Origin of the sequence: Pseudoalteromonas sp. Of7M-16 (assembly GCF_022347805.1) — a bacterium.
Classification (GTDB): Bacteria; Pseudomonadota; Gammaproteobacteria; order Enterobacterales; family Alteromonadaceae; genus Pseudoalteromonas; species Pseudoalteromonas luteoviolacea_F.
Map to the genome: position 1 here is coordinate 230,686 of NZ_JAKRFY010000001.1, position 57,671 is coordinate 288,356.

Annotated in this window: 46 protein-coding genes and 1 pseudogene (2 of these 47 only partly in view); 31 read left to right on the top strand and 16 right to left on the bottom strand. The window is 43.6% G+C overall.

The features are described 5' to 3' along the window. The 7 genes from nadC to yacG all read left to right on the top strand — a co-directional run. A protein-coding gene (gene nadC / locus MHN81_RS01065; RefSeq protein WP_239424814.1) for a carboxylating nicotinate-nucleotide diphosphorylase crosses the window boundary here: on the top strand, positions 1-212 show its final stretch. 628 nt of this gene lie to the left of the window's left edge; the window shows 212 of its 840 coding nt (coding positions 629-840); its start codon lies off the left edge, out of view; it ends in the stop codon at positions 210-212. 252 nt (positions 213-464) lie between these two features. Then, positions 465-914, top strand: a complete 450-nt coding sequence (locus MHN81_RS01075) for a prepilin-type N-terminal cleavage/methylation domain-containing protein (protein WP_275446900.1) — start codon at positions 465-467, stop codon at positions 912-914. A gap of 67 nt (positions 915-981) precedes the next feature. After that, positions 982-2,217 (top strand): type II secretion system F family protein, encoded by a 1,236-nt coding sequence (locus tag MHN81_RS01080; RefSeq protein ID WP_023399716.1) that lies wholly within the window; start codon positions 982-984, stop codon positions 2,215-2,217. A 34-nt stretch (positions 2,218-2,251) separates the two neighbouring features. Then, positions 2,252-3,136, top strand: coding sequence for an A24 family peptidase (locus tag MHN81_RS01085; protein ID WP_239424815.1), 885 nt, complete (start codon positions 2,252-2,254; stop codon positions 3,134-3,136). Between the two features lies 1 nt (position 3,137). Continuing rightward, positions 3,138-3,743 carry a dephospho-CoA kinase gene (coaE, locus tag MHN81_RS01090; RefSeq protein ID WP_239424816.1) on the top strand — a complete coding sequence of 202 codons (606 nt, stop codon included), beginning with the start codon at positions 3,138-3,140 and terminating at the stop codon, positions 3,741-3,743. Positions 3,744-3,871: 128 nt separating this feature from the next. Beyond that, positions 3,872-5,548 carry a type IV-A pilus assembly ATPase PilB gene (pilB, locus tag MHN81_RS01095; RefSeq protein ID WP_239424817.1) on the top strand — a complete coding sequence of 559 codons (1,677 nt, stop codon included), beginning with the start codon at positions 3,872-3,874 and terminating at the stop codon, positions 5,546-5,548. Between the two features lie 79 nt (positions 5,549-5,627). Then, positions 5,628-5,867, top strand: coding sequence for a DNA gyrase inhibitor YacG (yacG, locus tag MHN81_RS01100; protein WP_023399712.1), 240 nt, complete (start codon positions 5,628-5,630; stop codon positions 5,865-5,867). A gap of 1 nt (position 5,868) precedes the next feature. Here the strand turns inward: yacG and MHN81_RS01105 are convergent, their stop codons facing one another. After that, positions 5,869-6,744: a LysR family transcriptional regulator gene (locus MHN81_RS01105; protein ID WP_239424818.1), complete on the bottom strand. Its 876-nt coding sequence runs from the start codon at positions 6,742-6,744 to the stop codon at positions 5,869-5,871. A gap of 103 nt (positions 6,745-6,847) precedes the next feature. Between MHN81_RS01105 and MHN81_RS01110 the strand changes: the two genes are divergently transcribed. The 6 genes from MHN81_RS01110 (at position 6,848) to MHN81_RS01135 (ending at position 17,427) form a co-directional block, all read left to right on the top strand. Then, positions 6,848-7,900, top strand: coding sequence for an enterochelin esterase related enzyme (locus MHN81_RS01110; RefSeq protein ID WP_023399710.1), 1,053 nt, complete (start codon positions 6,848-6,850; stop codon positions 7,898-7,900). 144 nt (positions 7,901-8,044) lie between these two features. Next, positions 8,045-8,917 carry an AraC family transcriptional regulator gene (locus MHN81_RS01115; RefSeq protein ID WP_023399709.1) on the top strand — a complete coding sequence of 291 codons (873 nt, stop codon included), beginning with the start codon at positions 8,045-8,047 and terminating at the stop codon, positions 8,915-8,917. Positions 8,918-9,215: 298 nt separating this feature from the next. Beyond that, positions 9,216-13,742 (top strand): MG2 domain-containing protein, encoded by a 4,527-nt coding sequence (locus MHN81_RS01120; RefSeq protein ID WP_239424819.1) that lies wholly within the window; start codon positions 9,216-9,218, stop codon positions 13,740-13,742. 46 nt (positions 13,743-13,788) lie between these two features. Beyond that, positions 13,789-15,972 carry a penicillin-binding protein 1C gene (gene pbpC / locus MHN81_RS01125; protein ID WP_239424820.1) on the top strand — a complete coding sequence of 728 codons (2,184 nt, stop codon included), beginning with the start codon at positions 13,789-13,791 and terminating at the stop codon, positions 15,970-15,972. Positions 15,973-16,128: 156 nt separating this feature from the next. Then, positions 16,129-16,758, top strand: a complete 630-nt coding sequence (locus MHN81_RS01130) for a J domain-containing protein (protein WP_023399706.1) — start codon at positions 16,129-16,131, stop codon at positions 16,756-16,758. A gap of 312 nt (positions 16,759-17,070) precedes the next feature. After that, positions 17,071-17,427, top strand: a complete 357-nt coding sequence (locus tag MHN81_RS01135) for a RidA family protein (protein WP_239424821.1) — start codon at positions 17,071-17,073, stop codon at positions 17,425-17,427. Between the two features lie 37 nt (positions 17,428-17,464). On the opposite strand, the gene MHN81_RS01140 is transcribed toward MHN81_RS01135, so the two are convergent. Beyond that, entirely contained in the window at positions 17,465-18,850 is a 1,386-nt protein-coding gene (locus tag MHN81_RS01140) for a PLP-dependent aminotransferase family protein (RefSeq protein ID WP_239424822.1), read from the bottom strand. 105 nt (positions 18,851-18,955) lie between these two features. On the opposite strand from MHN81_RS01140, the gene MHN81_RS01145 reads away from it, so the two are divergent. Both MHN81_RS01145 and MHN81_RS01150 read left to right on the top strand, forming a co-directional pair. Further along, the gene (locus MHN81_RS01145) at positions 18,956-19,561 is read left to right on the top strand and encodes a LysE family translocator (protein ID WP_231105471.1); all 606 of its coding nucleotides are present in this window, start codon (positions 18,956-18,958) and stop codon (positions 19,559-19,561) included. Between the two features lie 17 nt (positions 19,562-19,578). After that, the gene (locus MHN81_RS01150) at positions 19,579-20,004 is read left to right on the top strand and encodes a GNAT family N-acetyltransferase (protein ID WP_239424823.1); all 426 of its coding nucleotides are present in this window, start codon (positions 19,579-19,581) and stop codon (positions 20,002-20,004) included. 79 nt (positions 20,005-20,083) lie between these two features. Here MHN81_RS01150 and MHN81_RS01155 read toward each other — a convergent pair whose 3' ends face one another. After that, complete coding sequence (locus MHN81_RS01155; RefSeq protein ID WP_155735414.1) at positions 20,084-20,230, bottom strand: hypothetical protein; 147 nt, start codon at positions 20,228-20,230, stop codon at positions 20,084-20,086. A 397-nt stretch (positions 20,231-20,627) separates the two neighbouring features. Here MHN81_RS01155 and MHN81_RS01160 point away from each other — a divergent pair, with 397 nt between their 5' ends. Further along, positions 20,628-22,664, top strand: coding sequence for a S9 family peptidase (locus MHN81_RS01160; protein ID WP_023399700.1), 2,037 nt, complete (start codon positions 20,628-20,630; stop codon positions 22,662-22,664). Between the two features lie 107 nt (positions 22,665-22,771). Here the strand turns inward: MHN81_RS01160 and MHN81_RS01165 are convergent, their stop codons facing one another. Then, positions 22,772-23,878 carry a LamG-like jellyroll fold domain-containing protein gene (locus MHN81_RS01165; protein WP_023399699.1) on the bottom strand — a complete coding sequence of 369 codons (1,107 nt, stop codon included), beginning with the start codon at positions 23,876-23,878 and terminating at the stop codon, positions 22,772-22,774. Between the two features lie 177 nt (positions 23,879-24,055). On the opposite strand from MHN81_RS01165, the gene MHN81_RS01170 reads away from it, so the two are divergent. After that, complete coding sequence (locus MHN81_RS01170) at positions 24,056-25,279, top strand: right-handed parallel beta-helix repeat-containing protein (protein WP_239424824.1); 1,224 nt, start codon at positions 24,056-24,058, stop codon at positions 25,277-25,279. Between the two features lie 152 nt (positions 25,280-25,431). On the opposite strand, the gene MHN81_RS01175 is transcribed toward MHN81_RS01170, so the two are convergent. Further along, on the bottom strand, positions 25,432-30,966 hold the full coding sequence (locus MHN81_RS01175; protein WP_239424825.1) for a two-component regulator propeller domain-containing protein: 5,535 nt from the start codon (positions 30,964-30,966) through the stop codon (positions 25,432-25,434). 242 nt (positions 30,967-31,208) lie between these two features. Here MHN81_RS01175 and MHN81_RS01180 point away from each other — a divergent pair, with 242 nt between their 5' ends. After that, positions 31,209-32,735 carry a response regulator gene (locus MHN81_RS01180; RefSeq protein ID WP_023399696.1) on the top strand — a complete coding sequence of 509 codons (1,527 nt, stop codon included), beginning with the start codon at positions 31,209-31,211 and terminating at the stop codon, positions 32,733-32,735. Between the two features lie 4 nt (positions 32,736-32,739). Here the strand turns inward: MHN81_RS01180 and MHN81_RS01185 are convergent, their stop codons facing one another. Further along, positions 32,740-34,452, bottom strand: coding sequence for a CocE/NonD family hydrolase (locus MHN81_RS01185; protein ID WP_239424826.1), 1,713 nt, complete (start codon positions 34,450-34,452; stop codon positions 32,740-32,742). Positions 34,453-34,667: 215 nt separating this feature from the next. On the opposite strand from MHN81_RS01185, the gene MHN81_RS01190 reads away from it, so the two are divergent. Continuing rightward, on the top strand, positions 34,668-36,767 hold the full coding sequence (locus tag MHN81_RS01190) for an alpha-amylase family glycosyl hydrolase (protein ID WP_239424827.1): 2,100 nt from the start codon (positions 34,668-34,670) through the stop codon (positions 36,765-36,767). Positions 36,768-36,801: 34 nt separating this feature from the next. On the opposite strand, the gene MHN81_RS01195 is transcribed toward MHN81_RS01190, so the two are convergent. Further along, positions 36,802-37,674 carry a LysR family transcriptional regulator gene (locus MHN81_RS01195; RefSeq protein WP_239424828.1) on the bottom strand — a complete coding sequence of 291 codons (873 nt, stop codon included), beginning with the start codon at positions 37,672-37,674 and terminating at the stop codon, positions 36,802-36,804. Positions 37,675-37,776: 102 nt separating this feature from the next. Between MHN81_RS01195 and MHN81_RS01200 the strand changes: the two genes are divergently transcribed. Continuing rightward, positions 37,777-38,154 carry a nuclear transport factor 2 family protein gene (locus MHN81_RS01200; protein WP_023399692.1) on the top strand — a complete coding sequence of 126 codons (378 nt, stop codon included), beginning with the start codon at positions 37,777-37,779 and terminating at the stop codon, positions 38,152-38,154. 40 nt (positions 38,155-38,194) lie between these two features. Here the strand turns inward: MHN81_RS01200 and MHN81_RS01205 are convergent, their stop codons facing one another. Then, positions 38,195-38,662: a CreA family protein gene (locus MHN81_RS01205; RefSeq protein ID WP_023399691.1), complete on the bottom strand. Its 468-nt coding sequence runs from the start codon at positions 38,660-38,662 to the stop codon at positions 38,195-38,197. Positions 38,663-38,862: 200 nt separating this feature from the next. On the opposite strand from MHN81_RS01205, the gene MHN81_RS01210 reads away from it, so the two are divergent. Next, complete coding sequence (locus MHN81_RS01210; protein WP_023399690.1) at positions 38,863-39,627, top strand: hypothetical protein; 765 nt, start codon at positions 38,863-38,865, stop codon at positions 39,625-39,627. Between the two features lie 355 nt (positions 39,628-39,982). Here the strand turns inward: MHN81_RS01210 and MHN81_RS01215 are convergent. Next, a pseudogene (locus MHN81_RS01215) lies at positions 39,983-40,449 on the bottom strand (CreA family protein). Positions 40,450-40,649: 200 nt separating this feature from the next. Here MHN81_RS01215 and MHN81_RS01220 point away from each other — a divergent pair. Then, positions 40,650-41,417, top strand: a complete 768-nt coding sequence (locus MHN81_RS01220; RefSeq protein WP_239424829.1) for a hypothetical protein — start codon at positions 40,650-40,652, stop codon at positions 41,415-41,417. Here MHN81_RS01220 and MHN81_RS01225 read toward each other — a convergent pair. Then, positions 41,414-43,207, bottom strand: coding sequence for an ABC transporter transmembrane domain-containing protein (locus MHN81_RS01225; RefSeq protein WP_239424830.1), 1,794 nt, complete (start codon positions 43,205-43,207; stop codon positions 41,414-41,416). The two genes, MHN81_RS01220 and MHN81_RS01225, sit on opposite strands and share 4 nt — an antisense overlap. Positions 43,208-43,483: 276 nt before the next feature. Between MHN81_RS01225 and MHN81_RS01230 the strand changes: the two genes are divergently transcribed. Further along, complete coding sequence (locus MHN81_RS01230) at positions 43,484-44,530, top strand: PLP-dependent cysteine synthase family protein (protein ID WP_023399687.1); 1,047 nt, start codon at positions 43,484-43,486, stop codon at positions 44,528-44,530. A 52-nt stretch (positions 44,531-44,582) separates the two neighbouring features. Here MHN81_RS01230 and MHN81_RS01235 read toward each other — a convergent pair whose 3' ends face one another. Continuing rightward, the gene (locus tag MHN81_RS01235) at positions 44,583-45,989 is read right to left on the bottom strand and encodes an alanine/glycine:cation symporter family protein (protein WP_239424918.1); all 1,407 of its coding nucleotides are present in this window, start codon (positions 45,987-45,989) and stop codon (positions 44,583-44,585) included. A gap of 202 nt (positions 45,990-46,191) precedes the next feature. Here MHN81_RS01235 and MHN81_RS01240 point away from each other — a divergent pair, with 202 nt between their 5' ends. Beyond that, complete coding sequence (locus tag MHN81_RS01240) at positions 46,192-47,154, top strand: bile acid:sodium symporter family protein (RefSeq protein ID WP_239424831.1); 963 nt, start codon at positions 46,192-46,194, stop codon at positions 47,152-47,154. On the opposite strand, the gene MHN81_RS01245 is transcribed toward MHN81_RS01240, so the two are convergent. Next, positions 47,151-47,591, bottom strand: coding sequence for a hypothetical protein (locus tag MHN81_RS01245; RefSeq protein ID WP_239424832.1), 441 nt, complete (start codon positions 47,589-47,591; stop codon positions 47,151-47,153). The two genes, MHN81_RS01240 and MHN81_RS01245, sit on opposite strands and share 4 nt — an antisense overlap. A gap of 76 nt (positions 47,592-47,667) precedes the next feature. Then, positions 47,668-47,850: a ribosome alternative rescue factor ArfA gene (locus MHN81_RS01250; protein WP_239424833.1), complete on the bottom strand. Its 183-nt coding sequence runs from the start codon at positions 47,848-47,850 to the stop codon at positions 47,668-47,670. A gap of 197 nt (positions 47,851-48,047) precedes the next feature. Here MHN81_RS01250 and MHN81_RS01255 point away from each other — a divergent pair, with 197 nt between their 5' ends. The 6 genes from MHN81_RS01255 (at position 48,048) to MHN81_RS01280 (ending at position 53,661) form a co-directional block, all read left to right on the top strand. Further along, positions 48,048-49,004 carry an alpha/beta hydrolase gene (locus tag MHN81_RS01255; protein ID WP_239424834.1) on the top strand — a complete coding sequence of 319 codons (957 nt, stop codon included), beginning with the start codon at positions 48,048-48,050 and terminating at the stop codon, positions 49,002-49,004. Positions 49,005-49,244: 240 nt separating this feature from the next. Further along, a complete protein-coding gene (locus MHN81_RS01260) occupies positions 49,245-50,162 on the top strand; it encodes a LysR family transcriptional regulator (RefSeq protein ID WP_239424835.1) in 918 nt (305 codons plus the stop codon). Between the two features lie 60 nt (positions 50,163-50,222). After that, positions 50,223-51,011 carry a hypothetical protein gene (locus MHN81_RS01265; protein ID WP_239424836.1) on the top strand — a complete coding sequence of 263 codons (789 nt, stop codon included), beginning with the start codon at positions 50,223-50,225 and terminating at the stop codon, positions 51,009-51,011. Positions 51,012-51,088: 77 nt separating this feature from the next. Further along, complete coding sequence (locus MHN81_RS01270) at positions 51,089-51,799, top strand: hypothetical protein (RefSeq protein WP_023399679.1); 711 nt, start codon at positions 51,089-51,091, stop codon at positions 51,797-51,799. Positions 51,800-52,011: 212 nt separating this feature from the next. Further along, positions 52,012-52,641, top strand: coding sequence for a protocatechuate 3,4-dioxygenase (locus tag MHN81_RS01275; protein WP_023399678.1), 630 nt, complete (start codon positions 52,012-52,014; stop codon positions 52,639-52,641). Positions 52,642-52,875: 234 nt separating this feature from the next. Then, entirely contained in the window at positions 52,876-53,661 is a 786-nt protein-coding gene (locus tag MHN81_RS01280) for an ABC transporter permease (protein WP_023399676.1), read from the top strand. Between the two features lie 39 nt (positions 53,662-53,700). Here MHN81_RS01280 and MHN81_RS01285 read toward each other — a convergent pair whose 3' ends face one another. Beyond that, entirely contained in the window at positions 53,701-55,758 is a 2,058-nt protein-coding gene (locus tag MHN81_RS01285; protein WP_023399675.1) for a S9 family peptidase, read from the bottom strand. Positions 55,759-56,076: 318 nt separating this feature from the next. Between MHN81_RS01285 and MHN81_RS01290 the strand changes: the two genes are divergently transcribed. Then, entirely contained in the window at positions 56,077-56,280 is a 204-nt protein-coding gene (locus MHN81_RS01290; protein WP_023399674.1) for a hypothetical protein, read from the top strand. A 132-nt stretch (positions 56,281-56,412) separates the two neighbouring features. On the opposite strand, the gene MHN81_RS01295 is transcribed toward MHN81_RS01290, so the two are convergent. Both MHN81_RS01295 and MHN81_RS01300 read right to left on the bottom strand, forming a co-directional pair. Further along, a complete protein-coding gene (locus MHN81_RS01295) occupies positions 56,413-57,414 on the bottom strand; it encodes a tetratricopeptide repeat protein (protein ID WP_023399673.1) in 1,002 nt (333 codons plus the stop codon). Positions 57,415-57,507: 93 nt separating this feature from the next. Further along, positions 57,508-57,671: the 3' end of a DoxX-like family protein gene (locus MHN81_RS01300; RefSeq protein WP_023399672.1), read on the bottom strand. Its footprint extends 220 nt past the window's final position; only the last 164 of its 384 coding nucleotides appear in the window; the start codon falls outside the window, past its right edge; it ends in the stop codon at positions 57,508-57,510.

Consider the following 57,671-nt stretch of genomic DNA (forward strand, 5'->3'; position numbering starts at 1 on the left):
CAGGCAGTGACATCATCATGCTGGACAATTTTACCGTTGAAGACATTCAAAACGCCGTTAGACTAACCTCAGGTAGAGCTAAGCTCGAAGTCTCGGGTAATATGACATTAGACATTCTGGCACAGTATGCACAAGCGGGCGTAGACTACATTTCGAGCGGTGCGTTAACTAAACACGTACACAGCATAGATTTATCAATGCGATTTGAATAATGTAGTTTTTCGTGTAATAAAAATGTAACTAAATATTCATTTATTTCGTTGACATTTATTTACAAAGCATATTTAATAAAAAAGAATTAAATTAATGATTTAGATTAATTCTTTACGTTTAATCGTGTTACATACTGCAGTTGGCTATTAGTGTAATTTTAGACATTAACAGACAGCGCCATTACGATAATTTAAAAATCCTGGTGTAAGTATTAACTGCCACCGGGTCTAACATCCCTTAGGAGACACATCATGACGCAACAACGACAGGGTGGTTTTACCCTTATCGAATTAATGATTGTGATTGCAATCATCGGTATTTTGGCAGCAGTAGCACTTCCTGCTTACACTGACTATGTTAACCGCGCCAAAGCTTCTGAAATGCTTGCCGCTTCAAGTATGCCAAAAGCATGTGTAGAAGAGAAAGCACAACTTGCAGCTACACCTACAAACTGTGCAAATGGCTTCACAGCAAGTCAATATGTTACAACTTTAGGTGTTGGTGACACAGGTGCTATGACAATCACAGGAACTGGTGACCTAGCTGGCATTGTTATGACATTAACACCAAACAAGGCAAAAGACACAGCCGTAGTCAAAGACGACTTCAATTCTTCATTCTCAATCCATTCATGGACTTGTACTGCAACAGTTGATGTAGCGAGTAAAGCAAACTGGTTACCAAGTACTTGTACGGTATAATCACCTAAATCGTTTTTTAGAAAAGGAACTGAGTTGACCTCAGTTCCTTTTTACGTGAATAAACTCTATGGCTCTCTCCTCAAAAGAAAGTACAAATAAAATCGACACATTTGTGTGGGTTGGTGTTAGCGCACGAGGTAAAAAACTCGAAGGTGAAATGACCGGCACCAGTGTGGCGTTAGTTAAAGCCCAACTGCGTAAACAAGGTATTACCCCTTCAAAGGTAAAACGTAAACCAAAGCCTCTATTTGGTTTTAAAAGCGTTCAAAAAATCTCTGCAAAAGACATTTCAATTGTGACTAGGCAAATAGCAACCATGCTCACCGCTGGTGTGTCGCTTGTCCAATCACTCGATATGATCGCCTCCGGCGCAAAAAATAAAAGTGTGACTAAGCTTATTGGCTCTATTGCTGATGAAGTAAAAGCAGGTCAACCGCTTGCAAAAAGTCTGCGTGCACACCCCCGTTACTTTGACGATTTATATTGCGACTTGATTGAATCTGGAGAGCAGTCCGGCGCACTAGATAGAATTTTTGATCGAGTCGCGCTGTATAAAGAAAAGGCAGAAGCGCTCAAGTCAAAAATCAAAAAGGCCATGTTTTACCCTATCGCGGTTATTTCTGTGGCACTTATTGTCACATCTATACTTCTTATTTTCGTCGTACCGCAATTTGAAGATATTTTTGCAGGCTTTGGTGCCGAATTACCAGCCTTTACTCGGCTAGTCATTTCAATTTCAGAGTTTATGCAAGAGTATTGGTGGATAATACTGTTCTCTCTTGGCGGTGGTGGCTACATTTATAAAGAATTATTGATACGAAACCAAGATGTAAAACATGCCAACGACAGGCTTGTGCTAAGACTCCCTGTTGTTGGGGAAATCTTAAGAAAAGCCGCTGTTGCCAGATATGCTAGGACTCTCTCCACCACCTTTGCTGCTGGTGTGCCCTTAGTAGATGCTCTCGACTCTGCAGCAGGTGCCGCAGGAAATGTGATATACAAAAATGCGATATTGGATATCAAAGGCGAAGTAAGCTCAGGTAACCAAATGAACTGGGCCATGCGCAACTCAAAAATTTTCCCAGATATGGTCGTTCAAATGGTCGCTATTGGCGAGGAATCTGGCGCTTTAGATAGTATGCTTGGCAAAGTCGCGAGTATCTATGAACAAGAAGTGGACGATGCCGTAGATGGCCTATCGACCTTGTTAGAACCTTTAATAATGGCTACATTAGGCGTTTTGGTTGGCGGCTTGATCGTGGCTATGTATCTGCCTATATTCCAACTCGGTTCCGTAATTTAACGGACAATAAACTCAACAATAATAAGAGCACCCTATGCAAGATGTTTGGCATTTAATGCAGCAACAACCTTGGTTTTTTATGTTATCGGTTGGCTTAATCAGCGCCTGTATCGGCAGCTTTTTAAATGTCGTCATTTACCGTCTACCTGTAATGATGGAAAACGAATGGAAATCGGAATGTAAAGTTATTCTCGGCCAACAGAGCCCTGACGCAACCACAACCAACACAAGTACATTCAACCTTATAACACCTCGGTCCACATGCCCTAGCTGCAAAACACAAATCAAAGCACACCACAATATTCCAGTCTTGAGTTGGCTTATGCTCAAAGGCCGTTGTGCATATTGTGACAGCAAAATCTCTGTCAGATACCCCAGTATAGAAATGCTCACTGCAATAAGCTCTTTATGGGTGGCCTGGCATTTTGGCGCAACTTCAATCGCCTTGCTTTATATTTTAATCACTTGGGGGTTAATTGCGCTCATTTTTATCGATATAGACAAAATGCTGCTTCCAGATCAAATTACCCAACCCATGTTATGGTTGGCCCTCTTATCCTCAGCAGCAGGGTATACCATCCCCACCGTTGAATCCTTATGGGGTGCAGCCATCGGATACTTGATCCTATGGAGTGTTTACTGGCTGTTTAAGTTGCTGACAGGGAAAGAAGGCATGGGCTATGGCGATTTCAAGCTGTTAGCTATTTTTGGCGCGCTACTAGGCTGGCAAGCGCTTATCACCATAATATTATTGTCGAGTGTCGTTGGCGCGGTGATCGGAAGTGCTCAGCTAAGCATACAAGGTAAAGACAAAGCGACACCAATTCCATTTGGTCCATATCTAGCTATCGCGGGTTGGCTATGTTTGTTTTATGGTGATGCACTGAAAAATTGGTATTTGAATTTATTAGGAGTGTAACATGTCATCTTGGATATTGGGTCTGACTGGTGGCATCGGCGCAGGAAAATCAGCAGCAACAAACTACTTTCAAAGCCTCAACATAGATATTGTAGATGCCGATATTGTTGCTCGAGAAGTTGTAATGCCCGGCACACAAGGGCTAAATAGCATTGTTGCTCATTTTGGAGACGACATTTTATCATCGCACGGCACGCTTGATAGAGCGAAACTACGAAGTATTATTTTTGATAATGAAGAACACAAAGCTTGGCTCAATGCCTTATTGCATCCAATAATAAGAGAGCAAATTTTAACACAGCTCGCGCAAGCCAAAAGCCCCTACTGTATTCTCTGTGCCCCTCTTTTATTCGAAAATGGTTTAGAGCGTTACTGCCAAAAAACTTTATTGATCGACGTGCCAGTAGATGTACAGATCGCTCGCACATGCAACCGAGATCAAGTACCTCAAGAGCAGGTTAAAAATATTATCGCTGCACAGATGAGCCGAGAAGATAAGTGCCAAAATGCAGACTATATTGTCGATAATAATCGGCCTTTAGAAGATGTGCATGAAGAATTGAACCACTTGCACAAAAAATTTTTAGACGCGAGCAAGGTTATTTAAACGCTTTATTTGTTGAATTTTATATGATTCTTTAGAATGATTAGATATAAACTGGCTTAGCTAAGGTTGAGCAGGTTTACTGTTTATTTGCTACATTAATGTAAGCTGTTGAAGTATTAAAGGACATTATGGAACATCACTCTCCATTACTGAGAAAATTCATTACCTTAGGTAGGGTTACGCCAGATCAAATTAAGGCGAAGCAAGCCGATGCGACCACAACTGCTGAGCTCATCTGCTTATGTAGCGGTATGTCTGGCCAAGAGTTAGCGGAACAATGTCTCGACTTATTTCGTGTGCCTTATTTCGATCTCAATGGCTTTGATGTTACCAATGTGCCCAAAGATCTGATCAAAGAAAAGTTAATTCGTCAGCATTACCTGCTGCCGTTGGTGAAAAAAGATCGTAAGTTGTTTATCGCAACATCCGATCCCACGGATTATGGTGCATTCGAAAATTTCGAGTTTAGCACAGGACTGCAATGTGAAATCGTAGTCGTCGATCACAAACTGCTTGAACAAAAAATTGACCAGCTCTTTGACTCAAGTTCAGGACTCTCTCTCAGTGAAGATGAATTTAAAGAGTTCGCGAGCCTAGATGTCGAAGATGAGCCTCAGACTCAACAGCAAGATGAAGAAAAAGATGATGCTCCTATCATCGTATACATCAATAAAATATTGATGGACGCGATAAAAAAAGGCGCCTCAGATTTACACTTCGAACCGTACGAAAAGAAGTACCGAGTTCGTTTTCGAATTGATGGCATTTTGCATGAAATGGCCAGCCCCCCAAACTCGTTGGCAAGCCGCCTCTCGGCACGTATCAAAGTTATGTCACACCTCGATATTGCCGAGAAACGAAAACCACAAGATGGTCGTATAAAGCTTAAAATTTCTGAACGCAAAAGCATCGATTTTCGTGTCAGTACCCTCCCAACTATGTGGGGAGAGAAAATAGTAATGCGTATACTCGATTCATCTGCTGCCAAATTAGGCATCGATGTATTGGGCTATGAACCAGAGCAAAAAGATCTATATTTGAATGCACTGGAGCAGCCTCAAGGGATGATCTTAGTTACGGGCCCAACAGGCTCTGGTAAAACCGTGTCACTTTATACTGGCCTTAATATTTTAAACAAGCCTGAGCGAAACATCAGTACAGCAGAAGATCCAGTAGAAATTAACCTTGAAGGGATCAACCAAGTACAGATCAACACCAAAGCCGATATGACTTTTGCCAATGCGCTTAAAGCATTTTTAAGGCAAGATCCGGATGTCGTCATGGTGGGTGAGATCCGTGATTTGGAAACCGCAGAAATTTCAATAAAAGCTGCACAAACAGGCCACTTGGTAATGAGTACACTGCATACCAATTCAGCCCCTGAAACACTTACTCGGCTACTCAATATGGGCGTGCCTGCATACAATGTTGCCAGCTCAGTCAGCTTAATCATTGCTCAGCGATTAGCGAGAAGGCTATGCCCTAAATGTAAAGAGCCGGAACAACTCCCTGAAGAAGAGCTGCGTCGACAAGGTTTTAACGACACACAGATAAAAGAGCTCACTTTATTCTCGCCAAAAGGCTGTGACCACTGCACAGACGGTTATAAAGGCCGAGTGGGTGTTTATGAAGTTGTCAAAATAACCCCAGAAATGTCACATAAGATCATGGCTGGTGCTAACTCTCTAGAAATTGCCGAATTAGCTGATCAGCTGGGATTTGATAATTTGCGTAAATCCGGCCTCAAAAAGGCCGCATCCGGCGTCACTTCTTTGGCTGAAATCAACCGCGTCACAAACTACTAACCGAGTTTCTGAGCGGCGCTGGTATAGTTTACTTCAAAGCAGTAAACTATACCGCTCCACTACAATATGAGTAATTACTATGCCAACAGCTGTCCAATGCCCAACCTGTCAAAAAGAGGTGATCTGGTCGGCACAAAGCCCACACCGTCCATTTTGTTCTAAACGTTGTCAGCTTATAGATCTAGGCGAGTGGTCAGAAGAAAACAATAAAATCTCCAGCCCAGTGCAGAGCACAGATCTCGCTCAGCCAGATCCACAGGCACTCATTGAAGATATTGAAGCCATGCTAGCTAAAAATGACGATGACTTCTTCAAATAGCTTATGGTTCGCTCAGTAATTGATATAAGTTCTTAATTTGATGGTGCACTTGCCAATCTTGGCAATACAAATAATAATCCACACTAGGCAAGTGCTCTTCAATAGCAATAAAATCCACCTGAGATTGGTACTTGTTCATCATTGATTGCGGTACGATCGCAAATCCCAGACCTGCGGCAACTAAAGATAGTGTGGTCGATTTGGTTTTAACTTCTTGTACCACATTCATTGTAGCTTTCGCTTGATGAAAAACCTCCTCTATTGCTTCATACAATTTTGGTTGCAATGCCTTTGGGTAATGAATGAACGGCTTACCACACAATGCCTTTATTGATGAAACCGTGGACTCCAAGTGCCATTGTTTCGGACAGGCAAAAACATATCGTTCACTGCAAAGATAATGAATATTTTCTGCGGGTAAATCGGGAGCAAAGAGACGAATAATTGCGCCGTGCAATTGCCCGGACTGGCACCGAGCTACCAATTCAGCACTGCTCCCTTCCTCCAAAGCCAAGTCAAGCTTTGGCGAACACTCAGATAAAATCGCCATCTTCTTTGCCATTAATGCTTCAAACGCCAGTCCAATACAACCCAACTTGATAGGCTGCTGGACGCCATTTTGAAAACTTTTTACACACTCCCCCAAATCGTTGTGCGCAGCTAGAACCCGCTGAGCTTTGCTCACAAATAGCGCACCAAAAGTCGTTAAACTGACTGAGCGCGTTGAACGCTCAAATAGCGGCATACCTAAATACTGCTCGATTTGGCGGATTTGCTGACTCAATGGCGGCTGCGACATATGGAGTTTTTGTGCAGCTCGACTAAAACTCAACTCCTGCGCAACTGTAACTACATAATTTAGTTTTTTAATATCCATCCAATTTATATTCATTACATATAAATCAATCTGTTTTTATATTTGTTATTAATTTAGGCACATTGTAAGTTAACTGCAAGCTTTATCAGCAGGAGTCATCATCATGAAAACTATAATATTTTTGTTACTTGTTTTAGCAAGTAGTCAACTGCATGCACAAATCATCAAGCTGCCTTTTCATTCAAAAGCACTCGAAAACAGTTTGATTGGTACTCAAAGTACACGAGATATCCATATCTACTTACCTGAGGGCTACCATCAGAGCAACAAAAGGTACCCAGTATTGTATTTATTAGGCGCTTATAGCTGGCCAATAAAATACAGCCAGCACATCGAAGCCATGCTCGATAACCATAAAAAAAATGGTCGAAATATGGAAATGATCATTGTGATGTTAGAAGGTAATACGCCATTGAGAGGCAGCTTTTATGTCAATTCAGCGGTCCATGGTAATTTTAGCGACTACGTGATCAAAGAAGTATTACCTTGGGTAGACAACAAATATCGTACTAAAGTTTCAGCAAACCACCGCGGTATTGCGGGCTTTTCGATGGGCGGAACTGGCGCTTTAAGATTTGCAGCCAAAAACCCAGACCTATTTGGCCACGTTTATGCGCTAAGCCCAGGCATGTTCGATGAGAAAGGCATGGCAAAATCATACTTAACCTCTGAAGTCGCCATTAAACGCTATCAAGCGTTTAAGAAAAAATTGGCCACAGCTGAAGATCCTCGAGCGGTTATGAAATCAGAGTTTGCTTCATTTCAAGGCCGTGAAATTTGGAATAATGGTCAAGCGAATAGTTATAGTGCTTACCTTATGGCCTATGCCGGTGCTTTTGCTGGCAGTGCAGAACAACCTTTTGGCGTGCACTATAGTATTGATCCAGCACAGAAGCCTCTATGGTACAGTGGATTTGGTGAGCTTATTGACCTGTATTCGACGCCATCTGTGGTCGCGCAACTTAGTTCAGTACGCATAGATGTGGGCGACAAAGATGACTATATCTGGATTTCAGAGGGGGTGCTTGCTCTTAAACAAAAAGCGCAAGCGAATAAGGTGCCTATTACATTTGATGTATTCCCAGGTGGCCACAGTGACCAAGCATTAGCACGCTTAGAACATCATATGCTGCCGTTTTTTAATGAACGTCTGTAGTTTCAAAAAAGGGCCACACTATTCGGGCCCTTTTCTTCAATTCAAAATTCGCAAACATTATCAATCCACCTTGCGCTACTTTAGCCTTGTCGTCACAATCAACTAGGCGTACTACTAGACTAACCCCAATTGAGTAGCGAAACGATGAAACATAAGCTAAGTACACAAAATTACTATGAAGGCCGGCTGCTGCGGGTGATTGATCACCTATACGAGCATGCAGAGTCCGAATTAGACGTGAACACCTTGGCAGATATTGCTTGTATGTCAGCGTACCATTTTCATCGAATTTATCGAGAATACGCCGGGGAGACAATTAATGTCACAGTCAGAAGAATGCGTATGTTGAAAGCGGCGACTTATTTGATCCGCAGTGACTTAAGCCAACAGCAAATAGCAAAAAAGGTTTGCTATGGCAGCGTTGAAGCATTTAACCGAGCCTTCACAAAACATTATGGAGAAACACCGAATCAGTATCGCCAACTGCGTGCTGAACCAGTCTCTTCTGTCACTGCACTTTATCCTAAGTCAACCAAGGAGTATCACATCATGTATCCAGTAGAGCAGCAATCGATTTCCGACATTGAATTAATTGGCATTAACCACCACGGCGACTATATGCAAATTGGTCAAGCATTTGAAAAATTATCATTGATGGCTGGCAAATCAGCACTGATTGATGACACCACGCGTTTTTTTGGTATTTACTTTGATGACCCAGAATCTGTGCCTCAAGATAAACTCAAGTCTATGGCCTGCATTACCATTGATAAAAACAAGCTACCACCGCAACACGACTTTGAGCTGCTAACTATCCCAGCAGGCGACACCGTGAGCATTTTATTTAAAGGCGATTATGCAGAACTTGAAAAGCCATACAACTGGCTGTATGGTCAATGGCTACCACAAAGTCAATTCGAACTTGCTGACTTTCCTCCCTTTGAAGAGTATCTCAACGACCTTAAAAATACAGCGCCCAAAGACCTGTTAACTCGCATCAATTTTTTAGTTAAGTAGTTAGTACGCACATACTCAATTAGCCACTAAATATAGTGGCTAATCTAAACAACCTCTTAAATTTATAGGTACGGGCACCAGTATTTTTGCGCCACAATCTGCTCAATTTAAGCACTCAGATTTAGCGTCACAAAGTGGTAAAAGGCACATGCCATTGCTAAGACTATTCAGTCCGCGTCCCCAATTAGTCAAATTGATATTAAGCCTTTGCGCTTAAAGGCAAGAAGTAAGATAATCACATTACATTCATGATAAGTGACTTAAACTTATTTAAAATCAGTATTATTAGGGGAAAATCATGAACACATGGAGCGTGCGAGCGTACTGTGTATTTTTGTCGATATTGTTGCTCTTCGTTGGCTGGCACAATGCTGCAAAAGCAAACAATACAAAACTGCAAACACCTCAAGTGGCCATTGTCGGTGCCGGTCCACTCGTACCCAAAGGGGCTGGCCAAGCTATTCCAATTAGCTATAAAAATACTACCGAAGTGGACATTGAGATCCTACGACTGACAAGCCCTCATGACTTTTTACAACGCCATTATTTAAACGGCTCAATCTATCCGAGTACACTTGACAGGTTAAGTTATAGCTACGAAAGTGTTTTTGCAGACAGGTATACACTGCCAAACAAAGTCTCAGATACCGTTCATTCTGCAAAGCTGCCTATCCCAGCTCACCTTTCATCTGGTTGGTACATTGTCACACTAAAAGCGGCTGGGCAGTTTGATGAGCTGCAAGTCAAGCACATGCTGCTGACTGAGTTAGGGATCCAAGCAAGAGTACAAAAAAATGCAGCAACATTTACTATCAGTCAGTTACAAGATGGGGCTAGCGTAGCCAATGCAAAAGTCAGTATCTATCGCAAGCATGAGCTAGTGCGTCAAGGACATACAAACACACAAGGTAGCATTGATTTTTTTGTATCACTAGAACAAAGCGACATCGTTATTGCCGAGCTTGAGCAAGCTGGTCAGCCTCCGCAAATAGCGTTACTTCCAATTAAAGAAACGCCACTTGACCTCTCGGCATATCAGCTAGGAGGTCGTTTATATCAAGACATTGAAGCGTTTATCTACAGTAATAGAGATTTAGTCAGGCCGGGTGACTCCCTACCTCTCAATATTTTACTGCGTGACTTTGATGGACGTACTATAGATACCAATACACTCACCCTATCGATAAAAAACCCGCGTCAGGAAGAGGTTGTCAAAGAGACATTGCACTCATCTGCAAGCGGTTATTTTAGTAAATCACTCAAAACTGCCAAAGACTGGCCTACAGGACGCTATACAGTGGGTGTAAAGCTAGACCCCAGCGCGGAGCAAACAATCGCAGAGTTTAATTTTCAACTCGAAGAGTTTGTGCCTGAGCGCATGGACTTAAAGGCCAAAACAGCAACTAAATTTGTCTTTTCGGGTGAAGAAAATAGCGTCGATCTCTCAGGTAAATATTTATTTGGTAGCCCAGCGGCAGGCAATACATTTACAACACATATCATCCATCAGCCAGTTAGACACTTCTTAGGCCCCTATAAAGACTTCATTGTCGGCCAAGATTTTTACTTGTACAACAATTTAAAATACCTGAAGGACAAGCAACTATCTGAGCAAGGTGACGCACAAGTAAAAGTTGCGACGCCAAGTGCAAACAAGATAAAAAGCCCTGTTAAAACAAAAGTTTATTTTGCACTACAAGAATCAGGAGGCGCTGCCGTGCAGCGCTCCGTCTCTTTCACTAGTTGGAAGAACACGACTATTCCCGGTATAAAACCTCTCAACAAATCGATTGAGTACAACTCCGATGCCGCTTTCGAAGTGGCTCTTTTGTCTGCTGACGGGCAAACACTGTCCAGTGGCAGTGTAAAACTTGAGCTCTATTATGATCAAGGTCGATACTATTGGATGTATGAAGACGGCATCGGCTGGCAACAGCAAAAACAAGATCGATGGCGTAAAGATCACCAAAGTGTGATTGATTTAACAGCAGATACAATGCGTATTGAGTTACCCGTAAGCTGGGGGAACTATCGCCTGGAAGCCACAGATTTAAGTAGTGGAACAAAAACACGCTATGAATTTTATGCTGGCTGGTACCGTGGCTATGGCCAGCCAGCCGTTAAACCCGAGCATTTACAGCTTTCTCTAGATAAACAAGCCTATAGAGCTGGAGAGCAGGCACAAGCAACTTTGACCTCGCCCATAAATGGTCAGCTGTTAGTCACCCTTGAATCCGATCGTGTCCTTTGGTCTAAAAAAATACCAGTAAAAAAAGGGCAATCACATATCAATATCCCTATCGATAAAAACCTCGCTCGCCACGATTTATATATCACAGCCAGTGTATTTGGACAGCAACAAGGTGCACCGAAACGCTATTTAGGCGTCATACCAATTTCACTGGATAGAAGCGAGAGAAAAATCCAATTATCAACCACTTTGCCAGAGCAAATTGAACCACTACAAACGATTCAAATTCCCATCAAAGCAACTGGGCTGATGGCTGATCAAGAAACTTGGGTGACTGTATCTATGGTAGACAAAGGGATCGTAAACCTCAGTCGCTTTAAACCCAAAAGCCCATTTGATCACTTTTTCGCTCAACGACGCTACAGCGGGGATATTGTTGACCTGTATTCACGTCAATACGATCCGCGCCCAAACCCATTTGCACAGTCACGCTTTGGCAGTGACAGCGTCGAGAATAATACTAATCGTAATGATGACTTAGTCGAGAGTAAAACCATTCAATTGATGTCTCAACCCGTAAGGCTACAAGCCGGGCAAGCATCGATAGAACTCACATTACCTGACTACAATGGTGAAGCACAGATCATTATCACCGCTTTTAACGAGCAGCAAGTAGGTCAACTGGTACAAGACCAGATTATTCGTATGCCCCTCGTTGCTGAACTCAGTGTACCGCGCTTTTTGATCCCTGGAGATACTTCTTCCGTCACACTGGATATTCACAATTTAAGTGGTCAAGAACAGGCGTTGACGGTCAAATTGAGTGCCAATAACACCGTTGAACTGACAGGTCAGGCTGAACACAGCGTTGTACTCAATGATGGTAAACACTGGAGTGCGAGTACTTCTGTGAAGACATTAGATAATAACGCGGCTGGCATTACGACGTTTACGCTTAAAGTAACAGGTGAAAACCTCAACCTTGAACGCAGTTGGCGAGTGCCCATTAACTACATTGAACCTTGGACATCCAACACCGTAAACAGCCAACTCGTTCCTGAGCAATCCATAACAATTGATGGCACACATTGGAGTGGGCTTAAAGTGCTCACCGGGAAAGAAGGTAAACTGCTGATCAGCCATTCGCCGATCCTAAACATTGCCCAATTTGCGTCTGGGCTGCACGCATACCCCTATGGCTGTGCGGAGCAGACTACCAGCAAAGCTTGGCCATTTACACTACAACATCCACAGTTAGACAAGTTCCAACACACCGCCTTGCGCCAAGATGCTCAACTACAGACCAATAAAGAATATCTCAGCATGGCAGTGGGCCGACTAAAAACCATGCAAAAAACCACCGGGGGATTTGCCACTTGGGGCAGCTACGGCAAAGAGTCCCCTTGGCTCACCGTCTATGTAACGGACTTTCTTACCCAAGTACATCAACAACACCCTGAACTTGTGCCTACAGAGATGTTGCAAGAAGCGCAGTACCGTGTGCTTCGCTACGCCAGAGGTGACTTTGTCGATGCTCTCTCATATAGTCCCGATGCCGCTATTGCTGCCACGACCTATGCAGCATATTTTTCTAGCCGTTTAGGTAAGCTCAGCTACAGCGACTTAGAGGCATTAGATATCACCACTTTCCCGACACAATTGAGTTTGATCCAGTTTGTTGCAGCTCTGGCTAATACCGGTGCCATTGCACAGGCTTCAAAACTCCTCAACCAATTTGACAATCAATCCAGAGTCGAAGACTACATCTACGATTACGGCAGTGATATCCGCGATAAAGCGCTGACTATTAACACCTTATACGACATAAAAAGACTACGAGGACTAAACTCTAAAGCGCAAAAAATTGTCAATAGGCTCATCGAGCAGCTACCCGATCTGGCGGCAAATAACCCCTGGTTGAGTACCCAAGAGCGTGCCGCCTTATTACGAAGCGCTGTATCCGCGAGTAGCCAAAATCAAGCTCCTTTAAGCGTGACTATCAACGGTCAATCTATTACTCACCACGGCGTATTGGAATACCCGCTCACACCAGACTTGCATTTGAAAAACGACACTGACTCAACCCTTTATGTTCAACAGCTACATACTGGTTATGTCGAATTTGATAGCTCCATCGCAAACAAAATTAACCCCTTTAACACCGTTAAAATGAAACATTTTGTGAGGCGTTGGTTTAATTTAAACGCAGAGCCTTTAAATTATAAAACGCCTATCAAGGTCGGTGAACGCATATTGGTCATCCTAGATGTCGAGACCAAAGAGCGGATCCATGACGCCATGATTGTCGATCAAATCCCAGCGGGATTCGTACTCGAAAACCCAGCTCTTTTGCAAGACTTAGACATTCACAGCTTGCTTCCTGAGGGCGTAGTTTTAAGCGATGTAGAGCACCAAGAATATCGCAATGATAGATATGTTGCTGTGACAGATCTTAAGCCAAGATCATACACTCGCTTTAATGATGCAGCCCCAAGGCAGCAATTTGCCTATTTATTACGAGCAGAAGTACCGGGAGTCTATGCAAACCCTGCAAGCTTCATGGAGTCTATGTATCGACCTCAAAAACATGTGTTGTATACACAGTTTCCTTCTACAATCACAATCGAACGGTAACGAAAAAGCCCCAGACGGGGCTTTTATTCCTGCCAATTAGAATTAGATGATTTTGAAAAAAGCTTTGTTCACAGTCGCAGCCTCCACCCTTGCCATAATCATGGCTGCGGTTGTTTGGCATACCCATAACCCTCTGCCGGCTATATACCCACACGGGCCATCGACACTTGTCACCGCCAGTAACGAACGGACTTTGCGCTCTTTTGGTGACCAGCAAGGTGTACACCGCTATCACGTAACGCCAAAGGACGTAGATCAATTCTATTTAAATGCGCTTCTGCATTACGAAGATCAATGGTTTTATTATCACTTTGGTGTTAATCCTTTTTCGTTGCTGCGCGCCGCTGGGCAGTGGATACGCAATGGACGAGTCATATCGGGTGGCTCTACGCTGACTATGCAAGTCGCGCGTTTAATTGATCCCCACTCCAGAACCATTGGCGGAAAGCTTCATCAAATTGCAAGGGCTATCCAATTGGAGTGGCACTATAGTAAAAAAGAGATCCTCACTTTCTACCTCAATTTAGCACCATTTGGCGGCAATATTGAAGGTGTCGCCGCAGCATCCATTAGATACTTTGATAAGTTGCCAGTATTACTCAATAAAAATGAAGCCGCATTGTTGGTTGTGTTGCCACAAAAGCCCTCTCTATATCGACCAGACAGATATCTAGAACGCGCAAAAACCATGCGCAATAAAGTACTCTCGCGTTTGCAACAAGGGAAGTTGTTAAGCTCGGAGCAGTACCAACTATTACGTAAAGAATCCGTTAAGCTGCACAAAGATCCGCAGCCCACATTAGCACCACTGCTAAGCCGCTATTTAAAACAACGTTACTCCAATGCACACAAACTCACTACCACGATAGATTACTCGCTACAAAAACGTTTGGCTGCGCTACTGCGTCACACCAGCACCCATTTACCCCACAAGGCCTCCGCAGCAATCGTTGTCTTGCATAACCCCAGTGCAGAGATCCGAGCCTATCAGGGCTCTATCGACTTCCAAAATGCCAGCCGATTTGCACACGTTGATATGGTACGCGCCACACGCTCACCTGGCTCGACACTAAAACCATTTATATACGGCCAAGCACTAGATATGGGCCTTATTCACAGTAAAAGCCTTTTGAGTGATATTCCAGCAAACTTCGACGGTTACAAGCCACAAAATTTAAATGGTCATTTTAACGGCCCGATCAGTGCTGAGCGCGCTTTGCAAAAGTCATTAAACGTGCCTGCAATTCAGCTATTAAATCGTATTACACCCGCTCGATTTGAACACAACCTTTCCCGTGCGGGTATTGAATTCAGTCATAAAAAAGCCAATTTGTCTGTGGGTCTAGGGGGGACGGGCACCCAGCTACTTACTTTGGCGAAACTATACCGTGCATTAGCCAGCAACGGTTATGTCGCCCCGCTCAAGGTGCTAAGTCATGATCTCAACCTCCAGTCGCCAACATCAATCCTCTCTGCACAAAGCAGTTGGATCACCTTCCAAATGCTCAGTGCTCAAAGTGCACCAGATCGAGTGGTCCCGTCTATACGCAGAAAAATCGCATGGAAAACAGGTACAAGTTATGGGTATCGCGATTTCTGGTCGGTGGGCGTCAGCCCTGATTACACTGTTGCAGTATGGGTTGGCCGCCCAGATGCCAGCCCTATGCTTGGCTACCTCGGAGCAACACAAGCTGCACCTTTGATGTTTGATGCATTTGACTTGTTACCACCAGATAGTCGTAAACTTATTCGGCCTCAGCAAGTTACCAATACCATCATATGCTGGCCAAGTGGCTTAGCACTGGCTCAGGTGTCAAAAGATAGCTGTGATTCTCAGCATCAAGCTTGGACAATAAACCATGCAACGCCACCAAGTATGAATATAAATGGTGACTTTACGACTTTCTCATCTTGGCCAGAAAAGCTCTCTGATTGGCTGAACACCAAAAAAAGCCCTAGCCAACCCAACCCAAGGTCTGCCACGACAGATGCGACTACCGTTGATACCGGCATCGCCATCACCTCTCTGCGCAGTGGACAACATTACTACCGATCTCAATTGGACGTTTTGCCGTTAAGATCTTCACGCCAAGTTGATGTTAATTGGTTCATCAATCATGCACCGCAAAAAAAGCCAGAGCTGAAGCTAGAGCAATACTTAGGCAAGACCATTGTATCAGCATGCTTTCGTTCGCAATGCGATAAGCACGTCATTTATATTCACCCGTAAACCGTCCTCCCTAAATTTACCCAAAGTAACAACAAAACCGTCACCTATGGTTTAGAAAAGTAGAAGGAGTCTGCTACACTCAACCACATGACTGTAGTCTTTATGTCATTAATAATGACAGATTAAACTGACAGAGTAAGAAAGGTGAGCTAAACCGTGTCAAAAGATCCTTGGAATGTACTAGAACTAACTCCAACTTCAGATAAGCAACAAATTGAAGCGGCGTATCAACAAAAGCTAGAAGACTTAAAAACATCCCCAGAAGAAACCCGAGCTGAACAAGAAACGCAGCTCAATGCAGCCTATCAATCGGTGATCAGCGGACTGGCAGAGCCATTTACGCCTTCGCAGCAGAGCATAGCGAACCCGCTGTTTAGCGAGTTTAGTGAAGAATTAAATGAGTTACTGGGCAATGCACATAGGCATACACAAGTCTCCGCATGGCAGCTGCTTATAGATCATCCAGCATGCCAAGAGATAGAGCTCAGGCAAGACTTAGCCGCCCTGATATTTGATCGAGTATTGGCGCACCAAAAGTCCTGTCAAAATGATAAAGAAATGGTCACCAGCGAAGTGCTGATCTTTCTCACCACACAATTGGAGTGGACCAAGCGTGATGATCTAAAAGCACGCTATGGTGATAACTTTTATTATCGCATGACGCAACAAGAGATCCCGCAGCCTGAAATCATTCCAGAACCAATTGCTGATACTGGTAACTTAGCTAACATATTTATTGGCCTAACCATCATTTGCGCCATCGGCTTAATCATGATCTCTGTGTAAATAGGATTAACTAAAATAGGCCTGTGCTAGCATTGGCCTTTTTTCATCATATCAGCCCCCTTCACGCTAACTTAAAGCGTTTCGCTTTTAATGTGAACATCCCACTTGTTGCCTCCAGTACAAACAGCGGTTTAACTAGTAAAACAGGTACAACGTCTGACAATCGCGCTTAATTAAGCGCTTTAATTGCAATATACTACTGGACAAATACATCACGCCCACACATGGACATTGACACTGAACATGTATGACAAGCGAACTTCAACCTAACTACCCAAGCCTGAAATATAGGCCTGCTAACGAGGAATAAATATGACCATTACGCGCACACATACAAACCAACGAATGAGCCGTATCGTCGTGCATAACGATACCATCTACTTATGTGGACAAGTTTGTAAAGATGCGACACAAGGTATTAAAGAGCAAACGCAAACCATGCTCGATAAAGTAGATGCCCTACTTGAAGAAGCAGGCAGTGACAGAAAGCACATGTTAAGTGCAACCGTCTATATCAGTGACATGCAATACTTCGCACAAATGAATGAAGTATGGGACGCTTGGGTCCCTGAAGGCCACGCGCCTGCAAGAGCCTGCGTTGAAGCGGCGATGGCCAGACCTGAACTGCTCGTTGAAGTGTCTGTGGTTGCAGCTGTGAAAAAAGACTGATCAGTCACATTTGCCGACCAAAGTCGGCAAATGTCCTTTAAATGACCACATCCGATTGCATCAATAGCTCTTGTAACACCACTTCAACCCGTGACATTGCAAAGTTAAATGCCTCCCGAGTTGCAGGCCCGCCCAAAGTAAACCGTATTCCATTATCCTCACATGCCTCTGATGGAGAAGAAAAGACATCTAAAGCTCGAACCTCGACTTGGTGGGATTTAAACTGAGCTGCTACATAGTGCATATTTAAATTTGCAGGTAATTGCCAGCAAACATTCAAGCCCTGAAATTCCGCTGAAAATGAAAACTGAGCTAGCACACTGTTCAACGCTGCTTGGCGATAACGAATTTCGTCCTCCAACTTTGTTTGTACATATTGGTATTCTTTACTTTGCAGCGCACGCATCAACAACTCAAAGTTCGTCATCGACACCGACCAGCATTGTGCATGAACCGTATTGATCACCTGCTGTTGCCACAATAAAGGCGCAAGCAGATAACCTGCGCGTAAGCCACCACTAAAATACTTGGAAAAACTGGCTAGATAAAACACACGGTCGGGCGCTTGCTGCCAAAGTGGTAATCGCCAGTTTTCTGGCAAGCAATAATTCACATCATCCTCTAGGATGAAAAAATGATATTTACGGCTCAAAGCCAACAGCGCTTGCAACCTCGCTTCGCTATAGCGCACATTGGTTGGATTTTGGCAGTTGGGTGTAATGTAAATCGCTTTCACCGACTGGGTTTGACAAATTGATTCGAGCACAGCTAAGTCAATGCCTTCACTGTTAACAGGAATACCCTTGGTGTGTATCTGTAAACTCTTACATGCTTTGAAAAAGCCGGGATACGTTAAAGCTTCGTGTAAAACAACATCGCCAGGATCACAGAGCGTTGATAAACAGCTATAAATCCCTTGCTGTGCGCCCTGCGTAAAGACCACTTCATGTTTTTCGCACGCAAACCCGCGCTGAATTAACCAATCCCGGAAAAAGCTTTGATGGCGAGGCAAACCATTGAGCTTATAAGTTAACAGCTCCGATAGATCAGTATGGCTGTGTGCAAGCGACTGCATGGCTCGTGCAATGATGCTTTCTTGTCCCATCAATGGCTGCACACTCGATGCTAAATCACTTATTTGCATTTGATGGTGTAGGCTATTGTTTTTAGTTACGTAAGTACCTGCACCTAATTTTGCCTGAACATAACCACGCTGCTCCAGTAGCTCATAAGCGCGCGTCACTGTGCCATGTGTTATCTGCAACGCATCTGCCAATGCTCTTTGCGCAGGCAATCGCTGCTCAAAAGCCAGCTCTTTATTATCTATTGCTTGCTCTATGAGCTCAGCAAGTGCCATATATTTAGGTTGAGTACTTGCTAATTGTGAAAACTGTTCACAATCAGCCTGCCAAATTGTATCCATAACAATAAATAAATTGATGCCTATTTGTACTTATGACAATAATTAAAAACAGAACAAATAGCAACAATTGTATTGATACAATATAAGGAGTTCACTTTGCCATCAGTGGAAATTTTTACCTTACTGCCAGCTTTGATGCTATTCAGCTTTGCGGCATCGATTACACCTGGCCCTAACAACATCCTGCTGACTTACTCTGGGTCTCAATTTGGTATTAAAAAAACCATGCCACATCTCATTGGTATTCGCGCAGGAATGACAGCTATCCATATCGTCATGCTAATGGGGCTAGGTCACCTAGTATTGGCAAACCCACAATTGCATTTAACCTTTAAATTTTTGGCAAGTGGATACATCATCTACTTAGCTTATAAGATTGCATTTAAACACGCGAAAAACAGCCTTCAACCCCAGCAAGCAAAACCACTATCATTTATGCAAGCTGCGTTATTTCAGCTTATTAACCCTAAAACCATGGCCACATTGCTGTCACTGACCACAGCACTTACATTGCCCGGAGACTTTTATTGGCACTCTGCGATACTTGGCGTGTTGGTATTCAATATTGTCGCGCTAGGCAGTGGACTCAGCTGGACCTACTTTGGCAAGGTGATCAGCAAAAAGCTGCAAAGCCAAGCTCGCATGCAAAAATTCAACTATCTGATGGCCAGTTTATTGCTCGCCTGTCTTCCACTGATCCACCTCAATTAGATACAGGAGTTCATCTCATGCACATAGTGAATCAACTTACTCAATCTCAGTTCAATGAGGTACACACATTTTTGTCGCAGCGTAGCTACTGGAGTAAAGGGATCTCAAAAGAGAAACTACAAACAGCCATTGATCATTCATTGTGCTTTGCTTTAGTACAAAATAATCAACTCATCGCCTTTGCCCGAGTTGTCACCGATCAATCGACATTTGCCAATCTGTTAGATGTCTTTGTATTAGAACCATTTCGCGGTGTTGGCCATGCTAAACAGTTACTGGATGCTGTGGTCACACACCCAAAGTTACAGGGGCTTAGACGATTTTCGCTAGCCACACACGATGCTCATACCTTGTACCAACAATTTGGCTTTGACAGTGTTGAAGCGCCACAATACTTAATGGAGCGTCGTGCCCAATCTTCTTTTACCCGCCAGAACACATAACCATTAAGTGCTCAGTGCTTCATATTGAGCAGGTGCCATTCATCGTCTTTCGACCCGATATGGCACCGCTTCTTACGGGTTATTTGCCCGTATGAGTTTGTGGTTTACATGGAAAATAACACCCAGTGATCACTGCCCCGCCAGCAACTTTGTCGGTTAGGTGCTGAGTAACCACTTTGTTCGAAAGGTTAGCTAATTTCTTTGTTTTAAGATTTAGTTTCATCATTATCTCCTTATTTAATATAACTTATGTACCAGCTCTGTCTGGCATGCATAAAGTATCCTTTTACCAGCCAATATCAAGGAATTATTTACCCATAAAATCCCTACACAATAGAATATATGATTAATAATGAAGCAGAAAAATGCACAATCCTAAATAATGATAAAACTTAAAACCGGGCCAACACTTGGGTATACTTGCGGTACGAAGCACACTGCTTATGCCTCTCCAGTAATTACTACTTTAGTCTTAGCAATAATCCTTATTTTATATTACTTGATTTAAATCAAAACCATACACATCCATTCGACTAAGCACTGCGTGATCCCATCTCATAACGCTTGTTTATCCTACGATTCACTTTTAATGTAAAGCAAATTAAAAACGGTAGACTCTCTTTATGAAACCAATAACAACGCTCGCCTTAACTGGTGCCTTATTTGGCTTTGCGGCCACTGAAAGTGTCGCTAGCTCAACCTTCAAGTCCGATGATATCTTTGCGCTAGAGTATGCGGCCAGCACGCAGATAAGCCCAGACGGTAAGAAAATAGTTTACGAAAGAAGCAGTTACGACATTATGCGTGACAAGCCGAAACGTACACTGTGGTTATATGACATCGCTGAAAAAGCACATTACCCACTATTTGCTGATCAGTTTAATTACAGTCAGCCGCGCTGGTCTCCCGACAGTAAAAAAATCGCATTTACCAGTAACAGCAGTGGCTCTCGCCAATTGCATGTGTATTGGTTAGCACAAGATAAACAAGCCGTTTTAACCCAGCTTCCCAAAGCAATTGGGAATATTACATGGTCACCAGATGGCCAACAGATTGCATTCACGATGAATGTCCCGCAAGGCAAATCCAAATTTGCAAAATCAGTTAAGCTGCCGAGCAAACCCAAAGGCGCCGAATGGTCTGAGCCTGTTAAAATCTTCGAAAAAGCACGCTATCAAGCCGATGGCCGAGGTTATTTAGAGCCTGCTTTTAGGCATGTTTTTGTGTTACCAGCCAACGGTGGTACACCAAGACAGCTGACTAAGGGAGACTTTCAACACCGAGGTCCTCTCGCTTGGAGCCCTAACAATCAAAGTATCGTATTCTCATCGGATCAACACCCTGAGTGGGAGTACCGCACAACCGAAACGGATCTATTCAAAGTCAGCGTCACAGATCAATCTCTGACACAACTAACCGATTTACCTGGTTCTGAGTACAACCCAACATTTTCCAAAAAAGGTGACAAGCTAGCTTTTATCAGTCGTGGCAATGCCCCGGTTCCCTATATCAATAATCAGCTAACTTTATTGTCAATAAAGGATAAGAAGCTTACTTCATTGACAGATGATCTAGACCGTTCAGTGGCTGACTACCAATGGGCAGGCAAAGGCGACTTTGTGATCCAATATGATGACACTGGAAAGCGAGTGCTGGCAAAAGTTTCTACCCGTGGCAAAATTTCTCAATTAACTGATGATGTCTCTGGTACAACTCTAGGCCGCCCGTATGTCAGCGGTAATTTTACGATGGCAAATAATGGCACCATTGCTTATACACAAGGCAATAGCCATTCTCCTGCCGATGTAGGTTATTGGCGCAAAGGGAAAACGGCAACACTGACACAGTTAAACGCAGACTTGTTAGCCCACAGAACTCTCGGAGAAGTTCACGAACTCAATTACAAATCAGAGTTTGATGGCGAACAGATCCAAGGCTGGTACATTACGCCACCAAATTTTGACAAATCGAAAAAGTACCCGCTTTTAGTCGAAATTCACGGTGGTCCGCATCTCGCTTATGGCCCACATTTTAGTGCTGAATTACAGCGTTATGCAGCACAAGGTTACGTTGTTGTTTATGTTAACTATCGCGGTTCAACCAGTTATGGTGAGCGATTTGCACTCCTACTCGATGGTAAATACAGCTCAAAAGAAGACTTTGCCGACCACAATTCTGCAGTGGATGCACTGATCGCCAAAGGTTTTATAGATGAGCAAAACCTCTTCATTGCTGGTGGTTCAGCGGGTGGTATTGCAACAGCTTATGCGATTGGTTTGACAGACAGGTTTAACGCAGCAGCCATCACCAAACCTGTGATTAACTGGATCAGTAAAGTGCTCACAGCAGATAGTTACCTAGGCCAAATTCGCAATCAGTTCCCCGGCCTTCCATGGGAAAATCTGGCCCATTACTGGCAACGCTCACCACTATCATTGGTTGGCAACGTCACCACGCCTTCTTTAATCATGACAGGTGAGCTGGATAGACGTACGCCTATGTCGGAGTCAGAGCAGTTTTATCAAGCATTAAAACTACGTAAAGTTGACACAGTACTAGTACGTGTACCTGGCGCTCCACACGGTATTGCTGGCCGACCTTCTCGTATGATCTCTAAAATCGAACATACCCTCGCATGGTTTGAGATGTACAAAAAATAACGTCTTAATCTAAACATATGTTGCTGGGAATATACCCAGCAACTGCGCTATTCTCGACCCCATTGAAGCGCCTTTTTACTCGCCTAGAATTCGACCGCCAACTTGTTTCATATCCCACCTTTACTACCAGATCCGCTGCAACTTCGGTAATTACCTTGCTTATATTGCTCTCGTATCTGTGATGGCGTCATCACATTATGGTGTATTTGAATTTCACCTATCGCGCCCTTAAATAAGCCTGTTTTAAACGAAGAACGGCTGCCAATACGCAGCGGCTTTTCATTGCTCAATGATCCTTGACGGCCTGTCGGGTCGAACGCACTATTAAACTGCCCATCGAGATAAAATCGAATGCCTTTATTACGGTCTCTATCAATACTGACCGCAACATGATGCCATTGTCCATCTGCAACAAACGCCTGCGAATCGTAAAAAGTACAAGACGAGTCCTGCTCTTGACAATACCAACTGCCATCTCCGTCAGCGAGCTGAAGTGCCAAATAACCATCGTCAATATAAAATACATAGCCCTGTACATCGGAGACTTGGTCTTCATACCGTTTATCGACAATGATATGTTGACCTGTCGATGAAGTTTGTATCCAAGTAGAGATTGAAAAATCACCTGTACTCACATCCAATTCAGAATCAACAACCTCAACATAGTCGTCAAAACCATCTAAGCAAAAGGCCATATCGGATTTCTTGTTGGCGAGTTTGATAATCTCTCCCTTCAATACAGACAGTTGATACTGCTCACTTTTTAATACTTTAGAGGTTGAAGTATATAACCAGCTCAGCCAAATCAAGACAACGATTACAGCGACACCTCCGGCAATCACAAATGGCCACCTCTTAAATGTGTGATCCATATAATCTAATTTGACGGGTTGTGCCAACAAGTACCCTTTGCCGCGGATATTTTTTATTTGCTCTTGTTCATCCAGTGCTTGGAAGGCTTTTCTGAGAATACTGATACGCTGTTTTACGTTCTCATTGCCTGTGATCACGCCCTGCCAAACAATATTTTGCAATTGCTCTGCTGGCAGTGGGTTATTTTGATGTTCAATCAAGGTCAAAAGAAGCGAGAAAGACAGTTCCGATAAGGGTTGCTTTAGTTCATTTTTGCTCAAAGTTTTAGTGTTTAAATCGGCATAAACACTACCAACCCAGAACCCTTTACATTTTTCTAAACTTAACTTTTTTTCATCCATAAAAAACTTATCCATAAATATCAACAACTAACACTTACCCATATCCGGTAAAAGTAATTTTACTCTTTATTTACCCTATTTTTCTAGTGTTTTCTGAACATGCTCATCAAGATAAACGCAATTTCTTATTCACTTTGAATCAACAATATATTCAAACATTTGATAATGGAGTGTCCAATGATGAATGCAATTAAATCCTCAAAAAGCGCTTTGGTAGTATGTAGTGTACTCATCACAGCCCCTAGTTTTGCAAATATTGACCTGCAAAATAATAGCCACGAACAGATAACAAATCTAAAGTGTGATCATTACATAAATCGTAATCAGCACTTGATAGACGGCCAAACCATGGGCGTTAATCCAGGTGACACTTTATGCCTCGAAGGCGGCACAAGAGGGCCGCTTAGAGTACGCAATGTGCAAGGAAGTGCATCGGCGCCAATTATCATTCGCAATCAAGATAGCGTAGTGAAATTTTCTCCTTATGAATACAGTATTGCAGTAGAAAATAGCCAGTGGCTGCGGATCACCTCAAAGCCTGTAGAAGATGTGTCTGAGTATGGACTTCGATTAGGCGGCACACTGGGTGTTGGCACTTTGAGTGAACAAATCGAAATTGATCATCTTGAAATTTATCGCGCCAGATTTGCTGGTATGTTGATAAAAACAGATCCCACATGTGACGCTGCCACATGGGCTGAAAATTTTACTATGACAGGGATCCGCATTCACAATAACTACATCCACGACACTGAAAGTGGAGAAGGCATGTATATCGGATATACAGGGAGATCACGTACCTTATTGTGTGATAACACATTGACGACCGTTTATCCGCACAAACTCCAAGATGTACATATTTTTGACAATAAGTTAGAAAACATCGGAGCGGATGGTATTCAAGTTAACTCCATCCAAGGCAATACATTTGTCAATAACAACACGATTTACCGAACAGGTGTCAGCCCTTTCGATCTCCACTGGCAAAATACAGGGATTCAAATTGGTGGTAATGACGTTGAAGTCAGAGGCAACCTCATTTATCGCAGTGGTGGCAATGGCATGATGATCGAGGGAGATGCGGTTAGAGTGCTCAATAACCACATTATTTATGCTGGTGAAAATGGCATTTTTGCACGAAATATGGCACAGCAGGACGCTAGTATTCAAAATGGCTTGCCGCACGACTACAAAGGGAACTTGATTATTCACCCGGGAAGTTATGCTTTGAAGCTCTATGCAATCAATACAGCTTCTGCACATCGAATCATTGAGAATAGTATAGAAAATGACGGCTCAGTTGATGCCGCTGGCCGCCCAAAAACCTTTTCATACTTGAATGATTCGGTATTGCGACACGAGCTGAATAACCATCATTACGTGACGCAATCCGCTTACTAATCGGATTATTTCGAACAAGATAGGCGAATATAGTTTGCCAAAACTTTTTGCTGGGCGTGCCTAAATGTCAATCCTTGCCAACATACCTTGACTGGCACGCTCAGCATTTTTTAGTTAAAAGTCGAGCGACTTAGATGCACTACACATTTGCCTTAAGCCTGCTCTGATACGCGTAGTTCAGGTTTAATTTGACTTAGCAATTCACTTGCCGCATCAAAGTCATAATCATCAATCAATGTTACTAACTGCGTAAAGACATCGAAAAATCGTGTCCCTTGATACATAGGCAGAAGCTCACTAACCAGATCAATTGCGTCAGTATCATAATCTTCCAGCAAAGCAGTTAGCTGGCTTAATTTTTGTGCAATCTGCTGTTCAGTTAGCTGGACTGAGTTAATCGGGACACTCTGCTCTTCCTTATCCATGCTATTAAGTACTTGCTGAATCGCAAATATTAATGGCTCAAGCTTTTCATGCACTTGATTCAAGGCTACCGTATGCGCTTTTTGGTCTGCGCAAATTCGCTCTAATTCTCCCGCAACAGACTGTACCTGCGTAGCCCCAATATTACCTGCGGTCCCCTTTAGCGTATGTGCACAGCGCATCGGCCCATCAGGATCTGTGTGAACCTGCTCAAGTGCCTCTTCAAAATGTGCGTGAAAATGCTGCTGTCTATCAACAAATCGTTGCAATAAACGCATGTAAAGTGCCACATCTCCTTGAGATATAGACTTGGCAATACCTGCATCAACGCCAGGAATTTTTGGGTATTGAAGCTCATCACTTGCGGGGACCACTTGCTCAGCATGATGCTGACTTTGCTCGGATACCTTTATCCACTTTTGCAATGTCGCGAACATTTTGTCTACGTTGAGCGGCTTACTGATAATATCGTTCATGCCACAAGCCAATGCGGCCTCTTGGTTATCCATCATCACACTGGCAGTCATAGCAATAACAGGTAAGGATTCAAATTGGCTTTGCGCTCTGATCTCGCGTGTCGCTGTATAGCCATCCATTACAGGCATTTGACAATCCATGAGGACACCATCGTATTGCGCTTGCGCCAACATATCCAAGGCCTGCTGGCCATGTTCAGCTACATCGACGGCAATACCCTTCCCAGTCAACAGGGCAATCGCCAACTCTTGATTCAAATCGTTGTCCTCAACCAATAACAAACGCGCTCCCGCCAATGAATGAATGCTCTCTTGCTGAGTCACTGAAGCTGAGTCGCCATCATGACTTAACCCAAAAACTCGCTGTAAGGCCGCCAAGACATCAACCGCCAAATATGGTTTAACTACGAAGCTCAGTTTTTGCTGATTTTGCAGATAAGGTTCAACTATTTGCGCATCGTACAGTGGCATTAAAATTACCGGGGTTTGAGATCCAGCTTTATTGAGCTGTTGTACCAATCCAAATTGCGACTCAATTCTCATATCAATAAAAATAATATCTTTATCTGCAACTAAACTCGTCACATCCTTGACCTCGACAGAAGTTAAGCTGTGCGCTTGAATATCAAAGTTAGACAAATAAGAAACGAGATTACGGCTGGCACTGTGGTTGTCATCTATGATCACAGCTTGAGTTGCAGGTATATTGCCCCGTGCTTCAGGTTCATACAGCGCATCATCCAAAACTAACGTAAAGCTAAAGGTACTTCCGACATCCAATGCACTTTGACAATGGATTTCACCATGCATTAGTTCCACCAACTTTTTGCAAATCGCGAGCCCAAGCCCTGTACCGCCATATTTTCGTGTTGTTGATGTGTCAGCTTGAGAGAATGAGCTAAACAACTTGGCTTGCTGCTCTTCAGACATACCAATTCCTGAGTCCACCACTGCAAACTGTAACGTGATCTCTCCGCCAAGCTGCTGCTCAACGCGCACATCAATTAATACTTCGCCCCCTTGTTCTGTAAATTTAACCGCATTACTACCTAAATTAAGCAGAATTTGCGACAGTCTCAGCGGGTCGCCAATTAACTTGCTCGGCACGGCAGGATCTATATGCGCGCACAATTCCAAGCCTTTTTCTTTGGCTTTGACTGCAATTAAATCTAAACAACTGCGCAGCGTTTCCTCTACACAAAATTCAACTTGCTCAATATCCAGCTTGCCAGCCTCTATTTTAGAAAAGTCTAAAATATCATTGATAATACCAAGCAGGGATTCGGCACTACGATGGATCTTTTGAACATAATTACGTTGCTTAAAGTTAAGCTCTGTCTCCAATGCCAAGTAGCTCATACCTATAATGGCATTCATCGGGGTACGGATCTCGTGAGACATATTTGACAAAAAGTCTGACTTGGCTTGCGTTGCACTTTCAGCGCGTTCTTTGGCCTGTTTTAGCGCGACTTCTAAGTCTTTGGAGTCTGAAATATCCATGTGGATACCAAACATCTCCTTGCGTCGGCTATCTTGATTCACGAAAACACTTTGACCCATGCTTAATATCCACTTCCACTCTCCACTGGCCGTTTTCATCCGCAACTCACAGCGGTAAGTTTTTGTCTGTTTTGATAAGTGGGCTTGAAGTGCGTTTTCTACAAGGGGAAGGTCGTCTGGATGAATAAGCTCTCGCCAGCGCTTTATGGTATTTCCATAGTTTAATTCCAACGCACCTTCTTGATAACCTAACATGGTTGACCAAATCGCGTTTGTGACCAATAAATCGCTCTGGCAATCCCATTCCCACGTGCCCGCATTTGCTCCTTGCATCGCCAAGTCCAATCGTTGTTCAGCCTCTTTTAATTCGCTATAAGACAAAGAATTCGCCAGCGCAACAGCAATGTGATTGGCCACGGACCGCAGTACGTTTAAATGAACCTCTTTATATGCGCGAGGTTTGTTTGACTGCACGGTAAATACTCCGATTACTTTACCGTCTACCACCAAAGGCGCGCAAAATACCGACTTAGTTTGTTCCCCATAGAGGTTATTACATGCTTTTAAATCAACACTTTGCCATTCTTCTTCGCAGGCAGCATAAAACTCTTGGCCATTTGACACACAGTATACGTCAGCACTGCTGATCACTTTGGTATGGCTTTCCAATGCCTCGTATAGCTCCCCTTGCTGGTTCGCATAAATATAATCGACATAGTCTTTTTCCGGATAAAATACCCCAACAGCAAAAAACTCGCAGTGCAATATATCACTCAAATGGTTGTATATAGTTTCGCTTATCACATGCATATCATAGGTTGCAGCGACCTCCTTCCCTACTTCCCCCAACACCACAATATCTCGCGTCCTACGGGCTATTTTGCGTTCAAGCTCGATGCTGTTTTCTCGCAACTGCCTTACTCTGAGCCAAAATGCCCCTAACAGAATTAACACCCCAAGCAATGGCATTAATATACGGAACCACAAAGTTTGATACCATGCTGGAACACTGATGATTTTGAGTTCAATACCAACTTGATTCCACACACCGTGGTTGTTACTTCCTTGAACCCGAAAGCGATATGTGCCTGGCGGTAACTCGCGATAATTGACAATGTGCTCGGGGGTAATGGCGCTCCACTTATCATGATAGCCATCCAACCAAGTGCGATAGCGATTGTCGTCAGTGGCTTGGTAATCTAGTGCTGCAAAATGAATCGATAAGTTTTTGTCGCGATGACTCAGACGGATTTCACCGTTGTCGATTGCGGTAGGGCGACCATCAATAAAAGCTTGCGTGAACGCGACTGGGGGTGCACTGGTATTCACTTTGACATCTTTGGGATTAAAACCTGTGATCCCATCGATACTGCCAAACAATATTTGCTCATCCATCACAATAAATGAACGAGCCAAAAAGTGATGATTTATCAAACCATCATTTGTCGTAAACTGGTGAAAAATACCGTAGGTTGGGTCAAATTTAAACACGCCACTGGCACTGGCAAACCATAAAAAACCGTCTTTGTCTTGGGCGATTGATTTCACTGCAAAGTTAACTTGCGACGCGGTGTTGTCATACTGTTTAAAACGCTTGTTAGACATGTCGAAACGCGTTATCCCCAAATTGGTGGCAAGCCAAATGTATTCACCTTGTTGCATTGCATGAGTCACATAGTTGCCATTGGGCCCTACTTGCCCTGTGTGCGCCGTATATTGCACAAACTCAGAGGTTTGCTGGTCGATTCTAAATACCCCTTCTCCATCGGTGCCTGCCCATACCTGTCCTTCACTGTCATGAAAGGTAAACTCCAAGTCCTGCCCCGCTAAAAAGTGTGTCACTCCATTGTTTGTCGTATTCAGTCGTGCCAAACCACTACGCCCAGCCAGCACAAGCCACATTTGCCCTTGTTTATCAAAGCTGACATGTTCAACGGAGCGACGCGAATCATCTAACCAAGATAGAGGCACTAAGCTTAGCGATTTTTCGTTTTCATCAACTTGATATAGCCCAAAGCTGGTTGCTGCAAATAGCTGGCCTTGTGCATTTCGGGCCATACTGTGAATACGCAACCGATAATTGCCCTGTAAAGTTTTCGCATCGGCAAAAGGTGTAAACTGCGATTTGCCATCGAAGTGCACTAAACCGCGACCTGTGCCCAACCAAACCCCGCCCATTTTGGCAGGCTCAATAGCCAGTACTTGATTAAATAACCCAGAGAGTAATTGCTCGTTCAAAAAGTTCTGCCAAGACACAAAAGCAGGCGGGTTTGGAAACACCTTTTGCACGCCGGAGTATCGCGTCGCCGCCCACAGCAACCCGCTGTCATCAATCAGGATTTGCCTGACATCACGGTTTTGAAGTAGCGTCAACTCACCATTATCTATCACGGGAACAAACTGATTCACCCGAGGTGAAAAGCGATACACGCCTGCAAACGTGGCCAATAAAATATCGTCATTAAAATGATGTAACCTAGTGACACTCGGTAAGGTACCTGATGGTAAGTTAAAAGTGTGGTATTCAGCCGTTTCAGGGTTAAACAAACCAAAGCTTGTTCGCGTCGCTACCCAGATCCGGCCCATATCGTCCACTGATACTTGACGTACTTCAGCGTGATCCAAAGAGCGAGGTGCTACACCGAATGCTCGAAATTGCCCAGTATCTCGATCTAGCCGATACAACCCATTTGATGTTCCAACCCAAATACCGCCCTGTTCCCCCTCACTGATACTCCACACTCGGTTATTACCTAAACTATGGGGATTATTTTGCTGCTGTACAAACCGCTCAAAGCTTTGCAGATCTCCCCTCAATCGATTTAGTCCTCCCCCATTGGTGCCAACCCACAGAGTACCGTCGCGACTTTCAAATAGTGTTTGTACCTTATTGGCGCCGAGGGAGTTGGGATCACTGTCATCATGTTTAAAGTGCACAAAATGCTGTTTTTCGCGAATAAACAGGTTTAGACCGCCACCCCATGTGCCAGCCCATAATCGACCTTGGTTATCGAAGAGTAATGCTCCAACACTGTTTGCAGACAACGAATGAGGATCGTTTGGGTCGTGATTAAAGCTGACGAATTGATATCCATCATAGCGCTTAACACCGTCGGCACTTCCAAACCACATGAATCCCTGAGGATCCTTTGACACCGCGTAAATTTGTGGGTTTGCTAAACCATTATATGCTGAAATGGCTTCCACCTTAACTTGCGAGGTGGCGTCGACACTTTCGACATACATACACAAACTTATTAAAAACAAAAACAGCCGCCAAAGGCGCATATCTGACTCCTTGAGATATCTGGATTGCAAACATTTTCACTCTGTAGCAACACATCAGGGAAATAAGTGCTGCCTATTCAATCAATATGAGTGTATGCATAATTATTAGACACTTTTCGATAACATGTGCAAAATAAGAAGAGTTAATTTTTGTCTATCAATCACTCAGTTATGCAGTCGCGTGCCAAGGACAGCCAATTAGCCTTTAACTTCCATTAAGCAAACTTGACGCGGAGAGCGCTATGACCTGGAGTGACAACCCCCAGCCAATCACCATTCTTCTTGTGGAACCTCACGAATCCATTCGTTCCATGATAGCCAGTACAGCCAAAAAGCTCGCCGCAAATGTCACTGTCGTACAGAGTTCAAATGGTGTAGATGCTCGAGAAAAACTCACTTATAACGATGTGCAACTCATCATTTCTGAATGGCAATTACCCAAATTAGATGGGATTTCTTTACTACAGTATGTCCGCAGTACACCTCGCACAGCGCAGATCCCTTTTGTTATGACCTCTGCCACCATAGATCAAGGTAATGTGATGCAAGCCATTCAAAGTGGCGTATCCGAATACATTGTCAAGCCATTCTCTAGCCAAATTTTGTTATCCCGATTGCAGCGCGCACTAAGTAAGCCAGTTAGGCCAATGAAAGCCAATGCAGCAGAACAGACGGCACAAAGTGAGCACGTAACTCAAGTTCTAGTGGTCGACGATGTTGCAGATAACATCAAGGTTATCAGTGATATTTTGCGCAAAGATTACAAAGTAAAGGCAGCCTTAAATGGAAAAAAAGCGTTGCAAATATGTGCAATGGAGCCCCAACCCGACTTGGTACTGTTAGATATTATGATGCCAGACATGGATGGCATTGAAGTGTGTAAACGACTTAAGGCCGACCCTAATACACAGCATATTACCGTAATATTTTTGTCGGCTTTAGAGCAAACAGAGCATATCGTTAAAGGGTTAGAGCTAGGCGCTGTGGACTATATAACCAAACCGGCAAACCCTTCTATTGTGCGTTCGAGAGTTAAAGCACACTGCCGCGCAATAGATTCAAATCGGTTAATGCGCACCCAAATTGACACCATGATGGAAAATGCCAAACTCAGAGATCAGTTTGATACTGTAAATCAGCAGGAAGTCATCAACCCAATCAAAGAAATTCAAACTGCCAGCCACCAATTGTCGGATAACTTAAATAACCCGTCAAAAGCACAGCAATATTTAGATTTTATCCAACAGAACTGCCAACAATTACAGCTTCATTTGGACAATATGCAAACCTTGCAAAAAATTGAACGTGACGAGTATACATTAGAGCCCTCCCCCCATGCATTGCGTGAGCTGCTCGACAAGGTTCTAATGGGGTTGAGCCACATAATCTCAGAGCATCAGATCAATATTACCAACACGGTGCCAAACAATTTGCATGTAAAGGGAGAGCAACAGCTTTTATTTGCCTTGTTTACCCATTTGATTCAAAACGCCTTAGAAGCAACATCTCGAGACAAAACAGTCTCTATTAGCATACAAAGTGAAAATAACGCCCAATTCCACACTATTGCAATCCACAACCCTGATCCCATAGCCAAACAGATACGCAATCAGTTTTTTGATAAGTTTGTTTCATACGGTAAAGAGGCGCGTTCTGGTCTAGGCACCTATACAGCCAAAGTACTTGCAGAACAACAAAAGGGTTACATTGAATATCGTAGCGATGAGCAAACAGGCACCTCTGTCTTTGTTAATTTGCCCACCGCCTAAGCGGCTACTGACTCAAAGGTAAAACAACGGGTTTGCCTACATCGCCTGGTTTTAACCAGGGTATTGTAATGTAACTCGGATATTGTGGCTGATGTAATATCTGTATGTCAGCAATTTGCGCTTGTTTCATGGTCTGAAATGCAACGGGTAAAGCGCTGTTAAAATGCTTTTGCCGATGCCACTGTGACGAGCGTATAACAAATTGCAATTTACACCCTTTTTCGATGTTTCGCGCCACCCAATCAAAGTCTTTAAACTGGATCAAAAAAGGCTCGTTAATGGGCGTTGAAACTGGCTTAGCTAAACTATCACGATATTTTGCCCGCTTGCGTGCTTTACTTAGTAACCGAGGAAGAGTGTTAGCACACACCTCAAATGCATCCAGATAAAAATCACTATCTGGTACGTTCATCGCTAACCAAACCTCTGCTTCCAAGCGACCGAACAATACTTTGTCACTGTCCAAAGGCTGGGTTTCAAATACCACATAACCATCGTGCTCATTGGGTAAGTTGACCGAGCCCGTCATATCTTTTGATAATGGCAATGCGTGTGGTGTAGCCGGGTCATAACGATACCTGCTCACAGGTTGCTGTTCACCTTGAGTCTGTAGTGATTGCAAAGACAAGTGTTGAACATCGGCTCCCGACTTTAATTGCGTCTGGCCAACCCACAAACCTGACGCTTGGATATAGTGCATCACAGGCGCGGTCAAATAAGCAGGCTTTGCCGCGCCTTTTAGGGTCCAATTAAACCAATCTAAGTAAATTTTAAACATGTCGAGCATACTGGGATTGAGAAAGTGCGCTTCATGTACATGGCTTTTTGGTTTGCGAGTGCCGCTGTGATCCCACGGCCCAACTATCAAATAGTGCTCAGAACGGGCTACCTTATTGCCCCACTGTTGGTGATTTTTAAAATACTGCAACGTGCCTCGCTGGTCACCATCATAGTGACCCGTTATAGACAATATTGGTGTAGTTATGGCGGCATAATCTTGTTGTTTGGGCACCATTTTCTGCCAATATTCATCATAGCTTGGGTGCGCAAGCCAAGTCTGATATACATCAGATAAATGCGCTGCGTTTTTGTCTAAATCCTTGAACCTTGTACCGCTATTTTTTTGCCTTAAGTACGCTTGTTGCCACCCATCCCCATTGCCATAACGTTTGTTATTCCCCTTGGACAATACAAAATCTAGCCATGAAATTGTATAGTCAGAAAAAATATTATTGCCCATTGGGAAGTCATAGCCAGGGTAAACCGATGCAATGGCAATCATTGACTGCAACGAGGGCGGTCGATATTTTTGGATTGCCCATTGCGCAAAGCCACGATACGACCCCCCCAATGTGCCCACCAGCCCATTGCTCATCGGATGTTTTGCGAGGTACTCAATTACATCAAAACCATCACGACCTTCGTCAATAAAAGGGGTAAATACGCCGTTTGAGTCACCTAACCCCCGACTATCCACTGCTACAAAGATATAGCCATGCTTACTAAAGTAGCGCCCTCTTTGCAGCGCTTCACTTCTGCCATAGGGTGTAAACTGTACAATAACTGGAAACTTTTTCTCGCTACTGGGTGAAGAAACGGGCGTGTAAATCGTTGCAGCCAGCTCCGTTTTGTCACGAACGGGGATCCTCAACTCTGTTACCTCTAATGCCATTAATTGAAAACTAGAAAGCACAATAAACAATGCGACAAAATACATAATCAGTCCCTTTATTAACACCAGAAAGATACGGTATAACATAACCAAAATAACATAACAAACCCCTCACGATTAGCTACATACATACCTCCTCCTTTATTCCTTGATAAAAATACAGTCATGCATACGTATTCAAAACAAAAAATTTACAAAAGTGCTACTTTAATTATTTTCAATGCTGATAAAACTCAACCATTATTTTGCAAGGAACTGCTATGCTCGAAAATACCAATAAGTCACTCGGACTACACACCCGCTTCAAGCCCCGATATATAATAGCGAGTACACTTTTATCTCTCACCTCCCACTTATGCATCGCCACTGACGATGTGATGCTACAAGGGTTTTATTGGGATGTGCCTGTAGATGAAAAAAACAAAAATGGTATTTGGTGGGATCATCTCGCTGAACAGGCACCTGCACTCGCAAAAGCTGGATTTTCCAGCATTTGGATCCCACCTCCATCAAAAGGGAACTGGGGGATCATTGACATGGGATATGGTGTTTACGACCACTATGACTTAGGTCGCTACTTGCAAAAGGGCAGTATTGAAACCCGCTTTGGTAGCCAAGCTGAGCTCACCAATATGATAAGTACACTGCAACAGCACCACATTAACGTATATGCAGATGTAGTGTTAAATCATATTTATAGCAACGAACAAGACAGTGAAATAAATCCTGCAGTGAAAGCCTACGCACTTGGTAAAGCTCATCAGCACCAATATGTGGCCTATCCAAGCAATGAAATCAACTGGCAGCTCAAAGATGTACAAGGACGGGTGTTCATTAAAATCCAAGGCTATGGCTCAACCATGCCATGGCAACAAAGTATCACAACACGAGGATATGCGCTGTCAATTAAGGATTCTAAAGGACAAATCCCCTCCAATGCAATCCACCGCGAGCAAGAACCCAACGATGGCAACTACTCGGCAATAAGACCCGGAAGTAACGCATTTTCTGGGCTGAATACAACGATGAGAGGCCAGATAATTGACCAAGCTGATATTGACGAGTACTGGCTAGATGTCCCAAATAAACAGAGCTTATATCTGAGCCTTAGCGCCAAACAAGGTGATCCAAGCAGCCAAACAAACTGGACTGATACATCGCAAACAAACGGTTTCTTACCCATTGAGGTGTGGCAACAAAGTACGCCAGACAGCCCCGCAGTAAATATCACAGCCAGTCACTTATTCGCCTATACCAATACGCGTATAGCCCTTCCTCAGCGCGACGCAGATGGCAATTATCCAAATAGCGATGATGGCTGGCGGTATCATGACTTTCATCCAGTTGATGGCGATGACTGGCTTGGCGAAATGGGCAATGACGAGGTGATCACTAACACCAAGTTTTTTGGTAATGATACCAATACCTTTTCACCCCGAGTGCAACAAAAGCTCATTGACTGGGGAAAGTGGCTCAAAACAGAGCACCACTTTGATGGTTTTCGCCTTGATTTTGTAAGAGGGTTTCAGCCTGAATTTGCTGCAAAATGGGTGAATAACCTACCTAAACACAATGGCAAACAGCCATTTGTCGTCGCTGAATACTGGGGTGGTGACAGCAGCATCAAATCTTGGGTGGATACAGTGCACAACGCGGGCGCCGATGTCGATGCGTTTGACTTCCCTTTAAAGTCAGTGCTTACACAGATGACCAATCAAAACCAAAATTTTGATATGCGAACACTCAATCATGCGGGGCTAGTAAGGAATGACCGAGGACACCAATTGCCGGGGACGTCAGTGGTCACCTTTGTCGAGAACCACGATACAGGAAAAGAGTACGATAAGTGGGTGAGCAAAGACCACAAACTTGCTTATGCCTACATCCTCAGTCATGAAGGCAAACCAACGGTGTTTTACTCTCACTATTATGGTGTAAAGCAATACGATTATCATGACCCCAGCAAAACCATCACAGCCCCTGCGAGCTTAAAGCAAGAAATCAACAAACTCATGTTTGCTCGCAATACCTACATGGACGGTGGGTTAGCGGTACTATCAAAAATAGGTTCTCCCTATGGTGATGTTCAACATGTTTATGTTGCGAGACGGTTCGGCAAACTTCAAAAACAGGGAGCCATTGTAGTATTAAATAACCATGATACGCAGCGCAAAGGGCTTTGGGTTACTACGCACGCTACTGGGTTTAGTAATTTAGCCGGGCAAACCTTAGTTAATGCCTTTGACCCCGATGATACAGTCACTGTCTATGAAGATGGCAGAGGCTATTTTAGCGCACCAAGTCGTGGTTATACCATTTATGTACCACAAGGTGACTTACAGACTTATCCAAAAAATTAAGCTTTTTTGACCACACTACTTACTGTGTGGTCATCTATTTCCCCATCCCGTGTGCAAGCTGATTTTCTATTGCTTCTAAGCACACTTTTATACTCAGTGGAACTTGTTTGTCGAACGTATGCAAAGCAAACACAGGGTTGAGCGGTAATTTATAGTGAGGAAAAACTTCTGCCAAGTGCGCAGCATACTGAGATAACTTAAACTCAGGGATCAATCCTATCCCTGCGCCTTGGCAAATCAGAGTCATACAAGTATCGAATGAATTAGCGACACAGCTTGGCGTAGCTGAAAACCGTTTTTCATTTCCTTCAGAAGATATGAACACATGTTCAATGTCCGCCCCCTGCCAAACATTGGCGATATATCTCAGTTGCTGCGGAGGGTGACTTGCCAGTAATTGTGGTGCGCCACATAAGACATCTCTAAATTCACCGATTTTTCGTTGTTTGGCATCGCTATTTTGAGATCGCCCAACGCGGATCGCCAAATCAATATTTTGCGCCTGTAAATCCAATTGTTGGTCATCAGCAAGCAACTCTAACTGCAATTGGGGGTAGTGAACGCATATTTGTGCCAATGCAGGCGCCACCAGCGTAGTCATCAATACATTTGGCGCTGTGATCTTTAATTTTCCTTTTACTTCTTGATTAAACTGCGCCGCCTCAAGCCATGCAATTTGGGCGGTTTGATTGATTAATTTACACTGCCCATAAAAACTCTCCCCCGCTGCGGTCAAGCTTTGTTTTCGGGTCGTACGCTTGAGCAAAGCCACACCCAATTCCTGCTCAAGTACTTTTAAATGCTGACTTAACACAGATTTAGATAACCCTAAATCACTTGCTGCGGCAGTGATGGAACCGCTTTCGACAATATGGGCAAATAGTGACATATGGCGCAATTTATTCATTGATTGTTCTTCTCAGCTAAACAATTAGTTCTATTTACACTGTTTTTCTAATTTAATTAAACCTCTAAGCTTAAACAAGTTTAAATTTAGCGGAAGATCATCATGAATACAGAATCAACACCATTAGCCCAGTGTAAAGCTGGTATTGCTGCTTGGCAGCAAGCGTTTAACCGCCAAGATGCGCAAGCCTGTGCAATGCAATACACTCGAGATGCCATTATGGAAGCAAAACCATTTGGCGTATTTCATGGCCGAGAACAAATTGCCCAATTCTGGCAAGACATCATAGATCAAGGTTTTCACAGTGTTGACTACAGTGATGTCGATTGGCAGCCATCCCCTGAAGGAGGTTTTATCTTGACCTCTAAATGGACTATGAACAAAGCTTATGGCGTTGTTCACAGAGAACACTGGATTGTCGAGCAGGATGGTCTGGCACGTCTGGTGTATGATGAATTTGAAGTGTTAGGTGAAAAGTAGCGGCGCTAATTTGGGCCGAGCTAAACTCGGCCTAAAAAGATTATTTGGACGACAACGGCGGCGTCACATAAGCTTGCGTCCCCCATAATGGCACTGTCGACAAGCTGTGCTTAAAGCTCCCTGAGGTTTCTTTGGTACTGTAGGATAAATACATAATAGTCTGGCTTTTAGCATCATAAATACGACGCACTTTCATCGATTTTAAAAATATACTTTTGGATTTTTTAAAAACCACTTCACCTGATTTTGACTTGTCGATTTTGGCTATCATAGCTTGGGTAATTGCGCCCGTTTGACGGCAAGAAATAGAGCTGTCACTGGGATCAGACAAGCTCAAATCCGCTTCGACGCTGGCAACATGACAGGTTACGCCCGTCACCACAGGATCAACCATAGAATCTAGCTTAATATCTTTGAGTGTAAATAACCCCAGAGAGACATCACCAACCTCACTGTCTGAGCAACCTGAAAGCAACAATATGGCTGCAAAAGCGACGTGTTTTTTCATTTTTTATCCCTTAATTAAATGTCTGTAAGCGTATCAATATGAATTCACCATATCACAGGGTTCCCAATCCCATAATAGCTGTTAGAAAGATTCATGAAACTATTAATTTTTGATAAAAATTGTTGCTATTACAGGAAATAACGATACCATCAATTTTTTCTAAAAATAGTAATAATCTTATTTAAAACAGGGATTAAACCATGAAAAAATGCGCTGCTGCTCTTGCTTCTACACTGATGTTGACGGGTTGTTTTTCAACACCTGAAGCGGATACAGGTTCGGTTCGTTTAGATAGTCCAGAAGTCCATAGCCAACCTATGAAAGTAAAAATGGCAATTGGCTTAGATAAAGGTCAGCCCATTCCCATTAGCGACTCTCCCCTAGGTTCCAATGATACCGGCGTCTATGCCAGCTTGGAAATGTCATTAGGCGGCGGCTTTGCAGCCAAAGTGCAAACGGGTAAAGCGCTCAAAACCACTTTAAAATACCAGTTTTCAGGACAGCACGCGGAATCCGCACAGGCAGGCAATGTCTCTCATGCAATCACATTGGCCTATCTCACCGACGAAGAGTCAGGTACAGACTTCGAGACAGGCGAGTATATCAATGAAGACAGTAAAAGAGACTGGAAGCTAGACCATGACCTCATCGATATCGCCTGGATCACTGGTTACCGCCTTTCACCAGAAGCGTTACTGTACGGCAGTATATTTTATCAAACCGGTGAAATTGATGGCACATACTACCGCTCAACATTTGGTGGCTGCGCTGAGAGACATGCTCCAGAATGTGCCCAGAGTACCTTTTCTGACGATGGTTCTGCCTATGGCCTCAGTGTCAGCTTCGAGTATGCGTTTACCAAAAGCTTTTTGGGATCCCTAGAGCTGGTGCATAGCCGCTCAAATTGGTTTAATAGAAATGAAGATGACACCTTGGTCAATGGTAATTTGATTTACCAATTCTAAGCGGTTGACTCATTGACAGTCTGTGCTTTATCAAACTGCAATTCACATCGACGTTGATAAAGCTCAGAGTGTGTCAGCATGTCCTGATGTGTCGCTGAGCCAAGATCAGAGCAAGGTATCATAGATCAAGGTTTTCACAGTGTCGATTATAGAGATATCGAATGGCAACCCTCACCTCAAAGTGGCTATATTTCGACCTCTAAGTGGACTATGAATAAAGCGTACGGCGTGGTGCACAAACGGCATTGGATTGTAGAGCAGGACGGTCTCGCGCGCCTGATATATGATGAATTTGAAGTGTTAGGTGAAAAGTAGCGACATTAATTTGGGCCGAGCTAAACTCGGCCAAAAATGGTTATTTGGACGACAACGACGGCGTCACATAAGCTTGCGTCCCCCACAATAGCACTGTCGACAAGCTGTGTTTAAAGCTTCCTGAGGTTTCTTTAGCACTATAAGATAAGCACATGATTATTTTACTTTTTGCATCATAAATACGATGCACTTTCATCGCTTTTAAAAATATACTTTTGGATTTTTTAAACGCCACTTCGTCTGATTTTGGCTTGTCAATTTAGCTATCATGGCAGGAGCTATCTCACCTGTTTGACGACAAGAAATAGAACTATCACTGGGATCTGATAAGCTCAGGTCCGCCTCGACACTGGCCACATGATAAGTCACTCCCGCCACTACAGGATCAATCATTGCATTCAGTTTTATATCTTTGAGCGTAAATAACCCCAGAGATACATCACCAGTCTCACTGTCTGAGCAACCAGCAAGTAGCAGTATCGAAGCAAACGCAATGTATTTTTTCATTTCTATCCTTTCATTAAATGTCAGTAAGCATATGGCTTCAACAACACCTTCGCATAAGTCCCACAACCCCATAGTAAAGAATGAGAAGTTTCATGAAACAATTAGTTTTTTCTCAATATTGTTGCTATTACAGGAAATATAGATACCATCCCGCCTTACTAATAGTAATCATTACTTAATATAAAATGGGACTAAAAAATATGAAAAAGTGCGCAGCTGCTCTTGCTTCTACACTGGTACTGACAGGCTGTTTCACAACACCACCGGAGTCAGATATAGGTTCGGTACGTTTCGATAACCCAGAAGTTCACGGCCAACCTCTGAATGTAAAGATGGCAATTGGCTTAGATGAGGGACAACCCATTACCATTAGTGATGCCTCACGGGAGTCCGATGATATCGACGGCTACGCCAGTTTAGAGGTGTCATTAGGCGGCGGCTTTGCAGCCAAAGTGCAAACGGGTAAAGCGCTCAAAACCACGTTAATATACCAGTTTTCAGGACAGCACGCTGAATCAGCACAGACAGGCAATGTCTCTCATGCAATCACATTAGCCTACCTCTCTGACGAAGAGACTGGTAAATATTTCAGAGCTGCCGATAAATCCTACAAAGATGATAGAAGCGACTGGAAGCTGGACCATGACCTGATTGATATTGCTTGGGTCTCTGGCTACCGCCTGTCACCAGAGGCATTACTGTACGGTAGTATATTTTATCAAACTGGTGAAATTGATGGCGCATACTACAGCTCAATATTCACTCGCTGCGATGGTAAACACGCTCCAGAATGCGAGGTCGGCACATTTGAAGATGATGGCTCTGCCTATGGCCTCAGTGTCAGCTTTGAGTATGCGTTTACCAATCACTTTTTAGGCTCACTAGAACTGGTGCATAGTCGCTCAAATTGGTTCGATAGAAACGAAGATGACACCTTAGCCAATGTCAATTTGATTTACCAATTCTAAACGGTTGACTCATTCACAGTCTGTGCTTTATCAAACTGCAATTCACATAGACGTTGATAAAGCTCAGAGTGTGCCAGCAACTCCTGATGTGTCCCCGAGTCAACAATTTGCCCTTTGTCCATCACCACAATTAAATCAGCATGGGTCACGGTCGCCAAACGGTGCGCAATGATCAAAGTCGTCCTGTGTTGCATCAACTCATTGAGCGCCGCTTGAACATGAAATTCACTTTGCGCATCAAGTGCGCTGGTTGCTTCATCCAATAATAGTACTTCTGGATCTTTTAAAATCGCTCGTGCAATAGCAATACGCTGCTTTTGACCACCAGATAGCCTCACTCCTTGTTCTCCCAAAAAGCTATCATACCCCTCAGGCAGTTGCTCAATAAAGTCATGGGCATGGGCGCGTTTTGCTGCCTCAATTATCTGTTCATCCGTTGCATTGGGCTTACCATAGCGAATGTTATGCCAGACATTTGAACTAAATAACACAGGGTGTTGCGGCACCATCCCCATACAGTGGCGTAGATCTGTCAGCGCCAACTGCGTCAATGCTTCATTGTTAAACATTATGTCGCCTTTTTGCGGATCATAAAAACGCTGTAACAACTCAAATAACGTGGTTTTCCCGGCGCCTGAAGGACCAACCAATGCAACGATTTTACCTTTTGGAATTGACAAGTTAATACCCTTTAGCGCAGCAGTATCAGGCCTTGATGGGTAATAAAAATCAACGTTTTTGAAAGCAATGCTGATTTCATTGCCATGCTGCATCGGTTTGGGCTGGGCGATATTTTTAATTGCACTGTCAATTTGTAACAACTCTAGCAATCTAGTTGCAGCTCCCGCCGCACGCTGCAACTCACCATATACCTCAGCGATGGTTGCCACGGACATCGCCACCATAATGGCATAAAATATAAATGCGCCTAACTCACCGCCAGTCATGCGTCCTTCCAGTACGTCCATACCGCCGACCCACAACATAATGCTAATCGCGCCAAAGGTAAGAAAAATCACTGCCGCAATCAAAAATGAACGCTGTTTGATACTTTGTCTGGCTACATTAAAGGCTTTTTCAACTTCACCACCAAATGCCTGCTTTTCTTTTTCTTCGTGAGTATAGCTTTGGACTACTTTAATATGCTGAATAATTTCACCGGCATACGTGCTAATATCCGCAATGGCACTTTGGTTATTTTCAGAGAGTTTTCGCACTCGCTTACCAAATATCATGATTGGCACCAAAGTGAGGGGGACACAGGTGATCACCAATAAGGTCAGCTTTAAATTGGTGATCAATAACATTACCAACCCACCAATCAGCACCAGAGAGCTGCGCAGTGCCATAGAAAAAGAAGAACCAACAATAGACTGTAATAAAGTCGTATCTGTTGTCAGCCTAGACATCATCTCCCCACTGCGGTTTTCCTCAAAGTAACTGGGGTGAAGGTGAACAATTTGATTGAATACTGCTTTACGAATATCACCACTCACCCGTTCGCCCAACCAACTCATCAAGTAAAAACGACAAAAAGTGCCTACTGCGACCAGGGATATCAGCACCACCAAACCTGTGATCGCCTGCGTTAACTGCGCTTTGGAGCCTGCAATAAATCCACTATCAATAACAAACTTCACGCCTTGCCCGATAGAAAGGTTGAGCCCTGCGGTAATTAACAGCACCAATAGCGCCAGCATCGCAACCCATTTATAGGGTTTAACAAAGGAAACAATCGGCAATAAGCTCGCAATTGCCTTTTGTGGTTTTTGATTGATTGAATTACTCAAATTAGTTCCTATATGACTGTTTCACACAGCCGATGACAAAATAAAATGCGCTGCCCATTGAGTAAGTGTGCCATATTCAAGCAACCAATAAAAAGTAGGCCATCTAGGTTTTAAGCAACTAGAGTGCTACAAAAAGTAACAAGACAAATGCGCTTATTAGTGCAAGCCGAAAAATAAAGCTTAAAATATCTCCAATTTGCATATAGAATAAGTTATAACTAAAAAGAATATAAACTCATTGGTGGAACTCGCACCATACAAGAGGAGCGATAGAAAATGAAAAGCTGGGTAAAACAAAGCATTGCAAAAATAGAAGCGGACCAAAACCGTTCGGCTGATACACATTTGTTTAAATTTCAGCTCCCTCAATTTAATGACATTTATCTCTACCTCAAAGATGAAAGCACCCACCCCACAGGCAGTCTTAAACACCGTTTAGCACGTTCATTATTTTTATATGCTTTATGTAATGGCAAAATCAAAGAAAATACCCCAGTGATTGAAGCGTCTTCCGGCAGCACCGCGGTCTCCGAAGCCTATTTTGCGCAAATGATAGGTGTTCCCTTTGTCGCTGTGATGCCAGCGTCCACGGCACAAAGTAAAATAGATCAAATTCAATTTTATGGTGGTCAGTGTCATTTTGTCGATTGCGCGACAAATATGCACGACACAGCCGTTGAGCTCGCTCAACAGCTCGATGGCTATTTTATGGACCAATTCATGTATGCAGAACGTGCCACAGACTGGCGAGGCAACAACAACATTGCCGAAAGCATCTTTAATCAAATGAAATTCGAGCCCTACCCTGTACCTAACTTAGTTGTGATGGGAGCTGGGACTGGCGGTACTTCCGCAACCCTTGGTCGCTATATTCTTTATAAAGGGTATGAAACTGAATTGATGGTAGTCGACCCTGAGTTTTCTGCTTTTTACGAAGGGTACACGCAAAATAACGACGCTATTTGCACAGGCCGCTCTAGCCGCATAGAAGGTATTGGCCGCCCAAAAGTAGAAAAATCTTTTCAACCTGACGTCATTGATCACATGATGCAAGTTCCTGATGCCGCCAGTATTGCAGCCATGCTATGGCTTGAAGAATTTACCGGTCGCAAGGCAGGGCCATCCACAGGCACTAACTTATGGGGCGCCCTCAGTGCGGCTGAAAAAATGAATAACCAAGGTAAAGGCGGAGCCATCGTCACCTTGATTTGTGACAGCGGTGAGCGCTACTTAGATACCTACTACAATCCTGAGTGGGTCAAAAATAACATTGGTGATATTACTCCCTATCAGGCGCAGCTTAAAACTTGGTTTAATAAATGATAAATCATTAAAAGTGGCTAATTTGGCCACTTTTTCATTGTTTGGCGGTCTTTTACTCCCAAACCCCCTTTGCTGTTTTACCTTGAACTGTTACGTCAGCGTGTCGAAACTCCAGAGAGCTCCCAGCTTGCTTTTTATTTCGATAGTCCTGCGTTAAATTTTTTATCGTTGGCGTCAGCAAAACAATGGCATACACATTTACTAGCGTCATCAGCCCTAGAGACATATCAGCCAAGTTCCAAACCTGCTGTAAACTTGCATTTGCTCCCCACACCACCATCGCCAAATAAATACCTGTATAGCTGAGCCTACCAAGCCGATTGTCTAGCTTGAAGAAATGCAAATTACTCTCTGCATAAGCATAGTTTGCTACCACAGAAGTAAAGGCAAAAAGCGTAATTGCCAACGCGATAAAGTCATCGCCAAACTCACCAAAATGAATGGTCATTGCTTGTTGGGTCACACCGATCCCCGCCATTTCACCACTGGCACCAATGCCAGCCAGTAGCACTATAACGGCCGTACAGCTGCACAATACAATAGTATCAACAAAGACCCCCAACATTTGAATATACCCCTGAACAACCGGATGATTAGGATTAGGCGCTGCGCCGGCTGCTGCATGGGGCACACTACCCGCACCGGCCTCATTGGAGTACATGCCGCGCTGAATACCACTTTTGATCGCCGCGCCCAATGCCCCAGCTGATGCTTCAGTTAAACCGAATGCTGAAAGTACGATATCTGCAATTAATCCTGGCAATTGGGTTATGTTCACAGCACTGATGATGATCGCAGTCAGCACAAAGGTAGCCCCCATCCAAGGCACAACCACCTCAGCAAAACGGGCGATACGTTTAAGCCCACCGAGCACAATCGCGCCTGCAACCAATGCGATTATCAAACCACTGAGGTAAGTCGGAATCGCAAAGGTGTTATTGAGTGCTTCAGCCATAGTATTGGCTTGCATAGCGCTAAAACTCGCACCGTAGCCTAGAAATAAACAGATTGAGAATAATACGGCCAGCCACTTCTTGTTTAGCCCTGCACGAATGTAGTATGCAGGCCCGCCTCGAAACTCCTTTTGACTGTCTTTCACTTTGTATAGCTGGCCCAACACACTTTCAGCAAATCCTGTCGCCATGCCAAGCAGCGCTATTACCCACATCCAGAAAACCGCGCCACTTCCCCCCAAAGAAATGGCCATCGCCACACCGGCTAAATTACCAGTACCCACTCTTGCACTTAGCCCAGTACATAAAGCTTGAAAAGAGCTAATCCCGTTTGGATCCGAACTCGCGCTGTGCCTCACCAAGCCAAACATATGTTTGAAGTCAACCAGCTGGATAGCGCGCAGTTGATAAGTAAACCAGCCACCAGCAAATAACAGAACATAAATAAGAAGTTGGCCTTCTCCCCACAATACTTGATTGATAAATGCGACACCCTGCTCAACCATAAATTTACCCTGCATATGCGTTGCGGCTCAAAAGTCACTTTAGGACAAGGCTTTAAGCTGCACAATATTGACTATGTGTTACTGCTTGTTAACATAACAACAGAATGAAAAACATACAAATGTGTGTACAGTTGCGCAGCAACATATTCGTTCCACAATTTAGCGGTTCAATACCAAAACTATCAATCATTCTGAGAGCACCATGTTAAACCGAGCGATACAACTCTTTCCGCTGTGGACACTGCTTCTTAGCACTGTCGCATACCTCACGCCAGAGCACTTTACACCGTTTAAATCTGCCATTATCCCGTTATTAACTGTGATCATGCTCAGTATGGGGCTGACCTTAACTTGGTCTGATTTTAATAAGGTTATGCAAGCCCCCAAAGCTATCTTGCTGGGTGTGCTACTACAATATTTGGTTATGCCTGTGGTGGCGCTGATCATCGTATTTATGCTTAAATTAGATGACTCATTCAGCCTTGGCATGATCCTCGTTGGTTGCGTCGCAGGTGGTACGGCAAGTAATGTGATGTGTTTTTTAGCCAAAGGCGATGTGGCTTTATCCATTACCATGACGGCAATCAGTACTTTGCTAGGAGTGCTGATCACACCATTTTTAATTTCGCTGTACGCCCAACAGTTGGTCGATATTCCGACTCAAGCGATGATCCTCAACCTATTAAAAATCGTTCTCGCACCAGTTGTTCTGGGATTATTGATCAACACTTTTTTGCAAAACCAAGTTGCCAAAGTACATCGTATTCTGCCCTTGGTATCTATGTTCGCTATTGTCTCAATCATTGCCATTATTGTGGCCCTAAATAAATCACATATCACCGCGGTCGGCCCTATTATTCTTATCGCAGTTATCATGCACAATGGGATCGGACTGTTAAGCGGATACTGGGTTGCAAGGTGGTGTGGATTTGGTGAAGAGATCTGCAGAACCATCGCCTTTGAAGTAGGCTTGCAAAACTCTGGCTTAGCAGTTGCGCTAGCCATGAAGTTTTTCTCACCAGCTGCTGCCATTGCAGGCACGCTGTTTTCCATTTGGCACAACATCAGCGGCTCAATGCTCGCGAGTTATTGGAGTAAGCGCCGAGTCAAAGCGCAAGAGGAAGACCAAGCTACTTCCACTGAGTGTGCCCGACTCCCTGATTAGGACTCAGTCACTTCTAATTTTAGAGCCACATGTGTTGAGACCGAAAACCCGAGTGTATGGCGGTCTTTTTTTAACTCACAGTACAAGCGATAGTGATGTCTAGAACTGAATTTGAAAATACCTTCTACGCTGCCGGTATGCTGTTTATTGGCACAAGTTGCTTGAATACGGTATACCCCAGCAGAGAGTGTCAGGTGATTATACTTGGCACTGACATAGGGTAATCGTCCACTGAGCTCCTGCCCTTGCTCATTCCAGATATACTCTATTTCTACCAGATAATCACTGGCGTATTTACGCGGCCCTTGGTCAACCTGAATACGCGCCAATTGAAGTTGGCCCAACCCGTCGGGGTTGTAAGTAAATGGGGCTGATTGACAACCTATCAACCCATAAGCAAGCAAGAAAAAGAAAGTTACTAAACACTTCCATTTCATATCAATTGCTCCATGTTTATTGTTCAGTGTTTCTCGCCTAAAAGCCCTATTTTATGACTCGCCACAACCTCTTCGGTTATGCTGCCATAAAATAAGGCTCTTGGCCTTGATGTTTTGCTTTTCTGCGAAAGCTACCTTTACCCTTTTTCGCTTTTTCAACCTTACTTTTAAACACTGGGCTTGTAACCAATGCTTTGAGCGCATTATCTTTAATTTCACCACGGCGATGTTCGCAGGTGTGTTGTGTTTTTTTACTCATAGTTTGACCTTTTGTGTCTGCATGAATTAAATGAGCACTTATTATTCATTGTCATACTCGCCTCTGCAAGTAAAAACCCAAACCAAAAAGTATCGCAGTGCAATCATCGAGCCTGTAACCATAAAATACTCGATTTCATACGCATTTATTATTTTTATGCCTAAACTGCATAAAGAGCAAACGCGACGCAAATTTGTATGAAATCAATCTCTGTTAGCGGCAACATTTCCATTAGTTATCAAGACGTGGGAAATAGAAACAATCCAGCTATTATCTTGATCATGGGGCTTGGTGCACAAATGACTTTGTGGCCCGATGCGCTTTTTTATGGCTTGGTTGATCAGGGCTTTAGAGTTGTACGCTTTGACAATCGAGATGCTGGATTATCCACTCATCTAGAACAATTCGGGAAACCCAGCCTCTTTAAATCTTGGTTAAGCGCCCGTTTGCCACTTCGCAGCCAAGCCCCCTATACACTGGAAGAAATGGCAGAAGACACGCTGGCATTAATGAAAGCACTCAAAATTAAAAAAGCACACTTGGTCGGCGCTTCCATGGGTGGCATGATCGCGCAGCTTATCGCTGCAAAACAGAAAAAGAAGGTTTTGAGCTTAACCTCCATCATGTCTTCTTCATCCTCACTTAAATTGACTCACGCTAACTTAAAAGTATTTTTACAGCTCGCAAAACTACGCCCCGATAAACCCAATCGTGATGCCGCAATCCGCTACAACATTCGGCTTAATCAATTAATTGGTAGCCCAGCTTACCCTCAGGACGAGCAAACTTTAAAAGCGCAAGCGGTTGAAACCGTAGAGCGCGCCTATAACCCACACGCTTTCCAAAGGCAATTCGCTGCAATGGCCGCCAGCGGCAGCCGTCAAAATTTAATGGCCAAAGTAAAAGCACCCACTTTGGTGATCCACGGAGAGTCAGATCCCATTATTTCGAGCCAAGAGGGTATCAAAACAGCTCAGCAGATCCGTAAATCCAAACTCAAAATTGTCCCTGGTATGGGTCATAACTTGCCACCCGAACTTACCCCTAAAATGATCAAGTGGATTGCAAAGCATGTTCGTAAAAGTGAACTCAAACGAGCTAAAAAACTTGCCCAGAAAGGACAGAAACGAGATTGGGGGTCCGCCCCTATCTAATTAGGGCATTAAAAAAGCCCATTCAGAAATGAATGAGCCTCACTGCTTGGGAGCGAGTACTTTAGCGAAGGAAATATTGACTGTACCTGAATAATATAAATTAGACCGCACCCTTATTGCCACTTTCTCCCCTCATGTTTTGGTTCATAGCTTTACTTGAACAGTGTGATAGTCCCTTAGTATTTCGTGTATCATGCTGATACCTCTACAGTCAAAGTAACTAAAATACACAGGTGTAATATGCTCAAAGTCACTCTCGAACAATGGCGTATGTTTAAAGCCGTCGTTGAACATGGAGGCTTTAACCAGGCGTCTACTCAGATCCACAAAAGCCAATCTAGTATCCACAATGCGGTCAATAAAATTGAAACCGCGCTTGGCGTCAAACTATTTCGTGTTGAGGGCCGAAAAACACTACTGACTGCTGCTGGTGAACTTATGTTACGCCGTGTTGAATACTTACTTGATGAAGCCGCTAAGGTAGAAACCATAGGTGCCAACCTTGCAGAAGGTATTGAAACCAAATTGCGTATCGCCATTGATGAGATCTTCCCAGCCCATTTGCTTTACCGGGTGCTCGACAAAGTCTCCCAAGAGTTTCCTTTTTTACGAATTGAACTGGTTGAGTCCATCCTCAATGGCGCCAATGAGCAGCTGCAAAATGCCAACGTCGACATCGCCGTTTCCGCATTCACCCTTGAAGGCTTATTTAGTGAAGAACTCTGCCAAATAGAGTTTCTCGCCGTTGCGAGCCCACAACATGCCCTTCATCAAAGTGACAGGGCACTGACGTTAGAAGATTTAAAATCACACCGACAAATCGTAGTACGAGATTCCGCCGTATCAAAAAGTCATGATTCAGGATGGCTACAGGCAAGTCAACGCTGGACAGTCAGCCATATGCGTACCTCCATTGATATGATTAGAAATGGGTTTGGTTTTGCTTGGCTGCCAGTGCCCTTAATCGAAAAAGAGCTTGAAAGTGGTGAGCTTGTTGCGCTCAATTTACAATCAGGGCGAACGCGTCAAGCCCAACTACACCTGACTTTTGTCGACGGAGATAGCCTAGGGCCTGCAGCAAGGACTTTTTTAGGTGAGCTCAGATACCAAAGTATGATTATGCCAACGACACAAAGCGCTGAGGTCGATAAACAGTAAATCGCCACGCAGCTTTGGCGTCTATACTTGTATGGTGCAGCAATTTTATTAGGGACAACCATGAATGAAAAACAGCTAGCAACGCAATTTTATAGCGCACACCAATGGTCTGTGCTCAATGATCCCATAGATACTTGCACACAACGTGCTCTTGAGCTGGACTCGGCGCTTCTTAAGCAGGTCGCCAACGGTGAAAAACCTGCAACAATACGTTTATGGGAATGCCCTCAATCATTGATTGTTAGCCGTAAAGAAGCCAAATTAGTGGATTTTAACAGCGCCTGTGACACCTTAGCTCAACTGGGTTGGCCTGTTTCGGTCAGAGAAAGTGGCGGCACAGCGGTCCCTCACGGTCCTGGTATCTTAAATTTTTCACTCATCTTTGCACAGACCAAAACCCAACCTTTGGATTTAGACGCTATCTATATCGCCTTGTGTGAGCCTATTCGCAATGCACTGCGCAACCTTGGCTTGCAGAGTGAATATGGAGAAACTCCTGGGGCATATTGCGACGGTCGATTTAATCTCAATATTGATGCACTCAAAGTGACAGGAACCGCTCAGCGAGTAGCACTCTCTCCCACCAATGAATTTGGGCTTTACCGCGCCGTATTAGCGCAAGCCATGATCATGATTGAAGCCGATCCGCATGATACGACAGGCATCGTCAATCAGTTTTACCAGCTAGCAGGTGGTGACAACTGCTACGATCCCCATGCGTCAACTAGTGTCGATAGACATTTAGCAGGCCACTACCCAAGAGGCAAATTGACTCAAGTCATCAGACAAGAAATCTTACTAGCCTTGCGTGACTTTAATGCGGATATTGCATCTCAATTAGAACTTTAAAATACCAAGGACCCTTTGGTTTTCACATTGGCTTCACATCGTCACCTGCAAAGTAATGCAAAAAAGGAGGCCGCCTCATGTTTAGTCACATCCGTAACGTTGTTATTTCTTCATTTATTCTGCTTGCGACGCCCGCATTGGCTGCATCGATTGCTCACCAAAACTTGGTCAACCAAGCTGTTGAGCGATTTACACAAGCCAATAAGCAACATTGGTCGTATCAAGTTCACAGTATAGAAATTGAGGAAGGAGAAAAAACTGAAGTACTTGCACAGCACATACCTCACGCCAACGCTGATAAACGCTGGCACCTACTACAACTCAATGGTAAGAAGCCATCCTCTAAACAAGCTGAAAAATTCGCTAAAAAGCGACAAAACGAAGGGTTTTCTGTGAGTATCAAAGAGTTGATAAAAACAGACGCATTAACACTTCACCATGAAACGCCTGAATACATCACCTTCACTTACCCCGTCGAATTATCTGATCTGGGCGAAGATGCCCTCGGAAAGTTAGTTGGTAGCATTCAGATAGATAAACGTCATTTGAATATTGACCATATATCCATCCACAATACCGATGAATTCAGCCCCGTCGCCTTGGCAGAGATTGATCACTTTAAGCTGCATATGCAGTTTATGACCATAGATAATACGGTACTTCCCAAATATAACACGATGGAAATGACCGGTACCTTCTCCTTCTTTATCGAGATAGAAGAAACATCCAAGACCACATTTAGCAATTATCAAAAACACCTTGTAGTCACTGATGATAATACAATATAAGCTTATAAATCATGTCATTAGATATCTATTAAAACTCTATTGAGCAATTAATAGATATTCATTAAGACAGAGAGGGACGTGATATTCAACACTCATATCACGCCACCACATAGACTGCCTCAAGCGCTCAAATACCTTGCCTATTGGCAATGATAAGCCGTGTACGATATGGTTTGTGTGGTGCGATTTAACATTTTGCATGAGGAATCACAATGAAATTACATCGCCGTCACTTTATCAAAAACATTACACTCGGCTCTCTTGTGGGCTTAATTGGCACACACGTACACGCACGTACCCTCACCCCCAGCGAAATGGAAGGACCCTATTACCCGATCACACCGCAAAAAGATCAAGATGCAGATCTCACTCAAGTTGTTGGTAAAAAAGGTAAAGCAAAAGGTATCGTGATAGAAATATACGGACAGGTATTCGACAATCAGGGGAACCCCTTAGAAGATGCAACCATAGATCTATGGCAAGCTAACAGCTTTGGCAAATACCATCATCCACACGATAATAGCGATGCCCCCATTGACGAGCACTTTCAGGCATGGGCGATAATACAAACAAAAGCTGGGGGGCATTTTCGCTTTAAAACCGTCTTTCCCGGCGCCTACCCGCTGAATGCTTCACAACAACGTACACCGCACATTCACTTAAAAATTTCAAAAAGAGGTTATCATTCGCTACTGACTCAAATGTACTTTCCCGATCATCCTCTCAATGATAAAGACGGTTTATTTAGAAGTAAAACACGCCAAGAGCAGGCCTTGATGACCGCCAAAGCAACATCAAAAGCCAATCAATATCGATATGACATTGTCCTTGCAAAAGTATAGCGCCTACTTGCAAGACGAATTGTCCATTCAGTATTAATTTTCCTTAACAGGCCTCGCTGAATGGGCGACTACATTGAGGTGGCTTCACAACAACGCAGCTATGTATTTTCACCTCTTGATATCCACTCAACGCATTTTATGGCTATCAATAAAAGTGTCATATCACCATGATAGCGTGAGCATAATCGTAAACAACAACCCAGTTTTACGCACTCAATTACAGTAGTTTGAAGTATGCAAAGCGTCATAGATATTCAATGGTGGCAGCTGGCGGTATTTAGCCTAACGCTTATCGTTCCTTATTACATCAATATGCATTACCAGCTAGGCTTGTTGAAAGAAACCGTCATAAGCCTAGTTAGAATGACCTTACAGCTGATTTTGATCGGCATTTATCTAGAGTTATTGTTTGATCTCAATAGTATTTGGGTCAACTTAGCCTGGATGTTTGCAATGGTTCTCGTTGGCAGCAGTGCGATCATCAACAAACTTCATTTTCCAAGACGCATTGTATTGATACCCGTTGCGCTCAGCTTAGTTGCGGGACTGTTGCCTTTAATGACGATCCTCTCTTTGGGTATTATTCAACCAGAACCTTTTTATCACGCGCGCTATGTTATCCCTTTAGCTGGCATGTTGCTTGGCAATAGCATTTCTGGGAATATTATTTGCTTACAAAGCTACTATAGCGCACTGCAAGAACGCTGGCCTGAATATCAAGGGGCACTGGCGCTAGGCGCTTCTCCAAGTGCTGCAACTCGACCGTTTGTACAAGAGGCATTGCAAAAAGCCATGTCCCCTATACTCGCTACAATGGCAACAACGGGACTGGTCACCATACCAGGTATGATGACAGGGCAAATACTAGGCGGCGCATCCCCCATGGTGGCAATTAAATATCAGCTGATGATCATGCTCGCTATTTTTGTCATGATGAGTATTACCATCACTGTCAGTTTATGGATGGTGGCAAAGCGCAGTATTTCCGTGGAAGGAAAACCTCAAGTCAGCCTCTGTTAAAAAAGAAAAGGCAGCTCGAAGGCTGCCTATTCTGTGATTTTATTTGTCGGTATCTCGATATTTTTCAAACCAAGCCACGATATGACCCACTTTTTGTATCAAGTTACTAGGCCTTGCGGCAATACCATGCCCCGCTTTGGGGATACGCACCATTGCCGTTTCTATACCGCGCAGCTGTAGTGCTTGATAATACTGCTCAGTTTCACTCATTGGCGTGCGGTAATCATTTTCACCCGTTAGCAACATAGTTGGCGTTTTAACATTGCCAACCAGCGACAGTGGAGAATGCTTCCATAGGTGTTCTGTTGCTTCCCATGGCATGCCTGGCATCCAATATTTTGCGTAGTAATTATACGCATCTGCCGTCAATGCAAAACTAATCCAATTGATCACAGGTTTTGCCACAACGGCGGCTTTGAAGCGATCAGTGTTGCCAATGATCCAAGCTGTTAATACACCGCCTCCTGAGCCGCCAGTAACAAACAAGTTATCTTCATCAACAAACTTTTTCGCCACCATACCATCGACGACATCGATAAGGTCGTTGTAATCCTTTGACGGATAATCATGGTGAATGAGGTTGGCAAATTCCTGACCATAAGACGTGCTGCCCCTTGGATTAGCCCAGACCACCACATAGCCTTTTGACGCCATCAGTTGCACTTCCGTGCTGTAGTTCGGACCATATGCGGTGTGTGGACCACCATGGATCTCCAAAATCATTGGGTACTTCTTTGAACCATCGAAATTAGGGGGTAGAGCATACCAAGCTTGAATGTCTCTGCCATCGACCGAAGACTTGACGGTGATTGCTTTGACCTCAGCAGTCTTTTTATGCCCTAACAAATCTTCATTTAAGTCTGTAAGCTGTACTGATTTTCTTCTTTTGTCCACCAGTGCTAGATCAGCAGGTCGCTGTGCATCAGCTGTGGTGACCACCAAGCGACCACTACCAGCTACAGCAAAATGGCCCGAAGTATACGGACGTCCAAGTGACAATCCTCCCAGCTCAGCAACTTTCTCTGTCACTTTGCCTTTTAAAGTGACATGACCTACATATTGCTGACCATGATCTACATAGCTAAAGTAAAGCCCACGTCCTTTTTTATCCCATTGATGGGCACTGATTGGGCGATCTAATGACTCGGTGAGATTGACCGGGTTTTTGCCATCTGGATCCATCATGTAAATATCAAAATTTTGGCTCGATAAGCGCTTATCTTCATAGTGGAGATAGGCAATTTTATCTCTTTGCTGATTCAGTTTAGGACGATACTCGGGACCGTTGCTATCGGTGATTTGAGTAACCTGGCTATCAGCGACATTGATGCGATAAATATCTGATTGGCGTGGCCTATTTTGCCAATCATCATGACGATCTGCATTGAAATAAAGCGCTTTTCCATCTTTGCTCCAAGTTAATGACGAGCGGTGATGAAAGTCCCCTTGCGTCAATTGTCGAGGTGTTCCGCCTTCCGCTGGTACCACATAAATATGATGATAACCATGTTTAATAAAGCCACCGCCATCACGCTTGTACAGCATGTCATCTATATATGTTGCATTACCCGCCCACTGAGCGCCCTTAGGCTTCTTTGGCATATCTTTGAAAAGGCCGCTTTTGCTCTTTGGCTTAAACATGGTGAATGCTATCCATTTACCATCTGGCGACCAACTTATATTGCCCACACTCTGATGCACATTGGTTACCCTTGCCGTTTGCCCTGAGTCTAACCAACGTACATACAGCTGATTATCCCCCTCTGCATTAGCTAAATATGCCAATCGCTTACCATCTGGTGAATACTGCGCGCCGCGAAAATGATTTTTACCAGACAATAATGGTTGATGGGTATTGGTTTTTAAATCTACCTCCCATAGGTTAATACGAGTGCTATCAGACATGATGTCCATCGCTCTTCGCTCGTAGACAACCTTATAACCGTCGGGGTGAACCTGCGGGGAAGCCGCGTATTCAATATTGAATACATCCTCATACTGCCACGTGTTGTTTGAGTGAGTATCTTTAGCCATAGCTGGTAGCGCTAGCATACTCGCTGCCAACAGCGTCAAATGTAGCTTGTTTTTATTTTTCATATTCAGACTCTTAGTAATGAACTCATCGCCTTAACATCACGGTTTTTACCGACATAAGATGTCAATGAGTATTGTTACATTATATCAATTATCAGTTCAGTGCTAAGATGCCTTAAACAAATGGACTATTCAAAACAACTGCGACTAATTACCGTAGTAAGAGATGATCGACTTCACACTGAAAACCCTCTTTTAAATCCTGCAAAGCTCATACCATTGAAGCACACAATCACACTATAAAAAAAATGCAATTGACTAACACGAGGTTAATTGTGACTCTGAGTGTGCAGTACAAAAAACAAACAAAAAGGATATAACATGAAATTAAAACTAAATAAAAAAGGCATTAAGCAGTTAAGCCAAAAACGACTCGATTCAGATGCAACTAGACAAATTGGCGGTGGTGCAATTGCCTCGAAAGACTATTGGTGTCAATCTGGTCAAATGCCATGCTGGACCAATGGACCCTGTATCACAACCCCGTATAAAGGTTGTAATACCAGAGGTTGGTGTCAAGGCTAATAATCTGTACTAGGTTCCCCATATTAATGCCGATCTAGGTGGTACGGCATTGATAAGCAGTAAACTTTCCACATGCGATAGCTCGCTTTAGTTACCGATGAGCCCACAAGCAACTGCAATCCGTTTCAGCGACTACCAGTCACAGCGCTTCACTTTTTCAAACCATGGTCGATTAAAACGCTTTGTGGCCGGCTTTTTTAATCCTGGTAACACCATATCCATGCCTGTTGATAAGTGTTCGCGCACTAACTTACGGATCCTATCATCATCTAACTGTGCGTAAGCGTCGAGCAGCGATTTCTTTTCTTCAACGGTTAAAGGCTCCCCATGCATATGCTTAAATCGTGTATTGAGCCACAGTAGCAAAGCCTGCTTACCCGCATTTGGAAATGCCAACGTTAAGGTTTCTGTTGGGCTATATAACCTTTGAAAATTGACCCATTGTTGCTGCAAGGCAAAGACAAATAGTAAATTTACGCCTGCAGAGATCTGGCCCGAGCGTTTATCAATATTTTGATAACCTGCCAGTGCCGCCCTGAAGTGCTGCTCTGCCCGCTCAATACGCCCCTCTTCCAGTGCGATCAAACCCTGGTTATTCTCAATGATTGCCAATAAGTTCTTTCTATCTGCAAGTTTCGCTAATTTCTGCGCTTTGCTATACAAGGCTTTCGCTTTTTCCAATTCATCAAGTTGCCGAGCAAGCAGTGCCAAACTATTTGTAATGGTCAGCCTTTGCCTATCGTTAATGGCATACTTCACCGAGCACTCAAGGCTGATCTGTGCGTCAATGATGTAATCGTGTTTACGCAGCCAAATACCAGTGCCACTCGTTACAGTTACGAGCTTATCAATAAAGTATGGATGTGTTTGATGATGAAAAATTGCTTCTATAGAATCAATAATTTGTTTCAGATCGCCAGTAAATACGGACGCCCGCATCGCAGCAATATGCCATCTAATTTGCTGTACATCCGTCAAGGCGTGAGGCGTAGGAATATTATTGAGAATTTTCAGTGTTCGAGAAGGATCAACACGTAGATAATCCTCCGCTTCTTTAAGCTTATCGTCCAGCGGAGCGGCCACAACCGTACCTGAAATAAGACTAAGTAAGGCAATTACCTCAGCAGCTCGCACATCACCTCTCCACCGAATAAGTTAACTAAAATATAGATAGGCAGCGCGTATTATTCAAAATAACCGAGCGCTTGATACGCAAAACACTGACCGCTATGGTTGCTTTGAATCAGTATGATAGACCCATAAAATAAGCACAATTATTGGCAAGTTTTTAGTAACGGGCCCAAACGGATGCAACCAAAAACTGCTATCAATCCAAGATAATAGCCCGCTATATACAATAATAGTCAGCACCTGCACCACACAACACAATT

Excerpts from the sequence above, each read along its gene's own strand:
- MHN81_RS01075 (WP_275446900.1), top strand. The coding sequence starts at position 465 with ATGACGCAACAACGACAGGGTGGTTTTACCCTTATCGAATTAATGATT.
- MHN81_RS01080 (WP_023399716.1), top strand. The coding sequence starts at position 982 with ATGGCTCTCTCCTCAAAAGAAAGTACAAATAAAATCGACACATTTGTG.
- MHN81_RS01085 (WP_239424815.1), top strand. The coding sequence starts at position 2,252 with ATGCAAGATGTTTGGCATTTAATGCAGCAACAACCTTGGTTTTTTATG.
- coaE (WP_239424816.1), top strand. The coding sequence starts at position 3,138 with ATGTCATCTTGGATATTGGGTCTGACTGGTGGCATCGGCGCAGGAAAA.
- pilB (WP_239424817.1), top strand. The coding sequence starts at position 3,872 with ATGGAACATCACTCTCCATTACTGAGAAAATTCATTACCTTAGGTAGG.
- yacG (WP_023399712.1), top strand. The coding sequence starts at position 5,628 with ATGCCAACAGCTGTCCAATGCCCAACCTGTCAAAAAGAGGTGATCTGG.
- MHN81_RS01105 (WP_239424818.1), bottom strand. The coding sequence starts at position 6,744 with ATGGATATTAAAAAACTAAATTATGTAGTTACAGTTGCGCAGGAGTTG.
- MHN81_RS01110 (WP_023399710.1), top strand. The coding sequence starts at position 6,848 with ATGAAAACTATAATATTTTTGTTACTTGTTTTAGCAAGTAGTCAACTG.
- MHN81_RS01115 (WP_023399709.1), top strand. The coding sequence starts at position 8,045 with ATGAAACATAAGCTAAGTACACAAAATTACTATGAAGGCCGGCTGCTG.
- MHN81_RS01120 (WP_239424819.1), top strand. The coding sequence starts at position 9,216 with ATGAACACATGGAGCGTGCGAGCGTACTGTGTATTTTTGTCGATATTG.
- pbpC (WP_239424820.1), top strand. The coding sequence starts at position 13,789 with ATGATTTTGAAAAAAGCTTTGTTCACAGTCGCAGCCTCCACCCTTGCC.
- MHN81_RS01135 (WP_239424821.1), top strand. The coding sequence starts at position 17,071 with ATGACCATTACGCGCACACATACAAACCAACGAATGAGCCGTATCGTC.
- MHN81_RS01140 (WP_239424822.1), bottom strand. The coding sequence starts at position 18,850 with ATGGATACAATTTGGCAGGCTGATTGTGAACAGTTTTCACAATTAGCA.
- MHN81_RS01150 (WP_239424823.1), top strand. The coding sequence starts at position 19,579 with ATGCACATAGTGAATCAACTTACTCAATCTCAGTTCAATGAGGTACAC.
- MHN81_RS01155 (WP_155735414.1), bottom strand. The coding sequence starts at position 20,230 with ATGATGAAACTAAATCTTAAAACAAAGAAATTAGCTAACCTTTCGAAC.
- MHN81_RS01160 (WP_023399700.1), top strand. The coding sequence starts at position 20,628 with ATGAAACCAATAACAACGCTCGCCTTAACTGGTGCCTTATTTGGCTTT.
- MHN81_RS01165 (WP_023399699.1), bottom strand. The coding sequence starts at position 23,878 with ATGGATGAAAAAAAGTTAAGTTTAGAAAAATGTAAAGGGTTCTGGGTT.
- MHN81_RS01170 (WP_239424824.1), top strand. The coding sequence starts at position 24,056 with ATGATGAATGCAATTAAATCCTCAAAAAGCGCTTTGGTAGTATGTAGT.
- MHN81_RS01175 (WP_239424825.1), bottom strand. The coding sequence starts at position 30,966 with ATGCGCCTTTGGCGGCTGTTTTTGTTTTTAATAAGTTTGTGTATGTAT.
- MHN81_RS01180 (WP_023399696.1), top strand. The coding sequence starts at position 31,209 with ATGACCTGGAGTGACAACCCCCAGCCAATCACCATTCTTCTTGTGGAA.
- MHN81_RS01185 (WP_239424826.1), bottom strand. The coding sequence starts at position 34,452 with ATGTATTTTGTCGCATTGTTTATTGTGCTTTCTAGTTTTCAATTAATG.
- MHN81_RS01190 (WP_239424827.1), top strand. The coding sequence starts at position 34,668 with ATGCTCGAAAATACCAATAAGTCACTCGGACTACACACCCGCTTCAAG.
- MHN81_RS01195 (WP_239424828.1), bottom strand. The coding sequence starts at position 37,674 with ATGAATAAATTGCGCCATATGTCACTATTTGCCCATATTGTCGAAAGC.
- MHN81_RS01200 (WP_023399692.1), top strand. The coding sequence starts at position 37,777 with ATGAATACAGAATCAACACCATTAGCCCAGTGTAAAGCTGGTATTGCT.
- MHN81_RS01205 (WP_023399691.1), bottom strand. The coding sequence starts at position 38,662 with ATGAAAAAACACGTCGCTTTTGCAGCCATATTGTTGCTTTCAGGTTGC.
- MHN81_RS01210 (WP_023399690.1), top strand. The coding sequence starts at position 38,863 with ATGAAAAAATGCGCTGCTGCTCTTGCTTCTACACTGATGTTGACGGGT.
- MHN81_RS01220 (WP_239424829.1), top strand. The coding sequence starts at position 40,650 with ATGAAAAAGTGCGCAGCTGCTCTTGCTTCTACACTGGTACTGACAGGC.
- MHN81_RS01230 (WP_023399687.1), top strand. The coding sequence starts at position 43,484 with ATGAAAAGCTGGGTAAAACAAAGCATTGCAAAAATAGAAGCGGACCAA.
- MHN81_RS01235 (WP_239424918.1), bottom strand. The coding sequence starts at position 45,989 with ATGGTTGAGCAGGGTGTCGCATTTATCAATCAAGTATTGTGGGGAGAA.
- MHN81_RS01240 (WP_239424831.1), top strand. The coding sequence starts at position 46,192 with ATGTTAAACCGAGCGATACAACTCTTTCCGCTGTGGACACTGCTTCTT.
- MHN81_RS01245 (WP_239424832.1), bottom strand. The coding sequence starts at position 47,591 with ATGAAATGGAAGTGTTTAGTAACTTTCTTTTTCTTGCTTGCTTATGGG.
- MHN81_RS01250 (WP_239424833.1), bottom strand. The coding sequence starts at position 47,850 with ATGAGTAAAAAAACACAACACACCTGCGAACATCGCCGTGGTGAAATT.
- MHN81_RS01255 (WP_239424834.1), top strand. The coding sequence starts at position 48,048 with ATGAAATCAATCTCTGTTAGCGGCAACATTTCCATTAGTTATCAAGAC.
- MHN81_RS01260 (WP_239424835.1), top strand. The coding sequence starts at position 49,245 with ATGCTCAAAGTCACTCTCGAACAATGGCGTATGTTTAAAGCCGTCGTT.
- MHN81_RS01265 (WP_239424836.1), top strand. The coding sequence starts at position 50,223 with ATGAATGAAAAACAGCTAGCAACGCAATTTTATAGCGCACACCAATGG.
- MHN81_RS01270 (WP_023399679.1), top strand. The coding sequence starts at position 51,089 with ATGTTTAGTCACATCCGTAACGTTGTTATTTCTTCATTTATTCTGCTT.
- MHN81_RS01275 (WP_023399678.1), top strand. The coding sequence starts at position 52,012 with ATGAAATTACATCGCCGTCACTTTATCAAAAACATTACACTCGGCTCT.
- MHN81_RS01280 (WP_023399676.1), top strand. The coding sequence starts at position 52,876 with ATGCAAAGCGTCATAGATATTCAATGGTGGCAGCTGGCGGTATTTAGC.
- MHN81_RS01285 (WP_023399675.1), bottom strand. The coding sequence starts at position 55,758 with ATGAAAAATAAAAACAAGCTACATTTGACGCTGTTGGCAGCGAGTATG.
- MHN81_RS01290 (WP_023399674.1), top strand. The coding sequence starts at position 56,077 with ATGAAATTAAAACTAAATAAAAAAGGCATTAAGCAGTTAAGCCAAAAA.